Source organism: Pedobacter sp. UYP1 (assembly GCF_040547305.1).
Lineage (GTDB): Bacteria > Bacteroidota > Bacteroidia > Sphingobacteriales > Sphingobacteriaceae > Pedobacter.
The window spans coordinates 518,539-576,209 of the sequence record NZ_JBEPPL010000001.1 but is presented as its reverse complement, the minus strand read 5'-3'; the positions used below and the strand labels follow the sequence as shown (position 1 = coordinate 576,209).

57 protein-coding genes and 1 tRNA gene (2 of these 58 only partly in view) are annotated in these 57,671 nt (G+C 38.5%); 38 read left to right on the top strand and 20 right to left on the bottom strand.

The genetic code is table 11. From position 1 onward, the window contains the following. The 8 genes from ABIB30_RS02490 to ABIB30_RS02455 all read left to right on the top strand — a co-directional run. A protein-coding gene (locus ABIB30_RS02490) for a hypothetical protein (RefSeq protein ID WP_354299171.1) crosses the window boundary here: on the top strand, positions 1 to 422 show its 3' portion. 43 nt of this gene lie to the left of the window's left edge; the window shows 422 of its 465 coding nt (coding positions 44–465); its start codon lies off the left edge, out of view; it ends in the stop codon at positions 420 to 422. A 641-nt stretch (positions 423 to 1,063) separates the two neighbouring features. Then, positions 1,064 to 1,843 (top strand): hypothetical protein, encoded by a 780-nt coding sequence (locus ABIB30_RS02485; RefSeq protein WP_354299170.1) that lies wholly within the window; start codon positions 1,064 to 1,066, stop codon positions 1,841 to 1,843. A 127-nt stretch (positions 1,844 to 1,970) separates the two neighbouring features. Beyond that, the gene (locus tag ABIB30_RS02480; RefSeq protein ID WP_354299169.1) at positions 1,971 to 2,765 is read left to right on the top strand and encodes a Mu transposase domain-containing protein; all 795 of its coding nucleotides are present in this window, start codon (positions 1,971 to 1,973) and stop codon (positions 2,763 to 2,765) included. A 69-nt stretch (positions 2,766 to 2,834) separates the two neighbouring features. Further along, entirely contained in the window at positions 2,835 to 3,143 is a 309-nt protein-coding gene (locus tag ABIB30_RS02475; RefSeq protein ID WP_354299168.1) for an ATP-binding protein, read from the top strand. Between the two features lie 43 nt (positions 3,144 to 3,186). After that, complete coding sequence (locus tag ABIB30_RS02470; protein WP_354299167.1) at positions 3,187 to 3,483, top strand: ATP-binding protein; 297 nt, start codon at positions 3,187 to 3,189, stop codon at positions 3,481 to 3,483. Between the two features lie 292 nt (positions 3,484 to 3,775). Further along, positions 3,776 to 4,258, top strand: coding sequence for a hypothetical protein (locus ABIB30_RS02465; protein WP_354299166.1), 483 nt, complete (start codon positions 3,776 to 3,778; stop codon positions 4,256 to 4,258). A gap of 144 nt (positions 4,259 to 4,402) precedes the next feature. Continuing rightward, on the top strand, positions 4,403 to 4,810 hold the full coding sequence (locus ABIB30_RS02460; RefSeq protein WP_354299165.1) for a hypothetical protein: 408 nt from the start codon (positions 4,403 to 4,405) through the stop codon (positions 4,808 to 4,810). Between the two features lie 119 nt (positions 4,811 to 4,929). Next, entirely contained in the window at positions 4,930 to 5,115 is a 186-nt protein-coding gene (locus ABIB30_RS02455; protein WP_354299164.1) for a hypothetical protein, read from the top strand. A 549-nt stretch (positions 5,116 to 5,664) separates the two neighbouring features. On the opposite strand, the gene ABIB30_RS02450 is transcribed toward ABIB30_RS02455, so the two are convergent. Further along, positions 5,665 to 6,843: a glycoside hydrolase family 76 protein gene (locus tag ABIB30_RS02450; protein WP_354299163.1), complete on the bottom strand. Its 1,179-nt coding sequence runs from the start codon at positions 6,841 to 6,843 to the stop codon at positions 5,665 to 5,667. 421 nt (positions 6,844 to 7,264) lie between these two features. On the opposite strand from ABIB30_RS02450, the gene ABIB30_RS02445 reads away from it, so the two are divergent. After that, positions 7,265 to 7,579 (top strand): hypothetical protein, encoded by a 315-nt coding sequence (locus tag ABIB30_RS02445; protein ID WP_354299162.1) that lies wholly within the window; start codon positions 7,265 to 7,267, stop codon positions 7,577 to 7,579. Positions 7,580 to 8,339: 760 nt separating this feature from the next. Here ABIB30_RS02445 and ABIB30_RS02440 read toward each other — a convergent pair. The 3 genes from ABIB30_RS02440 to istA form a co-directional block, all read right to left on the bottom strand. After that, on the bottom strand, positions 8,340 to 8,864 hold the full coding sequence (locus ABIB30_RS02440; protein ID WP_354299161.1) for a hypothetical protein: 525 nt from the start codon (positions 8,862 to 8,864) through the stop codon (positions 8,340 to 8,342). A 392-nt stretch (positions 8,865 to 9,256) separates the two neighbouring features. Continuing rightward, positions 9,257 to 10,003: an IS21-like element helper ATPase IstB gene (gene istB, locus ABIB30_RS02435; RefSeq protein ID WP_183870316.1), complete on the bottom strand. Its 747-nt coding sequence runs from the start codon at positions 10,001 to 10,003 to the stop codon at positions 9,257 to 9,259. A 23-nt stretch (positions 10,004 to 10,026) separates the two neighbouring features. Next, a complete protein-coding gene (gene istA, locus ABIB30_RS02430) occupies positions 10,027 to 11,556 on the bottom strand; it encodes an IS21 family transposase (protein WP_354299160.1) in 1,530 nt (509 codons plus the stop codon). Positions 11,557 to 11,789: 233 nt separating this feature from the next. Between istA and ABIB30_RS02425 the strand changes: the two genes are divergently transcribed. The 4 genes from ABIB30_RS02425 to ABIB30_RS02410 all read left to right on the top strand — a co-directional run bounded on the left by ABIB30_RS02425 (position 11,790) and on the right by ABIB30_RS02410 (position 15,267). After that, positions 11,790 to 12,029, top strand: a complete 240-nt coding sequence (locus ABIB30_RS02425; RefSeq protein WP_354299159.1) for a hypothetical protein — start codon at positions 11,790 to 11,792, stop codon at positions 12,027 to 12,029. 310 nt (positions 12,030 to 12,339) lie between these two features. After that, positions 12,340 to 12,609 (top strand): hypothetical protein, encoded by a 270-nt coding sequence (locus tag ABIB30_RS02420; RefSeq protein WP_354299158.1) that lies wholly within the window; start codon positions 12,340 to 12,342, stop codon positions 12,607 to 12,609. A gap of 1,502 nt (positions 12,610 to 14,111) precedes the next feature. After that, positions 14,112 to 14,402 (top strand): helix-turn-helix domain-containing protein, encoded by a 291-nt coding sequence (locus ABIB30_RS02415; protein WP_354299157.1) that lies wholly within the window; start codon positions 14,112 to 14,114, stop codon positions 14,400 to 14,402. Continuing rightward, complete coding sequence (locus ABIB30_RS02410) at positions 14,383 to 15,267, top strand: reverse transcriptase family protein (RefSeq protein ID WP_354299156.1); 885 nt, start codon at positions 14,383 to 14,385, stop codon at positions 15,265 to 15,267. The genes ABIB30_RS02415 and ABIB30_RS02410 overlap by 20 nt, the downstream gene beginning before the upstream one ends. A gap of 4 nt (positions 15,268 to 15,271) precedes the next feature. Here ABIB30_RS02410 and ABIB30_RS02405 read toward each other — a convergent pair whose 3' ends face one another. From ABIB30_RS02405 to ABIB30_RS02390, 4 genes are all read right to left on the bottom strand, one after another. Continuing rightward, positions 15,272 to 15,991, bottom strand: coding sequence for a hypothetical protein (locus tag ABIB30_RS02405; RefSeq protein WP_354299155.1), 720 nt, complete (start codon positions 15,989 to 15,991; stop codon positions 15,272 to 15,274). A 455-nt stretch (positions 15,992 to 16,446) separates the two neighbouring features. Further along, the gene (locus ABIB30_RS02400; RefSeq protein ID WP_354299154.1) at positions 16,447 to 17,283 is read right to left on the bottom strand and encodes an ImmA/IrrE family metallo-endopeptidase; all 837 of its coding nucleotides are present in this window, start codon (positions 17,281 to 17,283) and stop codon (positions 16,447 to 16,449) included. After that, positions 17,255 to 17,602, bottom strand: a complete 348-nt coding sequence (locus ABIB30_RS02395; protein ID WP_354299153.1) for a hypothetical protein — start codon at positions 17,600 to 17,602, stop codon at positions 17,255 to 17,257. Before ABIB30_RS02395 ends, ABIB30_RS02400 begins: the two co-directional genes overlap by 29 nt. After that, positions 17,599 to 18,285 carry an RNA polymerase sigma factor gene (locus tag ABIB30_RS02390; RefSeq protein WP_354299152.1) on the bottom strand — a complete coding sequence of 229 codons (687 nt, stop codon included), beginning with the start codon at positions 18,283 to 18,285 and terminating at the stop codon, positions 17,599 to 17,601. The genes ABIB30_RS02395 and ABIB30_RS02390 overlap by 4 nt, the downstream gene beginning before the upstream one ends. An 86-nt stretch (positions 18,286 to 18,371) precedes the next feature. Here ABIB30_RS02390 and ABIB30_RS02385 point away from each other — a divergent pair, with 86 nt between their 5' ends. The 5 genes from ABIB30_RS02385 to ABIB30_RS02365 all read left to right on the top strand — a co-directional run bounded on the left by ABIB30_RS02385 (position 18,372) and on the right by ABIB30_RS02365 (position 23,451). After that, positions 18,372 to 19,208, top strand: a complete 837-nt coding sequence (locus ABIB30_RS02385) for an SMODS-associated NUDIX domain-containing protein (protein ID WP_354299150.1) — start codon at positions 18,372 to 18,374, stop codon at positions 19,206 to 19,208. A gap of 1 nt (position 19,209) precedes the next feature. After that, entirely contained in the window at positions 19,210 to 20,358 is a 1,149-nt protein-coding gene (locus ABIB30_RS02380) for a nucleotidyltransferase domain-containing protein (RefSeq protein ID WP_354299149.1), read from the top strand. Between the two features lie 4 nt (positions 20,359 to 20,362). After that, positions 20,363 to 20,755: a type II CBASS E2 protein gene (locus tag ABIB30_RS02375; protein ID WP_354299147.1), complete on the top strand. Its 393-nt coding sequence runs from the start codon at positions 20,363 to 20,365 to the stop codon at positions 20,753 to 20,755. A gap of 10 nt (positions 20,756 to 20,765) precedes the next feature. Then, positions 20,766 to 21,098 carry a hypothetical protein gene (locus tag ABIB30_RS02370; RefSeq protein WP_354299146.1) on the top strand — a complete coding sequence of 111 codons (333 nt, stop codon included), beginning with the start codon at positions 20,766 to 20,768 and terminating at the stop codon, positions 21,096 to 21,098. A 1,414-nt stretch (positions 21,099 to 22,512) separates the two neighbouring features. Next, on the top strand, positions 22,513 to 23,451 hold the full coding sequence (locus tag ABIB30_RS02365; RefSeq protein ID WP_354299145.1) for an alpha/beta fold hydrolase: 939 nt from the start codon (positions 22,513 to 22,515) through the stop codon (positions 23,449 to 23,451). A gap of 689 nt (positions 23,452 to 24,140) precedes the next feature. Here the strand turns inward: ABIB30_RS02365 and ABIB30_RS02360 are convergent. The 5 genes from ABIB30_RS02360 to ABIB30_RS02340 form a co-directional block, all read right to left on the bottom strand. Next, positions 24,141 to 24,230, bottom strand: a tRNA-Ser gene (locus ABIB30_RS02360). A gap of 109 nt (positions 24,231 to 24,339) precedes the next feature. Continuing rightward, positions 24,340 to 25,305 carry a YihY/virulence factor BrkB family protein gene (locus tag ABIB30_RS02355; RefSeq protein WP_354299144.1) on the bottom strand — a complete coding sequence of 322 codons (966 nt, stop codon included), beginning with the start codon at positions 25,303 to 25,305 and terminating at the stop codon, positions 24,340 to 24,342. After that, a complete protein-coding gene (locus tag ABIB30_RS02350; protein WP_354299143.1) occupies positions 25,306 to 25,713 on the bottom strand; it encodes an acyl-CoA thioesterase in 408 nt (135 codons plus the stop codon). A 5-nt stretch (positions 25,714 to 25,718) separates the two neighbouring features. Beyond that, the gene (gene mltG, locus ABIB30_RS02345) at positions 25,719 to 26,774 is read right to left on the bottom strand and encodes an endolytic transglycosylase MltG (protein WP_354299142.1); all 1,056 of its coding nucleotides are present in this window, start codon (positions 26,772 to 26,774) and stop codon (positions 25,719 to 25,721) included. Between the two features lie 26 nt (positions 26,775 to 26,800). After that, entirely contained in the window at positions 26,801 to 27,568 is a 768-nt protein-coding gene (locus ABIB30_RS02340) for a PASTA domain-containing protein (RefSeq protein ID WP_354299141.1), read from the bottom strand. 197 nt (positions 27,569 to 27,765) lie between these two features. Between ABIB30_RS02340 and ABIB30_RS02335 the strand changes: the two genes are divergently transcribed. From ABIB30_RS02335 to ABIB30_RS02315, 5 genes are all read left to right on the top strand, one after another. Then, positions 27,766 to 28,752 (top strand): D-alanine--D-alanine ligase, encoded by a 987-nt coding sequence (locus ABIB30_RS02335; RefSeq protein WP_354299140.1) that lies wholly within the window; start codon positions 27,766 to 27,768, stop codon positions 28,750 to 28,752. A gap of 10 nt (positions 28,753 to 28,762) precedes the next feature. Further along, the gene (locus ABIB30_RS02330) at positions 28,763 to 29,377 is read left to right on the top strand and encodes a Crp/Fnr family transcriptional regulator (RefSeq protein ID WP_354299139.1); all 615 of its coding nucleotides are present in this window, start codon (positions 28,763 to 28,765) and stop codon (positions 29,375 to 29,377) included. 125 nt (positions 29,378 to 29,502) lie between these two features. Then, on the top strand, positions 29,503 to 29,847 hold the full coding sequence (locus ABIB30_RS02325; RefSeq protein ID WP_317047983.1) for a DUF983 domain-containing protein: 345 nt from the start codon (positions 29,503 to 29,505) through the stop codon (positions 29,845 to 29,847). Positions 29,848 to 30,136: 289 nt separating this feature from the next. Next, entirely contained in the window at positions 30,137 to 32,323 is a 2,187-nt protein-coding gene (locus ABIB30_RS02320; protein ID WP_354299138.1) for a peptidase domain-containing ABC transporter, read from the top strand. A 24-nt stretch (positions 32,324 to 32,347) separates the two neighbouring features. Continuing rightward, the gene (locus ABIB30_RS02315; RefSeq protein WP_354299137.1) at positions 32,348 to 33,637 is read left to right on the top strand and encodes an HlyD family secretion protein; all 1,290 of its coding nucleotides are present in this window, start codon (positions 32,348 to 32,350) and stop codon (positions 33,635 to 33,637) included. Between the two features lie 52 nt (positions 33,638 to 33,689). Here ABIB30_RS02315 and ABIB30_RS02310 read toward each other — a convergent pair whose 3' ends face one another. After that, positions 33,690 to 35,117, bottom strand: a complete 1,428-nt coding sequence (locus ABIB30_RS02310) for an MATE family efflux transporter (RefSeq protein ID WP_354299136.1) — start codon at positions 35,115 to 35,117, stop codon at positions 33,690 to 33,692. A 322-nt stretch (positions 35,118 to 35,439) separates the two neighbouring features. Next, the gene (locus tag ABIB30_RS02305) at positions 35,440 to 35,859 is read right to left on the bottom strand and encodes an acyl-CoA thioesterase (RefSeq protein WP_354299135.1); all 420 of its coding nucleotides are present in this window, start codon (positions 35,857 to 35,859) and stop codon (positions 35,440 to 35,442) included. A 127-nt stretch (positions 35,860 to 35,986) separates the two neighbouring features. On the opposite strand from ABIB30_RS02305, the gene rpsO reads away from it, so the two are divergent. Both rpsO and pnp read left to right on the top strand, forming a co-directional pair. After that, positions 35,987 to 36,292 carry a 30S ribosomal protein S15 gene (gene rpsO / locus ABIB30_RS02300; RefSeq protein WP_068399255.1) on the top strand — a complete coding sequence of 102 codons (306 nt, stop codon included), beginning with the start codon at positions 35,987 to 35,989 and terminating at the stop codon, positions 36,290 to 36,292. A gap of 116 nt (positions 36,293 to 36,408) precedes the next feature. Further along, the gene (gene pnp / locus ABIB30_RS02295) at positions 36,409 to 38,553 is read left to right on the top strand and encodes a polyribonucleotide nucleotidyltransferase (protein WP_354299134.1); all 2,145 of its coding nucleotides are present in this window, start codon (positions 36,409 to 36,411) and stop codon (positions 38,551 to 38,553) included. Positions 38,554 to 38,721: 168 nt separating this feature from the next. On the opposite strand, the gene ABIB30_RS02290 is transcribed toward pnp, so the two are convergent. Further along, entirely contained in the window at positions 38,722 to 41,088 is a 2,367-nt protein-coding gene (locus tag ABIB30_RS02290) for an ABC transporter permease (RefSeq protein WP_354299133.1), read from the bottom strand. A gap of 267 nt (positions 41,089 to 41,355) precedes the next feature. On the opposite strand from ABIB30_RS02290, the gene rpe reads away from it, so the two are divergent. The 4 genes from rpe to ABIB30_RS02270 all read left to right on the top strand — a co-directional run bounded on the left by rpe (position 41,356) and on the right by ABIB30_RS02270 (position 45,408). Next, positions 41,356 to 42,030, top strand: a complete 675-nt coding sequence (gene rpe / locus ABIB30_RS02285; RefSeq protein WP_354299132.1) for a ribulose-phosphate 3-epimerase — start codon at positions 41,356 to 41,358, stop codon at positions 42,028 to 42,030. 87 nt (positions 42,031 to 42,117) lie between these two features. Further along, positions 42,118 to 43,185 carry a 3-phosphoserine/phosphohydroxythreonine transaminase gene (gene serC / locus ABIB30_RS02280; RefSeq protein WP_354299131.1) on the top strand — a complete coding sequence of 356 codons (1,068 nt, stop codon included), beginning with the start codon at positions 42,118 to 42,120 and terminating at the stop codon, positions 43,183 to 43,185. Positions 43,186 to 43,191: 6 nt separating this feature from the next. Next, positions 43,192 to 44,142, top strand: coding sequence for a D-2-hydroxyacid dehydrogenase (locus ABIB30_RS02275; RefSeq protein ID WP_354299130.1), 951 nt, complete (start codon positions 43,192 to 43,194; stop codon positions 44,140 to 44,142). A gap of 75 nt (positions 44,143 to 44,217) precedes the next feature. Continuing rightward, positions 44,218 to 45,408, top strand: coding sequence for a DUF1015 domain-containing protein (locus ABIB30_RS02270; RefSeq protein ID WP_354299129.1), 1,191 nt, complete (start codon positions 44,218 to 44,220; stop codon positions 45,406 to 45,408). A gap of 64 nt (positions 45,409 to 45,472) precedes the next feature. On the opposite strand, the gene ABIB30_RS02265 is transcribed toward ABIB30_RS02270, so the two are convergent. Together ABIB30_RS02265 and ABIB30_RS02260 are read right to left on the bottom strand one after the other, a co-directional pair. Then, positions 45,473 to 45,994 carry a hypothetical protein gene (locus tag ABIB30_RS02265; protein WP_354299128.1) on the bottom strand — a complete coding sequence of 174 codons (522 nt, stop codon included), beginning with the start codon at positions 45,992 to 45,994 and terminating at the stop codon, positions 45,473 to 45,475. A 91-nt stretch (positions 45,995 to 46,085) separates the two neighbouring features. After that, positions 46,086 to 46,865, bottom strand: coding sequence for an SAM hydrolase/SAM-dependent halogenase family protein (locus ABIB30_RS02260; RefSeq protein ID WP_354299127.1), 780 nt, complete (start codon positions 46,863 to 46,865; stop codon positions 46,086 to 46,088). 101 nt (positions 46,866 to 46,966) lie between these two features. Between ABIB30_RS02260 and ABIB30_RS02255 the strand changes: the two genes are divergently transcribed. The 8 genes from ABIB30_RS02255 to ABIB30_RS02220 all read left to right on the top strand — a co-directional run bounded on the left by ABIB30_RS02255 (position 46,967) and on the right by ABIB30_RS02220 (position 53,145). Beyond that, positions 46,967 to 47,938 carry a PhoH family protein gene (locus tag ABIB30_RS02255; RefSeq protein ID WP_354299126.1) on the top strand — a complete coding sequence of 324 codons (972 nt, stop codon included), beginning with the start codon at positions 46,967 to 46,969 and terminating at the stop codon, positions 47,936 to 47,938. Between the two features lie 35 nt (positions 47,939 to 47,973). Continuing rightward, positions 47,974 to 48,918, top strand: a complete 945-nt coding sequence (locus ABIB30_RS02250; protein WP_354299125.1) for a phosphoribosylaminoimidazolesuccinocarboxamide synthase — start codon at positions 47,974 to 47,976, stop codon at positions 48,916 to 48,918. A 35-nt stretch (positions 48,919 to 48,953) separates the two neighbouring features. Beyond that, positions 48,954 to 49,343 (top strand): STAS domain-containing protein, encoded by a 390-nt coding sequence (locus tag ABIB30_RS02245; protein WP_111633156.1) that lies wholly within the window; start codon positions 48,954 to 48,956, stop codon positions 49,341 to 49,343. Continuing rightward, the gene (locus tag ABIB30_RS02240; RefSeq protein WP_354299123.1) at positions 49,343 to 50,254 is read left to right on the top strand and encodes a ribonuclease Z; all 912 of its coding nucleotides are present in this window, start codon (positions 49,343 to 49,345) and stop codon (positions 50,252 to 50,254) included. The genes ABIB30_RS02245 and ABIB30_RS02240 overlap by 1 nt, the downstream gene beginning before the upstream one ends. Positions 50,255 to 50,917: 663 nt before the next feature. Next, entirely contained in the window at positions 50,918 to 51,406 is a 489-nt protein-coding gene (locus ABIB30_RS02235; protein WP_354299122.1) for a DUF4112 domain-containing protein, read from the top strand. 53 nt (positions 51,407 to 51,459) lie between these two features. Beyond that, positions 51,460 to 51,876: a hypothetical protein gene (locus tag ABIB30_RS02230; RefSeq protein WP_354299121.1), complete on the top strand. Its 417-nt coding sequence runs from the start codon at positions 51,460 to 51,462 to the stop codon at positions 51,874 to 51,876. After that, positions 51,873 to 52,349, top strand: coding sequence for a helix-turn-helix domain-containing protein (locus ABIB30_RS02225; RefSeq protein WP_354299120.1), 477 nt, complete (start codon positions 51,873 to 51,875; stop codon positions 52,347 to 52,349). Before ABIB30_RS02230 ends, ABIB30_RS02225 begins: the two co-directional genes overlap by 4 nt. A 58-nt stretch (positions 52,350 to 52,407) precedes the next feature. Further along, entirely contained in the window at positions 52,408 to 53,145 is a 738-nt protein-coding gene (locus ABIB30_RS02220; RefSeq protein WP_354299119.1) for an SDR family oxidoreductase, read from the top strand. Between the two features lie 138 nt (positions 53,146 to 53,283). Here ABIB30_RS02220 and ABIB30_RS02215 read toward each other — a convergent pair whose 3' ends face one another. Both ABIB30_RS02215 and ABIB30_RS02210 read right to left on the bottom strand, forming a co-directional pair. Next, the gene (locus ABIB30_RS02215) at positions 53,284 to 54,240 is read right to left on the bottom strand and encodes an MlaD family protein (protein ID WP_354299118.1); all 957 of its coding nucleotides are present in this window, start codon (positions 54,238 to 54,240) and stop codon (positions 53,284 to 53,286) included. Positions 54,241 to 54,255: 15 nt separating this feature from the next. Further along, entirely contained in the window at positions 54,256 to 55,098 is an 843-nt protein-coding gene (locus ABIB30_RS02210) for an N-acetylmuramoyl-L-alanine amidase family protein (RefSeq protein ID WP_354299117.1), read from the bottom strand. Between the two features lie 527 nt (positions 55,099 to 55,625). On the opposite strand from ABIB30_RS02210, the gene ABIB30_RS02205 reads away from it, so the two are divergent. Then, positions 55,626 to 57,671, top strand: the 5' portion of a protein-coding gene (locus tag ABIB30_RS02205; RefSeq protein ID WP_354299116.1) for a putative LPS assembly protein LptD. 714 nt of this gene lie beyond the right edge of the window; the window shows 2,046 of its 2,760 coding nt (coding positions 1–2,046); its start codon is at positions 55,626 to 55,628; its stop codon lies off the right edge, out of view.

Sequence of the window (57,671 nt, the reverse complement as noted above, 5' to 3'; positions counted from 1 at the left end):
TTGAAATGTTTCTTTTTGACATGGATGATAATTTAGAAGCGTTTATAGATGATGCAGAATCGCAGGGTTATAACTTGGATTATTCCCTCAAGAGTTTAACTGATTTAGAGCGTTATTTAACAAAAAATAAAGTTGACCAGGACACTGATGATGTTAACAATGCAGCTGCTTATTTCGGAGAAATAGTGAGAAAAAAGTATGGGGGTAAGTGGATATGCAGCTTAGATATGAAAAACAATTCTCTTTATTACGGGAAACCAGTAATATCTGGACATACTACTCCAGATGATTTGCAATTATCACCATTCGATACTGTTTTACTTTACATTATTAACCCAAGAAAAGACCATTTCTTGATTACCATTGACAATGACCTTGATGACGAATCAATAGATTTAAGTGATATAAAATTAGATGAATGATTTTCTGTTCAACTTCTTTTTTAAGGAAGTAATAAGTAAGTCGATATTGCATATACAAACATCAACTTGCATATTTTTATACAATTTAACCCTCCCTTTTTTTCGAACTGATTTAGGAGATGAGAATTCAAATGCCGGCCTGCTCCTAAAAAAACCTTAAAATTTAAAAGGCGAAAAACGCGAGCAATCGAAGAACATTAATTTTAAAATTATTGAACTCGACAACTTCAGGAAAACCAGTTTTCAAACCCTCTCACTTGATATAAGCCATCCTGATCAAACTAATGGTTTTGACCTGCAACATCCGGGTACTGCCTGAGTACTGCCTGAGTACTCGTTAGGGTAAGAGCAGTGCTGAAGTAACGCGAGAGCATGGCAAGTCTAAGTCAAAACAACTAGTTGAAATGACTTAGAGTATCCATTCTTAAAGGCTGTTTATAGCTTGGTCTTACACCGACCACCACTCAGGCACAAACAAAGCATGACTAGTTGAAGACTGATGAACTTTTTAATTTTTCCTTTGACCAGAACATGGACAATTATGGACAATTGCAGACAGCCGCGGACAATTATGGACATTGCCTGCTCAGGATGATACTCTTTAGCATAAATGCTTTACATTGATAAAAAAGCAAATATATATGGCAATTTTCGACGGTAAATTTTTAAAGGGAATCCTGGGTGATTTCATTTTTAGAGTGGTAGATGGGAGACAGGTTGTTTCAAAAAGACCTGTACCAGGCACAATGAAACAAACAGTGGAAACCAAAAAGGCATCAGAGAATTTTTGTAAAAGTAGCATGCTTGGAAAACATATTAGAGGCATATTTCATCATACGCTCGGTGGAATGAATGAAACAAGTTATGTTTTTCGATTCACCAGTGCGCTGACTACAGCCCTTACAGCATGTGAGAACCCCACAAAAACGGGATACCTTTTTAAGCGAAATAGTTTTGGTAATTTAGCCGGTTTTGAATTTAATATTAAATCTCCTGTAAAAAAGATTTTGAATTTAAAACCGAAAATCGAACTCAATCAGGGAATTATGAAGATCGTTTATTATGAGTCAGATAACGCGCCAAAATTGCGTTTTCCAAAGTATGCAACTCAATGCAAACTAACATTCGTAGTCGGATTAATCCGGCTGAAAGACGGTAAAAGAATTCTTAATCCGGAAAAACATAGCATTACCCTTAAAAAGAACGAAGAATTAATAAACCGGATTGATTTTTCTTTTAAAATTCCAGACGGTTGTCTAAGTATCGCTGTACTTTTTTTGAGTTTCTATAATGGTGTTACCTTGTTAAATAGTAAATCATTTAATCCCGCAGTCATTTGTGATGCAATCTTAAGTCCCGGCACTTTTACCAATCAGGATAATCGTTCATGGATAGAAATGCCAGGTTTAAACTTCGATTAATTTTGCAGCAGCTATGATCAAAGGCTCTCCTTAACCGGGGGCCTTTCTTGTTTTCACTAGAATACTTTGCCAATCATTATAATATTACAGTTTTCCCACAAGACCGCGAAAACCTCGGGATAAGGCTTTGGTTGAGAACCAGGTCAAACTGATCTACAACCGGGTCTATGCACGATTACGCAACCGGCAATTCTTTTCTCTGGGTGCACTGAACGAGGCTATTAAGGGGAAAATAAAAACACATAACCAGACCCGAATGCAGCAAAAGCCATGGTGTAGAGAAGAACGGTTCCTGGCTGCTGAAAAGCATTTGCTTTGTCCGTTGCCCGACACCACTTTTGAATTGAAGTATTATTGTGAACCAAAAGTAGCTAACAATAACCATATTTATATTGGCAGGGATAAGCATTATTACAGTGTACCTTTTACCTGCGTTGGTGGGCGTGTAAAAGTGGTTTACACGCGTTCTATGGTCTATATCTATGCTTCTGGCAAACAGGTTGCAGTTCATATCAGGAGCTACCAGCCCGCCGGATATACGACTATTAAAGAACACCTGAACTTCCATCACCGGCATTACATGGATAGAAGTCCTTCTTATTATTTAGAAAAAGCAAAGGAGAAATTCGCTGAATTACACCTGCTTGTACAGCTTCTTTTCGAGCAGCCAAGGCACCCTGAACAATTATACCGAACATGTGATGGCTTGCTGCGTCTACAGAAAAAGGCACCTGCCGCGGCCTTTGCCAAAGCATGTGAACTGGCTATTGAATACCGCAACTTCTCTTATCGTTTTGTAGGGCGAATCCTGCAAAATAACATGGAAGATCATCAGGATCATCCCGCAAAAGAACAATCCCTACCCATACATGGAAACATCCGGGGTAAAGAATATTATACACAGACCACTATCAAATTCTAAAAAATGAACATAGAAACACAACTTAGACAATTGCGTCTGCATGGCATGGGCCGTAGCTGGCAGGCATTAATGGAAACCAGAACGCACCATGAACTTTCCTTCACTGAAGGCATGGAAATGCTCCTGCAGGCCGAAAAAGATGACCGGAGCGACAAGCGCTTTGAGCGACTCCAGAAAAGCGCCCACTTCCGTTATCAGGCGTCCATTCAGGAACTGCACATGGAAACTTCCCGGGGACTGGATAAATCCCTGGTGGCAAATCTAGCTACAGGAGATTATATTGCTAAAGGGGAAGCGGTACTTGTTTCGGGATCTACCGGTACTGGAAAATCTTTTTTCGCTTCTGCTTTAGGTCACCATGCTTGTTCCCAGAGATAATGTTGTTTATTACAACCTGCAAAAATTGCTGTTAAAAACTAAAATGAGCAGGATTGATGGTACGATCTACAAGTTTTTTGAGAAGCTTTCCAGAACGGATCTGCTGATACTCGATGACTTTGGGTTAACGCATTTGGAACAACAACAACTAATGGACTTTATGGAGATCATTGAAGACCGGCATGCTTGCAAAGCAACTATTATTGCCAGTCAACTGCCATTGGCTAGTTGGTATGATGTGATTGGTGAGAATACAATTGCAGATGCGCTGCTCGACCGGATGGTACATACATCCTACAGAATTGAACTAAAAGGTGAAAGTCTAAGAAAAAAGAAGTAAAATTGTCAGGTCATCAAACTCGATGAACTAAAATCCCACTGGGGGGCAGTATCCAGAATGGGGGTCAGTATCGCCAGCATATCCATACTGTCTACTAAAATGTAGCAGTTCCATGCCTATCTCTTCTTTTTTGACTTTAGAGTATAAAACTATTTAAACATCCAGATTACTTAGTTAGAATCGCCTTATACTTTAAAAACTAAATACTAACCTTAGCTCAGATATAATTATATTTACTATATGATTAATACATGGGAAATATTAAAATACGGAGAGAGGGTTAATTTCTTCCATGGAAAATCCGCCATCTGCAAATGATTTAGCATACAATAGCAGAGCCACACCTGCATTTGACATGCTTTTTGTTCAAAATTCAAGCGGCAATTATGTTCTAATTATTTATATGAGAATTAGAATAATATTTAGCGACAATGCTGAACCTTGGAAGTTTATTGATAAAGATTTGTTCGAGAAAGATTTTAAAGAGAAAATAAATAGAAAATGGGATTTATATGGAAATGAGACCCTTTACAGATTAAATAGTAAAAAGATAATTTCCTTAGACTTCAGATTCACGTTCAGTAGGCAGGAGATATATTTTCAATACAATCATTGGACTTTAACTGTTAAAAAATTTAATAAAGGGATATGGAATCAAAGTTCTATAACTCCTAGTTTAAGAACTGGTAACCTTGATTCTAATGATTTTGATTTTGTTAGAAAACAGCATAATAAACAACAGCGGGGGCTGTTCACGAATTTGGACATATGCTAGGATTAGATGATGAATATAAACCAGGAGCATTTGTTAATGACTTTGATTCTATAATGAATGTAGGAGAGGTCATTAGGTCAAGACATCGTTCTGTGTTTGTACAATGGATGCAAAAAGTATTAAGAGAAAAAAATATCAATTAAGATGAAGACAGTAATCACTTATATCATTGTTTTGTTTTTCACAGCTTCTTGTATTCAGAAAGCGGAGAAATCTATTTCAAATAAAAAAGATATGAATATAATTTTTAATGATCAATGGAATCAGATCAAAAAGGCCAAGAGTAAAGAAGAAGAGAAAGAGCTGGTTTATAAATTTATGGAGTTCCTTAAAATGAAGGATTATGCAATAATTAGCAATCCTACTTATATTTCAAATAATGGGGATGTTAAACCCTTTTCTGAAATGTTTGATGATAAACAAGCAAACCAGCTAAAAGGCATTAATATTGAAATAATAAATGATAACGAAGTAGGAGAGAATAAACATATTAAACTTATTAATTGGAAACCGATTGATAATGAATCTGCTTTCATGTTTTTACGGGAGTAAAGGTATAGGTTATATTGGATAAGTTTACATAGAGTTACTGGTCTCGCAGTTTATAGGGGCACCAATTTCATCAACAATGACTAGTGATATTAGCAACGATGTTAAATTTGGTACCAAGAATGGAAAGTTCAGAAGATATTGATAAAGCCGTTACACCACCATTTGCTTTAAGATATAAATTAATGATAACTGAGGCAGTTTGTGTAGTTTTCAAGGATCATAATAAAAAAGATAATATAACACAATTTATGTTCGAATCGATAAAGCGTCAAGAAGACACATTCTCAAAATACAAACTGACGTAACTTATACACATTTTAAAATGTCATCTTCTCCAGAAATAATGATGTATCAACAAGAAATAGAAAAGATGTGGATGCCATTTAAAAATGAATTGTCTGAAAATATCCTTTATAGACTCAGATTATCAGTAAACGAAGGATTGCGCTGGTATAGGTGATAAGTTGTTCCAGCTGATCACTTGCTCATAACCTGGTCAGATCCGGGACACTTGGTGAGAAAGGAAGGTGAAGAAAAATCTTATAAAACGAAGGGTTGAAATAAACTAGCCGTGATTACTACGAAAGATAGATTCGAAACAAAGCCCCAGGACCTCCGATCCTGGAACTTTATCTAAGTTAACGCTTTCATGTATCAAAGCGTTTGAAAGCTTAATTATTATGTTGTCCCTTATTATTTTTTCAGGTGTACCCTGTAGATATATTACTCTTCGCTCTGAGAAAATGAAGAAACGCCTATTTTCCTAACAATCATTTTCTGTCGAAAGAAAATCTTGGAAAACATCCGGAAGCTCCAATTTAAGACCAGAAGTAAATTTTAAAGGCTGATTTTTATTAGTGATAGTTGTAAATACCGTTCATCATTGCCACGCCGCAAGTGGTTTCAAAAGCATTGCGTACGCTCTCCGGCGTTCGGGTTCCCCATATGTTCCACATCAAACCCTGGGAATTTCGAATAGACCACGCTTGAGCTGCATTAGCGTCAAGCCAGGGCCCATAGTTACTTGCCGTACCGGTGTTTTTTACAAAGATTGTGGCCCAGCGTGCGAAAATACTTTTCATTCCCTGCGTGTCGGCAATACCATTTTCATCTTTCAAAATTCCTCCGGATTCGTTGCACATGCTGCTACGGGCATAATCCATTGCCTTTAAACCCATCGCCAGGTAGTTACTTGCCGGATAATAGAAACGTAAAAGATCACATGCACCTATAAAAGTACCCTGAGTGTAAGAAAGTGCTCCTTCTGTAATAGTTCCTGACGTGTTGATGGCTCCTTTGACCTCGCCAGTAGATGAATCGTAAAGCTTGATGACCATCCAATCCATAATTTGCTTTGCTTTAGTCATATACGTAACATCACCGGTTGCCTGATATAAAAGCATCGCGCAAATTACGGCTGGAGCATTAACGCAGGTGTTTTTAGTCTGATTGTTAGTTGTCCACCAGAGTCCGCCACCCAAAGTCTGGGTATCCCAGGCACGGTTCCACATCATGTTAAAGTTGTTTTTTGCCATGTCTAGCATTCCGCCATCGTTGGTAATCTTGAATGCCCTCACGCACATTAATGCTCCCCAAACAATATCATCATTATAAATATTGTTAGTCCAAAGCAATCCGTACCCGTCTCTTACCCCATTATATAAATAAGAAATTTTATTTTTGAGATCTACACTTGGATTGATGTTGTAAGCGTCAATTAAGGTTTCTATAGCTTCCTGCTGCGTCCAGAAATCCATTCTGCCTGTATGGTTATCGTCTTTCCAATAATACGCCTTAAACGAGGGACCATAGGTACCGTACTGATTGTAAAAATGATTGTTATATACCTGCATGGCCAGCAAAGCTTCGGCTTTTGTAGGGAGCGTGGCAGCAGCTTGGCTGGATAAATTAGATTTGTTATTAAGCGCGTTGAGTGCAGCCGGCTCCATGACGACATTATTTTTTTTACAGCTTGTAAATACGGCGCCTGCTCCTATGGCGAACATAGCCATAAGTTTAATGTTCCTGTTCATTGTTTAGTTTTTAAAAGGTTTATAGATGGTTATTTTATTTGTTCAGATGTACCAGTCTGCGTCTCTAATGTGTACTAGCAAGATTTTTTTGTCGTTCTTAAACTTTATAAGTGAAGATAACTAATATTTTAATTAAGGAAGATTTATTATCAAGCTTCAATGTTATGTTTCAGGCGTTATTATTTAGACTTTAAAATTGTTATAGGATGTAGAAAGTCTGAATTCTGAAGATTCTTAACGCATTGATACGACAAAGAAAAAATTAGTGTCTCAGAAAACGAATATTTTGCTAGTTTGGGATCTTAATGGTATTTCGACCCTGTTTCATTTTATTTAACTAATGAAGTGCCTTAATTACTACAAACAGACAGCCACCTGTCTCAAAAAACGAACGTAAATACAGAAATCAAATTTTATAATAATGAAGTGCATCATCAATATAGCAGAAGAAACAATCGGTGAAGCTGACTTTGAAGTAACCGATGTTTCTATGGGAACAATCGGAGGACTATTTATTCCAGATGAGAATTATTCTAAATATCAGGCTCTAGTTCAAAGCCACTGCAACAACAAAGGGATTTCAAATATTCATGATTTCGACTATCGTATTACCTTATATGGTGATATAGATTTAAATATGGAAGGTGGTATAGGGGTCACTGATATTCAGGGTTTTAACGAAATTTATATTGAAGGTGCTGGCCTCAATCAATACCAGCTATCAAATTTTAGATAAGTGGTTTTAAATAACATACACACACTGATACTATGGTTAAACTAAAGATATTCAACTTAAAATGGGGTGTTCTAACCTAATCCCACATCTAATCGAAAAATACTTTGAACACTTAAGGGTTATTGAATTTGATTTTTATCCAATGATTTTGAACTAAATAAGGCTGCTTTTTAGGAACAGCCTTATTTAGTTTTAATGGAATCCCATTCAGCGGGGGAGAGGGGATTCTAATAGAACACCTAGAGGGGATTTTTAGTGTTTCGAGGCAGATTTTGAGGAAATAGTATCTAACGGGGCTGACCGTATTTGATAGTATTAGACCAATAATTACAAAACAAATAAAAAGAAATTTGCGATTAGAAATTCACTATCTGTCCATCTATGGTCTAAGATGGCATGTATTAAACAAACGTCATAAAACGCTGGCTGATTACAATGAAGATGATAATATTAAATTTGCTGTAGATTTAGAGGTAAACAAATACTGAACAAAGAATTACAGGCTGGCTGAAATTGATAATTCCATTGAAACCCTCTTAGCTGAAAGACTGCGTGAATATGATAAAGTGAGTCTATAAATGTAAATGTGTGGTGAAGTAATTATTCCCTGTACGTGCCAATGAGCAAACTGTCTCAAAAAATGAAGGGCTGTCTAGGTAATAATGATCATCTGGCGTAACTGATCACAGCCCCCAGATCTGACTAGATCCGGAGAGAAAACTTAAAATCCGAAGGAAATTAAAATGTGTCAAAAAACGAACTATATAATAGTGACCATTCTTACTAATTCTCCAGCAACATAAATTTCTGTTTTAAGAATATCTCTTTTATTATCTTTTACCCACTTAATTAATAAATTACCTTCTTCACTGGGAAAAGGAATGATTTCAATTTCATGCGGTTGTTTATCAGAGTTTAACCAAAGTCTCAATGCGGCCGCAGGTTTATCATTGATGTGGATGCTAACACTTGAGGGCGGTGTTTCAACAACTGTTGAATTATCTATAACTCTAAATTTGTCAGCAAATTCCAATAATAATCTATGATAGTTAGGTGCAAGCAATTCAGTAAGAAACTGCTTTATTTCATTTATTTCAGGCAGATTCTCATTTATAGTGGCTATAATTTCCGAGCCAACAGAGGCAATAACCGCATCTTTACTATCGAATAATGAGGTTGCTGAATTAGAATATTGGAAGGGAACGCCTCTAAATGCGATTTTCAATCTTTGTTCAATCGAGCTTAAAGCAAGTTCTTTAGGGTTGTTAAAGGTAAATTTCTTCATTGTTTATTATTTAATAAGTTGAAAATCTAATTTAAGATTTTATATGCACATATTTCTTTATAATTTAGTTGTAGATTTTAATTGTAAACGCAATCTATTATAAGATGTGGTAAGAAATTAAAACGCTATTTACAATAACCATCTCAAAAAAAGTAATTTAGTAGTAATGCTATGACGGCATTTAAAACGTCGGATATAAAACAAACAGACAATAAACAAGAATTAAAAACAAAATAAATTTAAACAAACCATTATTGGATATACCAATTAAAATGACCCCTGAAGACCTGTGCAAATTGCCCCCTCAGAGTTAACCTTAAAAAAAGGTAAAAGTTGTTGTACGGATTGGCTCTTTGAATAGACTACTTTATCCTGATTAACAACTATTGTTTTTACAAAAATACATTTTCAGTTTTAGACTTTCTTCTCCTGAGTGATTCTCCATATAATTCAATCCTCAAGGAGTGGTGTACGATACGATCGAGTACAGCGTCGGCAATAGTTTTTTCACCGATGATATCATACCATTCTTTGACGGGGATTTGTGAAGTAACTATCGTAGAACGCTTCTGATGTCTGTCTTCAATCACATCAAGTAAGGCAAGTCTTGCCTGTGGATCGAAAGGCTGTAGTCCAAAGTCATCGAGAATGAGCAGGTCTACCCGCTCAATTCTTTTTAGTTCTGCCAGTATATTGCCCTTAGCCTTAGCCAGTTTAAGTTGCCCCATAAGTTTAGCAGTATTGACATACATCACTCTATAGCCGATCTGACAGGCTTGGTAACCAAGAGCTGTTGCCAAATAGCTTTTACCAGTTCCTGTAGAACCTGTAATAAACAGGTCTTTACGTTCTTTGATGAAGTCAAGTGCAGCCAGTCTGTGAACCTGGTTTTTATCCAGCCCGCGATCCACGGAATAATCGAGCTGTTCCAGGGCAGCTTTATAGCGAAAGCCCGCTACTCTTATTGCCCGCTCTATTGCCCGGTTACGTCTGTCGTCCCACTCACTGGCGACCAGCAGCGCAATAAACTGGTCAGCAGTAAGGGATTCTTTGACTGAAGTCTCCAGGTTAGTTTTAAAAGCATCATACATGCCAAATAAGCGAAGCTGTCGGAGTTTCTCTAAGGTTTCATTATTCATTTTCTTTTGTTTTATATGGTTGATTATTGATAATAGTCTTTACCTCTGATGTTATCATGGGATGGGATTGTGGGTGTCGGTTCTTCCTGTTCAATAGGGAGCTGATCCAGACGCTTATGGAGGATTTCTTCGATCACAGGGTAATTGTACTGCCCCAACTTGTCCGCCCAACGACAGGCATCAGTAAGCCGCTGGGGGCCAACACGCCTGGCGAAACTCAAAATACCCGAGCAAGATTTATAGGCCTGTTCAGGATAAGCTTTGTGTTCCAGCACTTTAGAAATATAAAGGGCAACATCTTGATGAATATCTGTTGCTTGAGCAATGAATTTTTCCGGTGTCCATTCCCCTAGAAAACGATGCTGTAAGGCCAGATGGTTTTCATCAGTAGTGTACTGGTATTTAGTTCTGTTACGTGCATGACAAGCGATTAAGGTGTACTGGTAATAGACCTTTACCAACGTACTGGTGTACAACAGCTTTACTTTCTTTCCTATGTAGGTGTATGGTACGCTGTAGTGATGAATATCTTCCCCCAAACGCACATAACCAGTTTTGTTGACTGTGACCATTGTTTGCTTATGTACCTGGTAAGTCAAAGGATTAAGTGCGCCAAGCATTTCCCGTTCAATTTCTTCAAACTGCTCGCGACGGGAGTAACTCCGTCCAGAAAATGGCTTATTGTTATGGATTTCAAGGCCAACAAGTATGGCCGTATTTAATGCACTTAAATCATTGAATTTATGCCCTTCTAATCTGCTGTAAATGCTACGATAGATTAGCTTAACGGCTCCTTCTACCAAAGACTTGTCCCTGGGTTTATAGACCCGGGCAGGAACAACTGTAAACCCATAATGCTCCGCAAAACAAGCAAATTCATCATTAAGTACCGCTTCGTATTTGCTTCCTTTAGTGACCGCAGAACGAAGGTTGTCCGGTACGATGGCCTGAGGGATACCTCCGAAATAATGCAAGGCATTTTCACAGGCCTTGATCAAGTCTTCTTTGCGCTGGCTTTCTACCGCTTCTACATAAGTCAATTGACTACAACCTAGAATGGCAACAAAAACCTCCACATCTCTTGCTATACCTTCCTGGGGGTCAATAGAAAGCTTGCTTCCGGCAAAGTCAATATAAATTTTGTCACCGGCCTTATGCTCGATGTGCATGACCGGACGGGAAAGCCGTAAATAAATATGGATAGTATTATTAAACCGGGAACGACTATACCCTGCGGGATGTTGCGCTAAATACTCTTTATACAGCATATCACGTGTTACCCCCTTCTTTTTGAGCTTCTTGCAGATCTCAGGCAGCAGTGATTCCAGTTGCTTCATGCGCGGACTGCCTGAACTTTTACCAACTGGCGTACAAAATAAAACGGAAAGCTCACCGTCACTCTTGGCGTTGAATTCTTCCTGACTCAGCCCCAAACTGTGCCATAACCGCACGTATTTCTTAATGGTATTCCGGGAGGTATCTATCATCCCGTGAATCGTCTTAATCCCTACACCCTGGCAGTATAGACGGATAATCTGTCGTAGTTTATTCATTTTGATTGGTGTATTGGACATCGTAATTATGGGTGTTTGTTGAACTAAAAAGCTAAACAAAAACCGCGTCTCAAAGAATCCGATCAGATAAACACTTTTACAGTTTTCAGGGGGTCAACTTAATTGGCCAAAGGGGTCAGTTTGCATTGGCGAACTGGGGTCAATTTGGTCAGGCGAGGGGGGGCATTTTGAATTGGTCAGCAGGGGTCAGTTTCGTGTGGTTTATCCACATTATGATTGAAATTAATTTTTTAGATGCTAAAGGGATAAAAATCCTTTCCCTTACAACAATTGAAGAAGTGCGAGGGTTTTTCAGCCCAACTGTTGATTGTTCATCTCCCCAGACATTATTATTGGATTTAATTTCTAATCACTATAGATATATACTAAATGGAACTGAATACTATTTCCACCAAAATAATATTGACAATGTAAGCGGAAAGTTTACAGTCAATTATGACTTAGTGTTGTAATTGATCTTTTTGGTTGATCTTAAAATATCCACTTTCAGAAAAATACATACCACAGGCTAAACGTGTTAAACGCCTTCAAGCAGAATTAGATGAGCGAGAACCAAAAGTTAATAGAAGCAGGAATAAGAGTTCAGATAATTTATAAAAATTCATATTATACCTTGTAACGGTAGACAACATGTATTATGAGTTACCCCATCAAATTAATACCTACGAATCTGGTCATATCTGTAGAGAAAGCATAAAACCTGGAGGAAACCACAATGTCTTATAAAACGTACGTAAATACAGAAATCAAATTTTTATAATAATGAAGTGCATCATCAATATAGGAGAAGAAACAATCGGAGGACTATTTATTCCAAATGAAAATTATTCTAAATATCAGGCTCTAGTTCAAACCCACTGCAACAACAAAGGGATTTCTAATATTCATGATTTCGACTATCGTATTACCTTATCTGATAATATAGATTTAAATATGGAAGGTGGTATCGGGATCACGGATGTTCAAGGTTTTAACGAAATTTATATTGAAGGTGCTGGACTCAATCAATACCAGCTATCAAATTTTAGATAAGTATTTCTAAATAAAAAACACACATATTGATACTATGGTTAATCTAAAGATATTCAACTTAAAATAGGGTGTTCTAACCTAATCCCGCATCTAATAGAAAAATACTTTGAACACTTAGGGGCTATTGAATTTGATTTTTATTCGATGATTTTAAACGAAATAAGGTTGCTTTTCAGGAGCAGCCTTATTTCGTTTAATGGAATTCCATTCAGCAGGGGGAGAGGGAATTCTAATAGAACACCTAGAGGGGATTTTTAGTGTTCTGAGGCAGATTTTGGGGAAATAGTAGAGTTTTTGCCGATATAGTCAAATTGATAAAATATTTAAAAGATGGAGATGCAATCAAAGTAACATCCGATACTTCAATTTTTTAACACGAAAAAATACGCTCCATTAAAGTAACCGCCATCCATTCGAAAATCCTATTAGCACTTCTTTACTTATAGGTAGTACCAAAGTGGGTTTCAATATCGGAGATTCGGATTATCCACTACAACATCTACAGGAACTTTTCAGAATAATCAGGGAAATCTATAAGAATAAGAAGCGAATGAAGGATGATGAAAACTGATAGATTTAACGGTGGTTTGGAGAAAGCCCTAATTTGAACTTTAACCGATGTTTTCGGCCATTTTGTTGTATGGAAATACATAATAGAGAGATTCAAATTTATTCTACAATGTATTTTGTCCAACGATACCCTAGCACTACAACTCTTGTTGTGGCTTTTACTTGAATTGTGTGATAATGTAATGTATCAGTCGATTATCTATGCATTATAATGATGGTGTTTAAGTTGCCTACCTAAATAAAACAGTAAAATGTTTGCTGATAATTATTATGCTGATATTCAGTATGTTAATTTATTTTAATGTATTTTGTTGTGGGTTTATATTAACTGTCAGTAATATTCTGTACATTTGAATCATAGTTCTTTGAAAAGTGTTTTGATATCCACCTCTAAATGGAGTCTAATTGAAAGTCTGAAAAGGCAACCCTAACGGGTAATTTTGCAGATGCTGAATCTGATCGTGATGCGCCCCGTCGTTGACCGTCTCGTTCCGTTATCCGTAGATGTTAGCTTATTTTTATTTAAGCAGAATTTTAAGTGAGTGTAGTGAGAACACAAACTACGCATTCAGAGAGAAGATGCCAACCACTCATATTAGGCATTATTGCAAAGCAGACAATAATGTCAAATTAAAATGTAATAATATGAGTAGGTTAAAACAAAATCAAAACATTGATAGCGTCATTCAATTTGTTGAAGCTATCGCCCAGAACCAGTGTTTTCCTTCGGATGGTGACAGAGATGTCCTAAAAGAGGTGTTGGAGAGACTCAGGATTCTTAAACGGAAAAAAGGTAAGACAAATAAACAGATTCGGGCAGCGCTTGAAAAAATAACCGCCTTACTGCTAATATATTTCGTTTGAAAACAGCCTTTGAAACCCCGATGTCGAAATTAGATCCGAGCACTCCTTAATTTTTTTACCTACTCAAAATGGATTTAGGAAGTATAATTAAAAAAATCAGAAAACAGAAAGGCCAAACCCAAGATGAGTTTTCGGCTGTTTGTGGTATTACTCAAACTTACCTTTCGCAGATTGAAAATAACTCAAAAGAGCCCAATTTATCAACGCTAAAAAATATCAGCGAAGGACTTGATGTTCCATTGCCTATTTTGTTTTTCCTATCGCTGAATGAAGATGACGTTCAGGCGGAAAAACGTAAAGACTTTGAACTACTAGCGCCATCGATAAAAAATCTTATCAATGAATGCTTCGAAATATAAAGCTAACGAACTGAAAAAACTTGGTGCTTTAATTGGTTTTACTCCTCAGCGTATATTAAAAACGCTGGATGAACTTGATAGTTACTATAGGGAATGGACCGAGATAAAAGAAAACAAAGAAACTGGCACTCCAAAAACTTATATGGATGGTACCATAAAGTCTAGAACAATTCGTGCCTCGCTTCGTGAATTGAAAGTAATACAAAAAAGAATAAAAGATAAAATCATTACGCCCATAAAGCTACCAGAACAGGTTCATGGTGGAGTGAAAACAAAAAGTAACATTACTAATGCGAAAGCTCATGAAGGTAATGATTTTATGTTTACTACTGATTTGCAGACTTTTTATCCCAATATTACTTCAGAACAAGTATATCGTACTTTCATCGGATTTGGTTTTTCAACGCATATTTCACACTATCTGACTAAGCTTACTACACTAAAGTATGAACTGCCCCAAGGTACGCCTACAAGTGGACATATTGCCAACCTTGTATTTATGAATGCGGATTTGAAGCTGATTGCATTTTGTAATAGGCATAAGATTACCTATACCAGGTTTGTTGATGATTTGACTTTTTCTTCTACAAGAAGCTTCAAGCATTTACACCAAAAAATTCTGGATATGGTAAAGGGTGAGAATGGGGATTTTAAAATCAGCTATAGAAAAACCAATTATAAAGGAGAGCAAAACATAACCGGAATATATGTTTTTAAAGACAGAATAGACGCGCCAAAGAGGATTATTGAAAAGGCCGAGGCCGAGGTCGCAACGAATGCAGATCATAAGCCATATTCAATTTATCTTAATAATATAAGGAAGACAAATACTAAAAAGATCAAACCAAATAACACCAACAATTAAAGAATCACCGGATACGGGTCAGATAGAATTGAAAATCTCTAGTCTTTACACTACCTTCAAAATCAACATCATAAATATAAAGTAGTGCTGGCTGTACTGGCTTGAGGAGACGAAAGTTATAAAACTGAAGTTTCTCAAACTGTTGCGGTATAGGCAATTTGGCAAACACATCACGCAAATCGCTAAGTTTTTCAGCGGCATCGGTTCCATCTTCAAAGAGTAAGTCCGAGTCTGGAACTTCCCTGATTTCTATCATAATTGGTTTAGCAGCCACGCTCAAATATTGACGTATTTGCAAAATATCCAGCTCTTTGGGGATCTCAGGCTCATTTCCGGTAGAAATTAGTATACTTAAAAGAACCATGCATTTTTGAAGCAGTTCGCTTCCAACATGATTTTCACATGCATACGTCGCCGCGCGAATGCTGCTGGCAGAAATATACACGCCATCATGTTGGAAGTTTAATTTGATATCGCCATAATCAAGTGTGCTTTGTGATATCGCGGCCGCAATAGAAACACGATGAATTTCGAATACTTCGTTGTTGATTTTTAACGTGATAATTTCATTATAAAGAAATGCCAGTAGTTCTAATAACTTCCAGTCCCTACTTGGATTGATTGCTCCAAGACCTGTTTTGCGAATTGATTCTAAGAATATTGTTGAAGTGCCGTGCCAGTAACTTTGACCGTTCCAGCTGGCATGTACGTATTTTTGACTCATTTATTTATATAATATGCTAATCTATCAATTTGAATAGAATACAGCAATTAATTAATTTTTACGGGTTTTAATAGCTGCCCACCTTTAGACTTCAATCGGCTTAGATAAGAATTTGCTGTTTGCTATTGCAATGACTTGGAACTGCCTGCTCTCTTTGGCCAATTAACGGAAATAAAAAAGGGGCGCAGAAAGTGAGCGCCCCCAGCTCCATAAAGAAGCCTAACTCATCTAAATTTTTTACATTATCTATAGCGCTTCAGTAGTTTCCTACTTACTGTGATAACGATCAGTAAATGCCCACCAGAAGGTGACAATTACACAGACCGATGCGATTATACCAAGTATAATCCCAATCAAAATCAAGAATTGCATAAGTTGCAAAAATATAAAATTAAATGAAATACAGAATTATAGATTATTTCCTAAATACTCTACTAGGTCTTAACCGACGTTCACTACCACAGCATAGTTAACACCATGCCTTGCCTTTTTGCATAAATACAGAATTCTTTAAGCCGGAAAGTATTGGGATCGCGGTCGGTGTAGTTGAACCAGTCTTCAACATATAGATCATTCTGAGGAGTTACGTACTCGGTACCATTTTTATAGAACTCTGCTGTTACTGATACCCCCGGTATAGATCCTTTCACTGATTTTAAATACTTAAATTCAAAATCATCACTTTCCCATCGCCAACTTATCTTACCATTTTTACTACAAATTACCATTAGCGGTACTTGCTCACTATGCACATAACGCAATAAAAAAGCGGTTGCACTTACATTATATTTTTGAGTTAGTGAATTGATAAGTTCGGGTCCAAATGGTTTACTGTTACAATCGGACTTAAACCTATCCTCTGGCATCAGCAAGCAACTTGCAAAGTAGTCAGCTTCTTTTTCAATAATGTTTTCCGATTGAAAATTTGTATAGGAAGGATGAGAAGGCGTTAACCCAGCTTCTAATGCAATGCGATGTTCATCGATGAAATAATGCCCCAATTCATGAGCAAAAGTGAATCTTGACCTCGGGCTATTTTGAGGCGATTTATCCATATTCATATAAATGTGAAAATCGCCAGCCAGGTGCTCAAGCATTCCGTCGAAATAGTCCTCATAATTTCCATAATTAAATGTTAGGCCACTTGCTTTTGCTATTTGCTCTGGTAATATTGGTAGATCTGGACAGTATAGATCAGCAACACCTCGTGCCAAGGCAGAAAGAACACGTTTCCTGGGAGTTTTTAATTGTGTTAAGGAAGGATTATTTGTTTTTCGACTTGTTCCTGTCATCTAACATTTTTTGTTTAATTGCATCTGTTGGGGTCTTTCCTTCACGAGCTGCCTGCGCCATGTTTTTGGAAATATCTTCATCAACAGATGGAATTATTGTCCAGTTCTTCTCAATCCTACCTCTTTTTAGAATGTCATCGGCTGAAGGAACCTTGGAAATGGCTCTTCTAATCTCCTTATCATGGCAATCCTCAAAATGTTGAATTTCTTCATCAGACAATGGAAACAAATGTCCGTTACCTCTGAGAGATTTGATTAATCTTCGTTCAAACTCAGAAAGGTTATCTAAATTCCCTGGAACTAATTTAAGATCAGTCATTTCTTAACTTTGATTTTTGATTGTAGATAATTTACTTGTTGTAACAATTTCTCCAGAGCCCGCTTCTTGATCTGTCGTCGGTTTGGCTCTTTGATATTAAAAATAGTGTTTATTCTCCCAATTACATTAGAAGGTATATTTTTTCCGTCTTCGCTATACTGGTAACACATTAATAAAATGCCTCTTTCCTTATCACTTAACGTCGCAAGGGCTTCATTTAATATCTCCTTCTCATAGCACTCTGAAATAAGTGGTTCTTCGTGATCGATTTCTGATTCCAAAACCATGATGTCTTCCACAATGTCAAGGTTCGAGCTGACCCTTATCTTCCGCAGTTCCATAAATAGTTCGTTGTTTGCTATGCCGTAGAGCCATCTTTTTACATCATTATCCACTTTTTGGGGATCTCTATTGTCTGATTTAAACTGAGCAGCCTTGAAATATGCTTTGCAAAGTGCATTATTAAAAATAACCTCTGCCAAGCCATCATATAAATCTTTGTAGTGGTAACATGCCTTTTCACAGACTACCATAAATGCGGGAGAAAATTTCTCATAAAATATATTAAATGCAAGTTCTGCAATAACTGGTTCATCTTCGTTCATCCCCATATATTCCAAAAGCGTAATCGATGATTCCTTACGCAGATCGTCCAGAGAAACAAATGAAGAAGCGTCATCCATACAGTGTTTTCAGTTTAGTATATGATATTCCGTGACAAGATACAGCTTTGTCACGTTTTTTCATATACCTATACAAAAGAGAGATTATGCCTTTATACTACATTATTACATTTCTGTTTCTCGGAGTATTCATGTTCTTTGGCGATAGCTGGATACCCAATAAGCAAGTGGACGATACATTACATGAATTAGCCATAGGAGCGTTTGGCGCTTTGTTAGGGATGGCCATTAACACAATCATCAATTTAAGAAGCAAGCTATGGGTTTGTTTTCTCGCAGCTACAATTTACAGGAACAGGCACATTAGGATTTCTGCCGCTTATATTTTTAAAATTAATATTGACGGTCAGTATCTGCTCGTAAAAGGGCGTAACATAGACCAGTTACAGCCTGTAGGCGGGGTTTACAAAAGGTTGCCAGATTCATCGAAATTGTTTCAGGATTTAGAAATTTTAGATGACAAATGTATTCCTATATGCGATACCACACGTCAGGATTTAAGAATACGTGTTAAGGGGAAGTCTCTGCATAAATTTTTGCAATGGTTTGACTCAAATCAAGATAGGGAAATATCACATTGGCGGGAGTTCTGTGAGGAATTGATAAGAACACATATTCTAGACAGTAATGTGTTTCCCCATATCAATTATAAGTTCCTACATAGGAATCCGCTTTACATACACTACTCTGCATTTTATGAATCTCCAGAAATTTTAATCCATGAAGTATATGAACTACTGCCTAGTGAGGAGCAAGTAACTGCATTAAGGAATTTGCTACAAATCCAGCATCCTGGTTCCAAATTTAGGTGGGTAACGGAAGATACGATAAAAAGACTTGGTTATTTACCTGACAACACTAAAATATTTGCAATCGCAGAGCATACCATTTCGCTTTTTGATAAAGAATTTAAAATAAAATAATATGAACCACATGTATATACCACAGACATTTAATCAACAGCTTGATGACTTACTAAACCGTATCGCGGAAAAATTGCAACTTGATGATTCCAGACGAGCATCAGCAGAACGAAGTTATAATGCAGTATCAGAATGGATTGAAGGTGATCTTGGCTTTTTCAATAACGTTCCATTTGATATTTATGCACAAGGCTCTTATCGTATTGGGACCAATGTAAAACCTCTGCAAGGCGATGAATTTGATTTGGACATCGTTATTCACATGACAATACCATATGAGGGATTAGATCCAGTGGAGGTATTAAATCAATTAGAAAGAAGATTAAGGGAACACGGACAGTACAAAACAATGCTTAAAAGAAAAAACAGGTGTATCAGAATAGTTTATGCTAACTTGTTCCATATAGATATTCTTCCCGGATTTCAAGAGTCGGCACTTGATGCAAATAGAATTGTTGTACCTGATCGCTCATTAAAAGATTGGACACCAAGCAATCCAAAGGGATATGCAGAATGGTTCAAATCGAAATACATTAAGGAAGAATTAATGCTATTGGAAAAGTCGTTACGTGCTGAAGACCTGCCAAATCAGATTCCGTATCACTTAATGCAACCTCTGCAACGGGCCGTTCAACTTATAAAACGCTACAGAGACATTTACTTTAAGGACAGTCCGGGTTCTGCGACCTCAAGTATCATCCTTACCACCATAGCAGGAATGTTCTACAATGGTGCGCAATCTGAATATGAAGCCATCAAAGGAATCGTAAACAGAGCCTATGAGGATTTAAGAATGCTGAATGGTAAAGTACTACATGTCGTTAACCCGGCAAATACCAAAGAGGTTTTTTCAGACAAATGGATAAACGAGCCCCACTTATATAGAAACTTTATTCAGTTCATTGTCGATTTTAAAAAACATTGGGATAAAATTGAAGATGCCAAAGGAATACATAATATCATTGGTATATTTAAGGAAATGTTTGGTGAAAATACAAGTACAAACTCGCTGATTGAGCAATCCGATTACATTCATAAAGCAAGAAATAATGGTCAACTTGGCGTATCAAGACAAAGTGGTTTGTTAACAGGCATTTTACCTTCTTCAACTACCGTTATACCAAACAATTTCTACGGTAGTAATTCTTAGTGATATGAAGAAAATAACGCCAATGCAGCAGTATTTGGATTTTAAACGGAATCTTCCTGATTGGTATGCCCAGCATCAACCAAATGTATTTACCGCTAAAGCAGTAATTCAGCCAACACCGTTGAGTGACTGTTATACCATTAGAATTAAGTACACACAGGACTGCTCTCCTGTTATTACCGTGCTTAATAATCAGTTAAAGCCTAGAGTAATAAATGGTATAATTAAACATACCTACGGGGATGGTTCATTATGCTTATATTATCCTAAAGCAAGAGAATGGACTCCACAGGATTTTATCTCTGAAACGATTGTCCCTTGGATTTCGGTATGGTTATATTACTACGAGATATGGTTTGCTACCGGGCAATGGCTTGGAGGTGGAATTGAACATTAAAAAATAAATTATGGCAATAATAATTGAAACAAACGCACCGGCTGATCTATTGGCTGCCATCAAAAAAGAAATTGATGAAGAGAAAATTGAAACATGGTCTTATGACGCAGACGGCGATTTCACACATACACCTGAACAATGGAGATATGACGCCTGGCTACGTCCTAAGATATATGTTGGTGAATTAAGGTTTGGGATTTTAAAAAATGAAAACATCGATATGAGCACTATAATTTATGGAGTTTATCATGGCCGATTTATAGAGATGTTGTTAAGTCATTTCGATAATAAATTTACCGATGCTCTGGCTACTGCGCATAAAACTGAACCAGATAATTTCTAATACATTTGTTTTGACTGATAGGATAGATAGCTAATATACCGAATGTGACTGTCAAAATGGTAATTGGAAAAGTATATCAGTATTTGAGAGGTGCAAAAACGGCGATACAGTAGAAAAGGTTTGCCCTTAACCAATTTGGAGCTAACCTAATTTAGGTATAATTTATACAGAGGGTGAGATTCTGCACTCCTGCGTCAACCTTTAGTCGGATTCTCACTTTTGTCCGCTAAAGATGTAAACTAAGGTGTTCGAATCCCTTAAGGCTATTTATGTTTTGTACCGTTTTTTAGAAAAAATAGCACTGTTTTTGGTTTAAATCTGTGATTTTATATAAAGGACATCTTTTCTGTGATTTGTAATCATTTGTTTTTTAGTTACATATGAAAATAAAAGTGCGTGTTCTAACAATGTGCGTTTTCGTACTTCTGGCGGAGGAAGAGGGATTCGAACACTTTATACATTTCATGAATCAATGAGTTCCGAGTTTAGTGAAATTCTTGTTTTAGCGGTGATGGAAATAATATTACTATGATGCTTGGTGTTTTTCTCGCTCCGTTCGTAGGTTGCAGAGTGGAATACTTTTTCCAAAGGCTTATCCTCCAATGTGGATTAGCTCGTTACTCTCGCTGATCCCTTGTGGGGGAGACTTCAACCAAAAATGCTTATCGCTGCGCTCAATGACCTTTTTTGTTTTAAACCAAGCCTTGCGCGAAGGCACGCAGAACTTGCTTTAAAACAAAAAATGCCACCCTATCGGGCAGCATTTTTGTTTGGCGGAGAGTTGGGGAATTGTTCCCTAACTTAAAATCCCGCTTTAAAGTATTGTATCGAAGGGTAGAGATTGGTGACTCACCGAATCACTCACCGATCTTAATATCTTTTATAGCTGCAAATGCTGTATAATAAATTTAGGTATAAATGTTTTAAAACAAAAATCTTCTCCAACATGATAGGTCGCAGAAATTTTATGCTCAGAAAGTTTGTCTTTTGGACATAATTCATTTAAAACTAATAGAGTGCTTTCCTAAAAAAAATAACTTTAATCATTATGGGAAGACCAAAAAAACAATCCCCGAAAATTTTATCAAGGATGTACGTCGCTGTACCCGAAGAATCTTCACTGCAGAATAGAAATTTTGATCGTGATGGAAGCGCTACGTGCAGAGAATTCTATCGCCGGGATCTGTCGTAAGCACAGTATTAACTGAATACAAATTTACAGAAATTTTTATTCAGTGGTAGCAATGAAAGCGCAAGAACTAAGAGCAGGAATAATCGCAGTATTTTTTATAAATTTGTATGGTCTTATAATTGGCATAGGTTGACCGAAAACACTGGCATCAACATTCCGAAATGCCCAAGTGATTAAATATTCAAGCTGTAATCTTGCAAAATAATACCGAAATTAAAAAAAATGGATAAAAACCGTCCTTCGCTCATAATGAGAATATCAAAAATTTTTTTAAAAACAATCGTAGGAATTGTAGCCATAATCGCTATCCTACTCATCACTACATTCCTGATTCATCAAGTCAATTCAAGCATCGAAGCTGATAAAATTGAAGATTATGGTCAAAAAATAAAAATTTTTGACGGTACAATGAATATTACAATAGATGGCCATGATCCAGACACGATTGTGTTACTCACCGGATTTGGAACGGCAAGCCCAAGATTAGATTTTGAACCATTAATCAGAGAATTAGACAAAAAGTATACAGTGATCACGATTGAACCTTTTGGTTATGGATTGAGTAGTGAAACAAATCGTGAACGCAGTTTGAATAATATGTCGGAAGAAATCCATGAAGTTGTGAAACAATTAAATCTTAATCGGTTTATATTAATGGGGCATTCCATTGCTGGGCTTTACAGCTTAGCATACATTAACAATTATCCAGGTAAAGCAATCGCATTTGTAGGTATTGATACCAGTGTGCCAACACAACCTTGGCCGGGTTATAATTCGGCACCTATGGATTTTTTAGCCAAAGTAGGTGTAATGCGTGCATTTTTAAAGTTTTTTGGAAATGAAAAACCTAAAGAAGAATCAGAAGTACACCGTTTTGAACAAGAACACATGATTACGATGAAAGTAACCGGAAACAATACTTTGCACAGAGAAGCAACTTCATTAAGTAAGAGTTTTAAAGATGCTCAAAAATTATCTTTCCCGAAGGATTTACCGGTTTTATTATTTGCAGACGAAAACTCAGCTGTCAAAGGCTGGACAGAAATGCATCAAGCGCAAGCCAACAGCGTGAATAAGGGAAAACTAATCTTATTGCCTGGTTCTCATTATCTACATCATACACAATCTAAACGAATTGTAGCAGAACTTGAGTCTTTTTAGGAAAATAAAATAATTGATCCCGTCGTAGCGCTTCCTTGTTTGAAGTGTATAATAACAGCAATTAAATGTGTATAACATTCACTACTTGGATGATCTCGGTAAATCACACGAAGAAAAAAGTTCACAGTGATCAAGGTGACCTGGCTATTCAGGTCCCCAGGGATTTTCTTCCCCCCAAGAATTCCGCTTGATCCCGGCAGAGCCTTTTACGTAGTTTTTTGGCTTCTTCATGTAGAAGATCAAGCTGAAATTAGTTTTCATAATGTTGCACATTAGGGGTTTACAAATTTAGCTTTGCAGTTATTAGTAATCAAGATGTTTAGTCTTTGAACGTGCTGTATATCAAATAGATATATGAAATTCGATGAGTCATTTCAATTTCCAAATCTATTCACCGAATCGCTCACCTGCAGGATGGGAAACGGTGCATATTTTGGATAACTCTAAAATGCAAAAAGCCTGCTATCGTATGATTTGCAGGCTTGGATTATCTATGAGTCATCCTTAAGGCTTATTCTCCAATGTGGATTAGCTCGCTACTCTCGCTGATCCCTTTTGGGGGAGGCTTCAACCAAAAATGCTTTTCGCTGCGCTCAATGACCTTTTTTGTTTTTAATCTGGCCTCTGAGCTGAAGGGCTCAGGCCGGTTTAAAACAAAAAATGCCACCCTATCGGGTAGCATTTTTGTTTGGCGGAGAGTGGGGGATTCGAACCCGCGGACCCTTTGACAAGTCAACAGTTTTCAAGACTGCCGCAATCGACCACTCTGCCAACTCTCCGCGACAAAAGTACAAATACGGCTTGATTTTGCAAACAATGATGTTGATTTTTTAACAATAAATTGATAACTGGTTAATGCTGAGGTAGAAAAATTTATTTAACCTCCTTTTAACCGCCTTTTTTGAACAGATTAAAGGGTTGTTTGATGATTCTGACGCTGCGTTTTGTCAGGTCCATACTGGCATTTAGCTCAAATCCGATTAAAAGTATCAGAGAATTTAGGTATAACCAGATCATAATAACAATCAATGTACCAATAGATCCGTATACTTTATTATAAGATCCGAAGTGGTTAATATAAAATGAGAATCCCCAAATAGTTAAAAATGCAAGGATGGTGGCAAGCCAGGAACCTGGGCTGAAGAATCTCCATTTCTTAGTATTGGCGGGGCCATATCTGTATAGAATAGATATGGTCACGAAATACAGAATCCCAAGCAGTGCCCATCTGGATATGTCAATGATATAAACGATAAAGTGTCCTTTGATGTGTAAACCTTTATTAATATAGTTCAGTGCAATTTCTCCTACAGTCATTGCTCCGATAGTAATAATCAGTGACACGGCAAGAACAAAGGTCAATATTAAAGCTATAAGCCGCTGTTTAAGCCATGTTCTGGTTTCTACCACTAATGACGACTTGTTGAAGGCGTTCATTAGGCTGTGCATCCCATTGGTGGCAAAAAACACGGACAATATAATACCGAAGGAAAGTAATTTCCCGTTTTGTATTTTAATGATCTCTGATAGGGTAGCTTCAAAGGCTTTATAGGCTTGTGCTGGAAGGATCAGTTGTAGTAAAACCATTAACTGATCTTGAAAACCTATTCGCTTAGGGATAAAGGGGATCAGGGTAAACAGAAAAATGATTCCGGGGAAAATCGCTAGCATAAAGGTATAGGCTAGCGATGATGCTTTGTTCACTAAAGAATCTTTGCCGAGTTCCCTAAAAAAAAATGAAGCCACTGTGTAGAGTGGTATAGGGCTAAATCCTGGCAGTACATAAACTTTTGTCCAGTCTATAAACAATGAATATAGCCTAATCTTTAAAAGTTGTTTGTGTACCCAATTCATTTATTCATAGTATTGTGCAATCCTTTCCAGAAAATAACCTGGTGGGGGGCACGGTTTCTTTTTGACCATATCGAAGAATACTAAGGTAGTAGCTCCGATATTGATCAATTCTTCTTTTTCGTTAAATAGTTCGTAATCAAATAACATCCGGACACCCGGAAGTTCCTTCATATAGGTTTTGATCGTAATCTCCTGGTCGTAATATGCTGGTTTTATAAATTTACATTTAAGTTCCAGCAGTGGGAGCATGATCCCTGTTTCTTCCATTTTGCCATAGGTCATGCCCAGGCTGCGCAGCATTTCTACTCTTCCGACTTCATAGTACTGGGCATAGTTTCCGTTGTAAACGTATCCCATTTGATCGGTCTCGCTATATCTTACTCTGATCTTTGTGCTGTGCGTATACATTGGGCCTATTTGAAAATATTACGTTTGTCTAAGGCTGCTCTGTATGCTTTTGCGTTAATTTCATGTTGTGCTTTGGTTTCTGCAAAGGCGTGGTAGCCTGAGAAGTCAGCTTTAGCGCACATATAAATATAGTTATTGTGTTCGTGGTTTAATACCGCATCAATAGCATTGATACTTGGCATCATAATCGGGCCTGGAGGCAAACCTGCGTATTTATAAGTGTTATATTTTGATTCTACGCGCAACAACGGGCCTGTTACTCTTTTTACGGTAAAGTCTCCATTAGCAAAAATTACGGTAGGGTCTGCTTGTAATAAAATCCCTTTGTTTAAGCGGTTAAGGTATAAGCCAGCAATAGAAGGCATTTCTTTGTCGTACAAAGCTTCTCCATCAACTATAGATGCCAGAATGGTCACTTGTTGAGGGGTCAGGTTTAAGGCTGCAGCTTTTTGTTTGCGTTCTGCGGTCCAGAATTTATCGTATTCTTTTTGCATCCTGTCGAAGAATTCTAAAGGAGTGGTATTCCAGTACATCTCATAAGTATTCGGGATGAACATGGTATAGCTGTTGTCTACAGTAAATCCGTATTTTTCTACCAGTGCTGCTGAATCTAATACTTTGATAAAGGTTGCTGAATCTGCTTCCAGACTTTTAGAAAGGTATGCTGCAAATTCTTCTTTTTTCCTGATGTTATGGAATTTCAGTTTTACTGGTTCCTGATTACCGGCTTTAATTAAGTTGATCAGGCTGCGGTTATTCATGCCTTTAGCTAATTTATAGCGTCCTGGTTTTAAACGTTCTGCCAGATCCATTTTAACTGCGGCCTGACCGAAACTTCCAGCGTCCATTAACAGGTCTTTATCCTTGATTTCTTTATATAAGTCATCTATTTTAGAGCCAGTTTTAATATACAGGTATTGTTCTTTACCCGAGATGTTAGGGGCAAAGTAAACTTTATACATTTTCAGGCCATAAAAGGCACCTACAGCAAGTAGGACTAATACAGCGGCCCATATAAATTTAGTACTCTTTTTGATTTCTTTGGTCGTTTCAGTAGTCATAGAATTTGGAATTCTGATTTATGCGCTTATTTCTTGTTTGATAGAGTAATGTTTACCGGGGTTCCGATTTTCACTTTTCCAAGTGTATCTGAAAGCGCCGGGTCTTGTGCGGTAATAACGGCATTTGCGGTGTCCGTGATATTTCCTTCGTAAGTTATTGTTCCAAGTTTAAGGTTTGAGCCTCTGAGTGAGAAGGCTGCTTCGTCTTTGGTGAAACCTAAAAGCGCAGGGATTTCTACGTCTTCGTTGCCTCGGCCATCCCCTAATAATAAGTCTATTTTAGAGCCTTTAGGGATAACGTCTCCTGGTTTGATACTTGAGCCGCCGAAAGAAACTTCCAATACGACATCTCTGCTCACATCTGCTTTATAAACAGTGTCACCAACTTTTAATCCAAAACTGGCAATAATTGCTTGTGCTTCGATGAAAGATTTGAATTGAACGTCTGGAAATTTAACGTTTGGAGCTTGCGCAGTATTAATAGTCAGATAAATTGTTCTGTTGTCTTTTACAAATGTATTCGCTTCTGGATCCTGGTCAATTACAGTTCCTGGAGGCATGTCCATAATATATACAGAGTCTACTTCGTAACGCAGACCTAAAGCTTCTAATTTTGATACAGCCTGGTTAAAAGCCATGCCTTTTACAGCTGGTACGTTTAATCCCTGGCCATGTTTGGTATAATAACGCAGACTAAAGAAAGCGATGAACAAGAGTATTGCCACAGTGGCGATGGCAGCGATAAGGTTGTTTCTGAATGATTTAGTTTGTAAGTAGGAGATGAATTTTGCCATTTATTTATTTTGTGTGCCTGTTATTTGGCTCAAATTTAGACTAAAAATATATTTTATCGGAATTTAAATGAGATCTGAATAAAGTATTTTAATATTTTTGACCCATATCTTATCGTTTAATTTGATTAATCAGGAATATCCGGAATGAAATCTGAAAGCATAAAGGCTTCATAACGGCTATTAAAGAAATATATTTTATGAAGAAAGTAATAGCATTAATAACTGGAGGTACAACAGGAGAAAGGGTAATTTCTGTAAAAAGCGCCGCAACTATATCCCATAATCTCGATCCGGATAAGTTTGATGTTTACAAAATTATGCTGACGCAGCAGGGCTGGTTTTATGAACCGGTAGATTCGGTCAGAATAGAGGTAGACCGCAATGATTTTTCAGTGCTTTACAATGGAAGAAAAATCACTTTTGACGGCGTGTTTATTGCGATTCATGGTGCTCCGGGTGAGGATGGTAAGTTGCAGGGATATTTTGATATGCTGAATTTACCTTATACCACGTGTGATGCGCTGACTTCGGCAGTGACCATGAATAAAGGGTATACTAAATCTATTGTACAGGATATTCCGAATTTATTCGTGGCCAAGTCTGTACAGATCTTTAAAAACACGCCTTATAATTTAGCGGATGTTAAAAGTTCACTGACCCTGCCTTACTTTGTGAAACCAAACAATGGTGGCAGCAGTATCGGAATGAGTAAAGTGAAAAATCAATATGACTTGCAGACAGCTACTGACAAGGCTTTTAAAGAGGATGCACAAATACTGATTGAAGAATTTATTGAAGGACGTGAATTTACGGTAGGTGTGGTAAAGTTAGATGGTAAAATTACGGTCTTGCCTGCTACTGAAGTGGAAACGGCTAAAGAGTTTTTTGATTTTGAAGCGAAGTACACGCCAGGAGTAGCTGTAGAAACTACACCGGCACCAATACGCCTGGAGACTAAAAAAAGAGTAGAGGAAATTGCCACAGCGATCTATGCGAAATTGAATTGCAGAGGGGTAGTGAGGATTGACTTTATTTTAGTGGGTGATGAGGGTGATTTCTATTTTATTGAGATCAATACAATTCCCGGACAAACCGTAACGAGCTTTATTCCTCAGCAGGTAGCTGCATTTGGCATGAAGCTGAATGATTTCTATACAAAACTGATTAAAGAGACTATTGGTTAACAGGTTATAGATGTATATTCAGTATTTAACAGCACATAATTTCAAGACTACTTTTTATAAAAAAGGAGAAGTGATTTATGAACCGGGACAGCATCCGAAATATGCTTACTTTATTAAAAGTGGGGAGGTTCGGATGGCGACGGTTAACCAGGATGGGAGAGAGTTTATTCAGGGTGTTTTTAAGTCAAAACAGCTTTTTGGGGAGCCTGCATTGTTGTTGGACCGTCCGTATCTGGCTTATACAATTGCATCTCGGGATACGGAAGTGATTCAGCTGGATAAACCGGCTTTCCTGAAAATGATCGAAGAAAACAGCGATTTTACTATGGATTTGATTATGACCATGAGTAAAAGGTTATTTTACAAATCTATGATGCTGGAGGAACTGGCCAATGAACAGGCAGAACATCGCTTATTTACTTTGATCAATTACTTGTCTCAGGATTTGGAGGATGGCGCTGCATTGAACATTACAAGGCAAACATTGGCCGATATGAGTGGTTTAAGAGTAGAAACGGTGATCAGAACGATAAAGAAATTGGCTGCTGGCGGAGAGCTCAAACTTATCCGCGGGAAGATTGTTAAAACAGGATATGATGTAGATCATAAAATGGATGTTTTATAATGATTAGATTTGTCTGATTAATTATTACGAATAAAATTAACGTTATGGTCCCTATTACAAAGTTAGAAGCCGTCGTCCAATGTAAATGCCCTCGTTGTAGACAGGGTGACATATTTACTGGTAAAATGTATTCTTTTTCGTTCAAAGGACAGATCACTAATGAGTTTTGCCCGCATTGTAATCTTCGTTTCGAAAGAGAGCCTGGATATTTCTATGTGTCAATGTTTATTAGTTATGCAATGAATGTAGCAGAAATGATTAGTGCAAGTGTAGCTACTTATGTTTTGGGCTTAGCACTTGTTTATGATAACCTATGGTATTATGTAGGTATTTTGCTATTGACAGTATTTGTCTGTTCTCCGTTTAATTACCGCTATTCAAGGGTAATGCTTTTACATTGGTTAACCCCTGGGTTGGGGTATGTTCCTGGCAGTGGTGATGAACCAAAAAATGTCATTAAACCTGCTTAGTTTTCCGGCAGCTTATTTTTCAAGTATATAAAAAGTCCCTGTTGCCTAAGCAGGGACTTTTGTGATTTCAGGGGGTACTTGATTTTTATCGCTTAATGTACCTCTTCTTCAAACTGTTGTTTCCTTCTCTGAAACTATCTTCTGAAGATGTTTGCATCCTTTGGTAAGAATTTCGCATATTTAAAAAAATATGATCTTGTTTAGATAGTAAAATGGCTTTATTTTAACTGTTGTTTTATTTAAATTAATCTATTATGGTTGTGTTTGGCTATTGTTAGGTAATAAAATATTGAAAAAATTCACTTTCTATAAGCAGTTTGACCAGATGGATTGCGGGCCTACCTGCCTCCGGATGATCGCCAAATATTTTGGTAAAAATATAAGTTTGCAGCGTCTGCGTGCAATTTCGGGGATTAACCGGGAAGGTGTTTCTTTGTTGGGTATTAGTGAGGCTGCAGAAAAGATAGGTTTCCGGACTACTGGTGCGCGGTTATCTTTAGGGGTACTGAAGCAGGTAGATCTTCCTGCTATTTTGCATTGGGACCAGGATCATTTTGTAGTGCTTTATCAGATCAAAAATGGGCAGTTCATGGTGGCAGACCCGGCAAAAGGGTTGATCCGCTATAATGAGAAAGAAATTTCATCGCATTGGCTGAGTTCATTTAATGAGGGGGCTGTGGAGGGAGTGGTCTTAATTGTAGCTCCGACTCCGGATTTTTATACGGTGGAGGAAGATAAAAAAGATGGGATGGATATCCGCTACCTGCTGAAATATTTTTACCGGTATAAGCAGTTGATTCTACAGCTTTTTGCTGGCCTGTTGGTGGGTAGTGTGTTACAGATTATTCTTCCTTTTTTAACACAGTCGGTTGTGGATGTGGGGATCAATACCCGGAATCTTAATTTTATCTATATTATTCTGATTGCCCAGGTGATGCTTTTTATCGGGCGGATGAGTGTTGATTTTATACGTGCATGGATTTTGCTCCATATCAGTACCAGGATTAACATTTCTATTTTAACTGATTTCCTGATCAAGCTGATGAAATTGCCGATGTCTTTCTTTGATACCAAGATGACTGGTGATATTTTACAGCGGATGGATGATCAGAAGCGTATTGAGACTTTTCTGACCGGCCCGACCTTGAGCATCATCTTTTCTATGTTTAACCTGGTTATATTTTCTGTGGTGCTGGCTTATTATAACATCAGTATTTTTGTTGTTTTTGCGATCAGTACTGCTTTGTATACGGGTTGGGTTACGATTTTTTTAAAGAAAAGAAGGGAGCTTGATTTTAAGCGTTTTGATATTTCATCTAAAAACCAGAGTACGGTTGTACAGCTGATTAATGGGATGCAGGAAATTAAGCTTAACAATTGTGAGCAGGATAAGCGTTGGGAGTGGGAGCGGATACAGTCAAGATTGTTTCGTTTCAATGTGAAAAGCCTTGCGCTTGGGCAGTATCAGCAGGTTGGGGCATTCTTTATTAATGAAGGAAAAAATATTCTGATTACTTTTCTGGTTGCCAAACTGGTGATAGAAGGGCAGTTGACGCTTGGTGCGATGATGGCTATTCAATATATCATTGGCCAGCTGAACAGCCCTATTGAACAGATGATTGGTTTCTTGCAGCAGTTGCAGGATGCTAAGATTTCTCTGGAAAGGTTGAATGAGATCCGGGAACTGGAGGATGAGGAACCTGCGGACCAGACTTTTGTAAGGGATTTGCCGGAGGATCATAGTATTCGCTTGAATAATGTAGATTTTACTTACCCCGGTGCTGGTAATGAGCCAGTATTGTCTGCGATTAACCTGACTATTCCAATGGGAAAAACTACGGCTATTGTTGGGATGAGTGGTAGTGGAAAAACGACTATTCTTAAGTTATTGCTTCGTTTTTATGAGGTACAGCGTGGGGATATTTATATTGGCAATACACATCTCAACCAGATGGGGTTTAGTTTTTGGCGTGGCCAGTGTGGTGCGGTTACTCAGGATGGTTTTATTTTCTCGGATTCTATAGCGAGGAATATTGCTGTTGGTGATCATTATCCTGACCATGCGAAGCTTCAGCATGCGTTGAAGGTGGCTAATATCAATGATTTTATACAAAGCTTGCCTTTAGGATTAAATACCAAAATAGGTTCTGAAGGAAATGGAATAAGCCAGGGACAGAAACAACGGATTTTAATTGCGAGAGCCGTTTACAAGGATCCAAAGTTCCTGTTTTTTGATGAGGCGACAAATGCGCTTGATGCAAGAAATGAATCTGTGATTATGGATAATCTGGAAAGCTTTTTTAAAGGACGGACGGTGGTTGTGGTTGCCCATCGTTTGAGTACGGTGAAAAATGCAGACAATATAGTGGTGCTTGATAAGGGGCGTATGCTGGAAGAGGGAACGCATGCTGAACTGATCGCATTGAAAGGTGAATATTATCAGCTGGTGAGGAATCAGCTTGAACTTGGGAGTTAACGGATTAAATTACACGGAATATAAATGCCACAAGAACCTATATATCAGGAGAATCATAGTGAAGAGGTGAATGAAATTATCACCGCTGTACCGGCATGGATACTTCGCCGGGGTATTATGGTTGTCTTCTTTGTCATTTTAAGTATAATTCTGCTTGCTGCTTTTATCCGGTATCCGGATGTGATTAGTACGAGTTTGAAAATCAATTCACTCAATGCGCCTAAGCCTGTTTATGCAAAGCGGGCGGGTAAGTTAATGGAGTTGTTGCTGCCAGAAAATAAAAAGGTAGAAATAGGTGCACCATTGGCTTTTTTGGAAAGTACGGGTTCGCACCGGGATGTGCTTAAGCTTTCAACGCAATTAAAGTCATTGCGCGAGCTGGTGTTAACCGCTAAACCGTTAAGCCTGTCTTTGTTATCGCCAAATAGCAACCTGGGTGAATTGCAGGCTGCTTATCAGAATTTCTACCAGGAATATGTGAAATACCTTTCTACTCAGAAGGGTGGTTATTACCAGGAAAAGCGTATTTATCTGGAAAGAGATTTGCAGTCTATTAAAGGTCTTAAAAGCCAGATTGTGACTCAGCAGAAAGTACAGCTAAAGGAGTATGCAAATATAGAGCAGCAGTATCTTTCTTATCAAAAGTTAATGGCTAAAAACGTCATTTCTAAAAGTGAATTTCAGGAACAGGAAAACAAATATTTATCGGGAAAATATCCTTTGCAGCAAACTGAAACGGCTTTATTGAATAATTCGGTGGCTTATGCTACGAAAGAAAAGGAAATCCTGGATCTTGAGAATACGATTGCAGAGCAGCGGGCTAAGTTTTTACAGGCAATTAATAGCGTGATCAGTGATACAGAGGTCTGGATTAATCAGTATGTGGTATTGGCGCCGGTTTCCGGAACACTTGGTTATGCTGGTGTTATTCAGCAGAATCAGAGTGTCGCGGTGAATCAGGAATTGTTTGTGATTAATCCTGGAAATACTGACTTTTTTGGGGAGATACAGATTCCTCAGAATAATATGGGAAAGATCCGTATTGGCCAGCGTACTTTAATTAAGATGCATAGTTATCCTTATGAGCAGTTTGGTATGATCAGAGGGAATATAAATTACATTTCGGATGTGGCATTCAGAGATAGTGTTTTTATTGCCAAGGTTGGTTTTAAGACGTTTGAAAGTAAAGATAACCTGCATAAAATAGTGCTGAAAAACGGTATGTTGGGTAATGCAGAGATCATTACGGAAGAGAGTTCGTTGTTGCAGCGGTTTTACCGGAACATTATGAAGGAGTTGAATGGGCGGGAATAAGTAAGGGGGATGCTTTAAATAGGAAATTAAACGTTCTTGAATAAGCAGGTCATTAAACCTGCTTAGTTTTCCAGCTTCCTTTTTTAAATAACAGGTATCCTGCAATGGCAATTCCTGTTTCTGCAACTGGTATCGCTATAAATACACCATCTGGCCCCATATTGAAATGTTTAGCCAATATAAACGCCAGTGGGATCTGGAATAACCAGAAGCCAAAGAAGTTAATCAGCGTAGGAGTTGTGGTATCTCCTGCACCGTTAAAGGTACTGGTCATAACCATGCCTACGCCGTAAAATAGAAATCCTGCGCTCATCATGTTCAGTCCTCTGGCAGCTACTTGCTGAATAAGCACGTCGTCTGTAAAGAAAGAGATGAAATAGTGTCCGGCCAAAAGGCAGAGTACCATAGCTATCCCCATATAAATTAAGATATACTTAGTGGTTTGCCATACGGAATCTTCTGCTCTTTTCAGGTTTTTCGCACCCAGATTTTGCCCAACCAGTGTCGCGGCTGCTCCACTTAAGCCCCAGGCTGGCAACATAAAGAACATCATGAGTCTTAGTGCGGTCTGATAACCTGCTGAGCCATGATCTCCACCTGTGGTAGCAACCAGCTGAGCGAGGAAAATCCAGCTGCAGGAAGCAATGACGAATTGAAATATAGCGGGAACTGCAATTTTTAGCAGTGCGACGATCTGTTTGAAATGCGGGATAAAATAGGTTAGTTTTATTTTTAGCTGGCCGTTGCCTTTAACCAGTTGATAGACTTGGTAACATACCCCCAGTCCTCTGCCTATAGTTGTGGCTATGGCAGCGCCGGTTAATCCAAAAGCTGGGATAGGGCCAAAGCCATTAATAAGTATCGGGCATAAAATGATATTGGCCACATTAGCAACCCATAAACTTTTCATGGCAATAGCTGCATTTCCGGCCCCTCTGAAAATTCCGTTGATCAGAAATAACAGGACTATAATTGTGCTTCCGCACATCATGATCTGGATGAAAGGTGTGCCTGCTGCAGCTGTGCTTGCCGAAGCACCCATCAGCATCAGAATTTCAGGCGCATAAATGAATCCAGCTATACTAAGTGCCAGATTGAAGGCGACAGCGACCAATATAGCCTGCATCCCTGCTTTTGCAGCGGCAACGGGATCTTTTTCTCCGATCCTTCTGGCTACCACGGCTGTAGCGGCCATACTCATCCCAACTGCAAGGGAGTAAATAATTGCCAATACTGATTCTGTTAAACCAACAGTTTGTATGGCTTCACTGCTATTGTGAAGGTGGCCTACAAAATAAAGGTCTACCAGTGCAAAGACAGATTCCATGATCATCTCGAGCATCATCGGGATGGCGAGCAGCAAAACAGCTCTGCGCATACTGCCCTGAGTAAAGTCTAATTCTTTTCCCTGGACTGCTTGTTTGAGTAAGTCAAAGATTTTACTGGTCTGGCTGGTGGAGCTGTTTTGTTGTGTTGTCATGTAATTATTATCCTATGTAATAATAGGCTGTTCAATATAAATAAATTATGTAATATAAGTTATCGTTTTACACTGAAGAGTCTTTTTTATATACTGAACAAGCTTTTTATTCAGACCAGGTTGTTTACATGGAACAAGCTTTTTATTCAGACCAGTTTGTTTATATGGAACAAGCTTTTTACTCAGAACAGTTTGTTTATATGGAACAAGCTTTTTACTCAAAACAGGTTGTTTACATGGAACAAGCTTTTTACTCAGAACAGATTTATTTACATGAAGCAGGTTTTTTACTCAAGAACAAGCTTTTTACACGAGGCAAATTTTACACCGAATATGCCTGGATCATATCTTCACTTACTTTACATCCCTTGCCTGTAGTGGTATCAATTAATACGTAATCAAACCAGCCATCTGAGGCTATTTTGCCTGTACGCACGTTTTCTATTTCAAATTGCACGCGGCAGCCTTTGTCATTGATAGTCAAAATGCCTGTTCTTATTTTAAGCAGATCGCCTAAAATCAATGGTCTTTTATAATCTACGTGGGCAGTTCTGACTACCCAGCCGAAACCGCTTTTCAGGAAGTCTTCCATGGGCATTTTGTAGAATTTTGCCATTTGATCGTAGCGGGCAGCCAATACGTAATCAAAGTATTTGCTGTTGTGCACATGGTTAAACATGTCTATATCATCGGGTCTTACGCTGAGTTCTGTCTCAAATACACTATATTCAGTCTTTTCCATCTTGCAAAAGTAAAGTTTGAGGACTTGTTATTGAAATATTTTATCAGGATACGTGTTTATCCTGAAAACTTACACTATCTTTGCGCGTAATTAATTAATCAATATACACTTTAGTATAATTCAAGCAATGTATTTAAGTAAAGAAGTAAAAGCCGACATTTTCAAAACTCACGGCGAAGTAGAAACTAACACAGGATCTGCTGAAGGACAAGTAGCGTTATTCACTTACCGTATCGCGCACTTAACAGGACACTTAAAGAAAAACCGTAAAGATTTTTCTACTCAATTGTCTCTTCAAAAATTAGTAGGTAAACGCCGTGGTATTTTGGCTTACCTGTTTAAAAAAGATATCAATCGTTACCGTGCTATTATCAAAGCTTTAGGGCTGAGAGACATTATCAAACCATTAGGTTCGACAAGAGATAGCAAATAAGCGTTAAAATATCAAGAAAAGCCATTCTTAGGGATGGCTTTTTTAATTGAAATATAAAAATATAATATATAAATCTGGTGTGTCGAAAGAGGAAAACACACCGCAACAATTTGTAAATGAATGTAATAAAAAAATCGTTCGATCTTGGAGATGGAAGAACCATCGAAATTGAAACAGGAAAATTAGCTAAACAAGCTGATGGATCCGTTGTGGTAAGAATGGGTGACACAATGTTATTGGCGACTGTAGTTTCTTCAGTAGGTGCTAAAGCTGGTGTTGACTTTTTACCTTTATCTGTAGATTACCAGGAAAAATATGCGGCTGCTGGTCGTATTCCAGGTGGTTTCTTACGTCGTGAGGCTAGATTATCTGACTATGAGGTTTTAATCTCCCGTTTGGTTGACCGTGCTTTACGCCCAATGTTCCCTGAAGATTATCACTCTGATACTCAGGTAATGATCACATTGATTTCTTCTGATAAAAATATAATGCCAGATTCATTGGCTGGTTTAGCTGCTTCAGCTGCCATCGCTGTTTCTGATATTCCTTTTAACGGACCAATCTCTGAGGTTCGTGTTGCTAAAATTGATGGTCAATTTGTGATCAATCCTTATGTTAGCGATTTAGAACGTGCTACTTTAGAATTCTTAGTAGCTGGTACTGAGAATGACATCGTTATGGTTGAAGGTGAAGCTGATGAGATTTCTGAAGAAGAAATGGTTGAAGCTATCGAATTCGCACATAAAGCGATCGTTGTTCAGGTTAAAGTTCAAAAAGAACTTGCTGAGGCAGTAGGTAAAACTAAAAAACGTGAGTATTCACACGAAGACAGCAACCCGGAATTAAAAGAGCAGGTTTATGCTGCTACTTATGACCAGGTTTATGCTGTAGCTAAAAGCCAGACCTCTAAAGGTGAGCGTACAGAGAAATTTGCTGAGATTTCAGCAGCTTTCGTAGCAACGCTTGGTGAAGAGGTTGATGCAGTTACTGCTTTCTTAGCTAAAAAATATTTCCATGATGTACAATACGATGCTATCCGTAACCTTGTTTTAGACGAAGGTATGCGTTTAGATGGTCGTGATGTACGTACTGTACGTCCTATCTGGAGTGAGGTGAGTTACTTGCCATCTGCTCACGGTTCTGCAGTATTTACTCGTGGTGAAACTCAATCATTAACTACGGTTACTTTAGGTTCTAAAGATGATGAGCAAATGATTGATGGTGCTTTCATCAATGGTTATAACAAATTCTTATTGCACTACAATTTCCCAGGTTTCTCTACAGGTGAAGTTCGCCCGAACAGAGGTGCTGGCCGTCGTGAAATTGGTCATGGTCATTTGGCTATGCGTTCATTAAGAAAAGTATTACCAGGATTAGAAGAAAACCCATATACAATCCGTATCGTTTCTGATATTCTTGAATCTAACGGTTCTTCTTCAATGGCAACTGTTTGTGCTGGTACATTAGCATTAATGGATGCAGGTATTAAAATCAAAGCTCCGGTTTCGGGTATTGCAATGGGATTAATTACTGATGAGAAAACTGGTAAATATGCAATCCTTACTGACATCCTTGGTGATGAAGATCACTTAGGTGATATGGACTTCAAGGTTACTGGTACTGAAAAAGGTATCGTTGCTTGTCAAATGGACTTAAAAATCAATGGTTTGAAATGGGAAGTTTTAACTGCTGCCCTGAAACAAGCTAATGAGGCTCGTTTACATATCTTAAATGAGATGGCTAAAACTATCTCTGCTCCACGTGAAGATTACAAGGATCACGCTCCTCGTATCGTTTCTTTAAGTATTGACAAGGAATTCATAGGTGCTGTAATTGGCCCGGGCGGTAAAATTATTCAGGAAATGCAACGTGAAACTGGCGCATCTATCTCTATTGAAGAGGTTGGTAACAAAGGTATCGTTGAAATCTTCGCGGATAATAAAGCTGCTATTGATGCTGCTGTTAAACGTATTAACGCAATCGCTGCTAAACCAGACATAGGTGCTACTTATGATGGTAAAGTAAAATCTATCATGCCGTTTGGTGCTTTCGTTGAGATTATGCCAGGTAAAGATGGTTTACTTCACATTTCTGAGATTGCATGGGAACGTTTAGAAACTATGGATGGTGTCCTTAAAGAAGGTGACAAAATCCAGGTTAAATTGCTAGATATTGATAAACAAGGTAAAATGAAACTTTCCAGAAAAGCTTTATTGCCTCGTCCACCGAAACCAGAAGGTGTAGAGACTAAGCCTGCTTAGTTTTATCATTAACATATAAATAGAAACGCCTCACGAGATATTCGTGAGGCGTTTTTTTATGCTTAAGATTTTTGGTATTGGTTTTTAAATATTCGCCAGTCGTTTTAGGTATTGGTTTTTAAATATTCACCATTCGTTTTAGGTATTCGATATTGGTTTAAGTATTTGTTATTCGTGTTTTAAGGAATCTATAGGGGTAGCTTTGGCAACTTTTACTGACTGTACACTAACAGTGAGTACAGCGATGATCAGGGACAAGCCTGTAGCTACAGCAAAGGGCAAAATTGTTATGCCTACATTGAATTCAAAGGCTGATAGCCATTTGCTGATGATAATATAGGATAGGGGAAAGGCAATGAGGTTAGCGATAGCGACCAGTTTAATGAAGTCTTTATTGAGCAGTGTCAGGATATTCAGTGTGGTTGCGCCCAGAACTTTACGGATACTGATTTCTTTTTTTCTTTGTTCTGCCATGAACAGGGCAAGTCCTAATAAGCCCAGGCAGGAAATGAAAATAGCGAAACCACCAAACCAGTTAGATAGAATGCCTAACAAGCGCTCATCCTGAAATTTTTGCTGGAAGCTATCATCTACAAACTTTCTGTCTACAGGGAAATTAGGATTCAATGCTTTAACGACCTCGTCAACTTTTGTAGTCGCGTTCAGGATGCTTTGTGCAGGGTTTAGTTTGGCGATAATATAAGTAACGCCCTCAATGCGATTGCTGATAAACATTGGAGCAGCGGCTTTGTAAGGAGATTCCATGACAAAGTCTTTCATGACGCCGATGATCGTAAACGGTTTACCCATAATATTGATGATTATACCTACTGGCTTTTTTAAGCCCATCACTTTCACAGCTGCTTGATTAATTACTATATTGGTAGAATCTGCGGTAAATTGGGCAGAAAAATCCCTGCCATCAACCATTTCGGAACCAACAGTTTTTGCGAAATCTTCTCCTGCATCACGGTTATTGAATAAGACGTCTTCTTTAGGGTTTTTACCTGGCCAGGAGACGCTGAAGGTGTTGTTTCCGCCTTCACTTATGCTTCTGCTAAAGGCGGTTACCCCGGTAACTGCTCCTGTTTTGAGTAGTCTTTCTTTTAAGAGTGCTAGTTTTTCTTTGCCTTCAAGATTACCTTGTACAGGTATTTCTATTAAACTGGCCCTGTTGTAGCCTATTGGTTTGTTTTTAATAAAGTTAAGTTGCTGATAAATAACGATTGTACAGATGATCAAAGAAGCTGCAAATACAAATTGAAAGACCACTAAAGCTTTTCTTACGGAAAGGGATGAGCTGCCTGCAGTGCTGAAGCCTTTTAATACTTTGACGGGCTCAAATGAAGAGAGGTAGAATGCTGGATAACTTCCTGCTATAAAGCCTGTGAATGCGGTTAGACTGATGAGTACTACCCAGAATATCCAATTGTAATAATTAATGATCAGTTTAATGTTTAACAGGGCATTAAAGTAGGGCAGACTGATCTCCATTAAGATAAAAGCGACCAGCATCGCCATAAAAGAAAGTAATACAGATTCTATCATAAACTGACCGATCAGGGCTCCTCTTGAAGAGCCAATAGCTTTTCTGACCCCAACTTCTTTGGCTCTTTTTTCCGATTTGGCTGTGGAAAGGTTCATAAAGTTTACGCACGCAATTAAAAGGATACAGAAGGCCAGGATGAGAAATATCCTGAGCTGATCTATTTTTCCTCCTACAGATTTCCCGTTTTCAAAGGTGTCGTATAAGTGCCATTTAGCTAAAGGATGCAGCAGTCCTGTATTTGTACTGTTCTGCATGTTGTTTTTGAAAACATCTCTGATCTGACTATTGGCTTTATCAAAAAAGGTATTGCTTTGAAGTTGTAAGATCGTCAGGCACATATTGTTCCCCCAATTGATGTCTTTTGCCCAGGGGTTTTGTTTGATAAATAGTGCATAGGGCATCAGATAGTCGAATTGAATGCTGCTGTTGATGGGAACATCTTCAATTACGGCTTCTACTTTTAAGACTTCGGTATTGAGTAGTTTTACTGTTTTGTTAATGGGGTCTTCATCGCCAAAAAGATTTCTAGCCATGGTTTTGGTTAGAATAACCGAATTGATATTGGTTAACACTGTATTTGGGTTTCCTTTAATGAATTTATAGTCAAATATTTTAAGGAAGGATGGGTCTGTGTAAATGGCTTTTTTCTTGAAGTTCTTTTCTCCATTACTGATCAGTTGTTCTTGTGGGTAGGTGGAATGGGAGGAGTAGGCTACTCCTGCTATTTTACTCCGCACTTCATCGGCCATTGCGCCGGGTGTCCATGCCCAGCTGAATGTTTGTGTGCTGGTTTTGGAATTGTTATAGATGACGTAAGTTTTATCATAGTTTGTGAACTGTTTGTCGTAACTCCATTCGTAGGCGACATAGAGTAACAGTATCATGCAGCTAGCCAGTCCAATGGCCAGGCCTCCTATATTAATTAAGGTATATCCTTTATTTTTCCAAAGGCTTCGTAAAGCTATTTTAAGGTCAAGTCTAAACATGTAATTGAGGTTATATTCTTTTCGTGCCAAAAGCTAAACGTATGCCATTTGCTTGCTCAATGGTTTTTGGCGGCATAAACAACGATTTTCAATTCTTATGAATTTGAAACTGCCCGGAAATGAACAGCTGGTGTACGATTTCGTGATTAAACGCCTGTTTTCTGAATTACAATTTTGCTTGAATGTACCTTTTATCTCTATGAATTTGCGCTATAAACGGGTTATTTTTTTATATTTACTTTCTCAATAGCATTACAATTTAACCACATGAAACACCTGATTGCCCCCTCTGTACTCTCTGCTGATTTTGCCAATTTACAACGCGATATAGAAATGATTAATTCCAGCGCTGCAGATTGGTTTCATGTAGATATTATGGATGGCGTATTTGTACCGAACATCTCTTTCGGTTTTCCAGTGATGGAAGCGCTGAAAAAACATGCTAAGAAGCCGCTGGATGTGCATTTGATGATTGTAAACCCTGATTTATATATCGAACAGTTTGCAGCGGCAGGGGCCAATAGTATTACGGTACATTATGAGGCTTGTGTGCATCTGAACAGAACGATTCAGGCGATCCATAAAACCGGAGCTAAGGCTTGTGTGGCGCTCAACCCGCATACGCCTGTAGAGTTACTGATTGATATCCTTCCTGTACTGGATATGGTATTGATCATGTCGGTAAACCCTGGTTTTGGCGGACAGCAGTTTATCCCAAATACACTGCTGAAAATAAGAAGATTGAAAGCAATGGCTGCTATTGTAAATCCGGGTTTACTGATTGAGGTAGACGGCGGTGTGAGTGTGCAGAACCTGGGCGATTTAATTGCTGCTGGTGCTGATGCTTTTGTAGCTGGAAATGCTATTTTCAGTGCGGAGTCCCCTTTGGAAATGATAGAGACCATGAAGGGCATATCCGCATCCGCTCTGAACAGTATATAAAATCCATTCGTTTAGTAGTTATTTCAAAAAACCAAAATATTATTTGGATAAAACAATTACATTTACAATAATTAATTAGCATATAAAATGAGACATAATTTTGGAGCAGGCCCCTGTATTTTACCTCAGGAAGTGTTTAGACAGGCGTCACAAGCCGTTTTAGATTTTAAGGATGGGTTATCGATTTTAGAGATTTCCCACCGTACACCAGAGTTCGAGGCCGTATTAGCTGAAGCTGTTAAGTTGGTTAAAGAGTTGTTAAATGTACCGGAAGGATACTCCGTTTTATTCTTGCAAGGTGGTGCGAGTTTACAATTTGCGATGGTTCCTATGAACTTATTAAGCGAAGGACAAACGGCAGCTTATCTGGAGACTGGTGTATGGGCTAACAAAGCGATTAAAGAAGTGAAAAACTTTGGTAGTGCGAATGTAGTGGCTTCTTCTAAGGACGCTAACTTTAACTATGTGCCTAAGGGATATTCTATTCCTGAAGATAGTGCGTATTTCCATTGTACTTCGAATAACACGATTTATGGAACTGAAATGTTCAGCTTGCCTGAAACTAAAGTGCCGGTTGTTTGTGATATGTCATCAGACATTATGAGCAGAGTGATCGATGTTTCACAATACGATCTGATTTATGCTGGTTCACAAAAAAATATTGGCCCTGCTGGTTCAGTTTTAGTAATCGTTAAGGATGAGATTTTAGGTAAAACTACCAACAAAATCCCTTCTATGTTAGATTATAAGGTTCATATTGAAGGTGGTTCTATGTACAATACGCCTCCTGTTTTTGCAATTTATGTAGCGATGTTAAACCTGAGATGGTTAAAATCTAAAGGTGGTGTTGCAGAGATTGAAAAAGAAAACATTGCGAAAGCGAATGCTTTATATATGGAGATTGACAGAAATCCTTTATTTAAAGGTACTGCTGTTGTAGAAGATCGTTCAAGAATGAATATCTGTTTCGTGATGGAAAATCCTGAGCTGGAGAAACCATTCCTGAAATTCGTAGAGGAGAATGATATTGAAGGTCTTAAAGGACATAGAAGTGTAGGTGGATTCAGAGCTTCTATTTACAATGCGTTACCAATTACAAGTGTACACAGACTAGTGGAATTGATGCAGGTTTTTGCAGAGAAACACCAAAAATAAAATTTAATGATTAAGATACTTGCAAACGATGGGATCGATCCTATCGGAAAACGATTATTAGAAGAAGCCGGTTTTATTGTAGATACAGAAACTGTTGCTCAGGATAAACTGATTGAAGCCCTGCAAAATTATGATGCAATTACGGTTAGAAGCGCAACGAAAGTTCGTAAAGACGTAATTGATGCTTGTCCAAATTTGAAGCTGATTGGCAGAGGTGGAGTAGGGATGGACAATATTGATGTTGATTATGCGCGTGAACAAGGTCGTGCAGTGGTAAATACGCCAGCTGCTTCTTCTTTGTCTGTTGCAGAATTGGTTTTTGCACATTTATTTACTGGTATTCGTTTTTTACAGGATGCTAACCGTAAAATGCCTGTTGAGGGTGCTACAAGTTTCAATAAATTGAAAAAGGATTATGCAAAAGGTACTGAGCTTAGAGGTAAAACTTTAGGGATCATTGGTTTTGGCAGAATTGGAAGAGAGACGGCTACTTTGGCTTTAGGGCTGGGTATGAATGTGCTTGCTTATGATCTTTATCCTTTTGATGGTAAATTGACGTTGAAGTTTCAAGGTGATTTAAGTCTTGATATTCCTGTGAAAACAGTAAGTCTGGAAGAGGTTATCAAAAATAGTGACTTCATCACTTTACATACGCCTTTTGCTGACCGTCCTATATTAGGCGCTGCTGAGTTCGATTTAATGAAGCCAGGAGTTGGTGTGGTGAATTGTTCAAGAGGTGGTACTATTGACGAAGAGGCATTGATTAATGCATTAGATAGTGCTAAAGTTGCTTTTGCTGGTTTAGATGTGTTTGACAATGAGCCTACTCCTTTAGAGGCGATTTTAAAACACCCTAAGATTTCGTTAACACCGCATATTGGTGCTGCAACGAATGAAGCACAGGAGCGTATTGGTGAGGAGTTAGCTTCATTGATTATCGCACATTTTAAAAAATAATTATTAAAGAGGAAAATAAGTTAAATGGTTTGGGATTTGATTATATTCGGTCCCAAACCAAATAACACCTGTTTCATGCCTTTAGTAAAGCCTTTTTCAGCGCTTATTCCTGCTGCACATTTGCAGTCTTCTGTGGTAACCCGGCCCCTTGAATATTATAGTATGGGTGAGGCAAAGTTAATCGCCTCCGAAAACAATTATAGCTTTCTTCATTTAATTAGTCCGGCTTTGGATCATGCTTATTTGCGTGATATGAACCAGGAATTGATTTTCCGTAAGATTGCTGAAAACTTCGATTCTTTTCTGAGTGGTAATGTGCTTGTCCCGGTTAACCGGTCTTGTTATTATATTTACCAGGTTACTTGTAATGGTTTTATGCAGAAAGGTTTATGGGCTTTAAGTGATGTGCAGAGTTATCTGGATGGCAGCATTAAAAAGCATGAGCTGACGGTAGAACGCAGGGAAAAACAGCTGGCTGATTATTTGCATCATACTGGGCTGGATGCGAATCCGGTACTGATTACGTATCATCCGGTGCAGGCTATAGATGAGCTGATCGAAAGGTATGTACAGGAACTGCCGGTCATCGATTTTATATTTACGGATCTGACTGAACATAAAGTTTGGTTAATTGATGATGAGGATGATATTGATTTAATTACCACTGAAATAGGGCAGATAGAGGCTGTATATATTGCAGATGGTCATCATCGTGCGGCAGCCATGTCAAAAATGGATTATTTCTCTACTGTATTTATGAATACGGATGAAATCAGGGTTTTACAGTTCAACAGGCTGGTGCGGGATTTGAATGGATTAACGACAACAGATTTTCTATCCAGGCTGGAACATGCTTTTACAATTGAAAAATCTGATCAGCTTGTGGACCCGGATCAGTTGCATATTATTGGAATGTATTTGGATAAGCAGTGGTACGTTTTATCTCCAAAGGAGGAGGCTTATGATGCGAATGATCCTGTAGATTTGCTGGATGTGAGTATTCTACAGAATCAGCTTTTGGGTCCTGTATTAGGCATTGATGATCCGCGTACCAATGCGAGGGTGACCTTTGAAGGTGGGATTACACCTTTGGCAGACATCCAGAAAATGGTGGATAATAGTCTTTATGCAGTAGCATTTACATTGTATGCGGTTTCTGTGGAACAGATTATCAATGTTGCGGATGCGAATAAAACGATGCCTCCAAAGTCAACCTGGATAGAGCCCAAGTTTTTGGTAGGCATGCTGACTAATTATTGCATTTAGGCTATTATATTTAAGTTTTTTTTACTGGTCGTTGTGTGTAAGCTTTTTCGCTGGTTTATTGTGTTTAGGCTTTTTTATTCATTTTGCTGGTTTTGCTGTAAAAGAAGATACCTCCGATAATAATAATCAGGATTAAAAAGATAATGGAATAGGTTTCGGTATTTTTTTCTGCTGCAATAACTTCTGTCTTTTTCTTCAGTTCTTCATTCTGGTCTTGCAATTTTTTGATGGCCTGCATATAGCTTTCAATGCGTTTTGCGTTATTGCCGGCATTGGTTTGCACTTGCTGTACTTCTTGATCTTTGTAGTTCATTAATACTTTAAGTTCCCTGAATATATTATTGTCATTCAGGATGATACCGCGCAAAATTTCATTGGAATTCTTGAGGTCGTTTTTAGTTTGCAGGCCAAATATACCGGTTCTTGCACTGAGGCTTAAATCATATTGTCCGAATTTGGCACTTCGCTCTGCGAGTAAGGCGTTTATCTTTAAGCGCTGCACTTGATACGCAGAGGTATCACTTTGTGCGGCTGAAGCGCTAATACTGATGCTTAAACATATAAATAGCAGGAGAGATCTGATCATAGTATAATATTTTGGTGTATAAAGCAAAATCTATGCCTTATGCTGATTTATAAAAGGGATTTCTGCTGATTCAGCTGAATTTTAACGTGGCTTAGGGGTGAAACTGGATACGGACGATGTCTCCCAGGTGTAAGCCCAGTAATCCGCTTGCTTTGCCTTTGTTAATGGCGATTTCCAAATGGTTACTGATTCCAAAAAGGCATAATTTCTCTCCTTCGGAAACTTCGTTGTAGTGCCAGCTGAGCTGGGTAATGGTTTCGCTTTTCCGGAAATAGAGGGTGAAGTCTCTGTTACGCTGTATTTTAGTAAATAGTTCTTTGGTGATATTGGTAATGACGTTGCAGAAAGTGTCAATATAAATTACACTTCCTCTGATCATATCTTGTTCGATGACTGGGTTCAGCAGCATCTTTTCTTCAATGTTTGCTGTTGGTAAGCCAATGTCTTTCAGCTTTCCACCTTTTGCGAGATGAATGGCTGCTTTAACAAAAATATCTACGAGCGGGAAGTGCAGGTATTTCAAATCCTGCATAATATTGAGCTCTACAATTTCATCGGGTTTGCCGTCAAATAGTAAAGAAAAAATTCCGTTGTCGGCGCCGACAAAATAATGATCGTGATATTTTAACCCTATATATTTTGTATTTTCACTGAACACAGAATCTATACCTATCAGATGCACAGTGCCTTTAGGAAAATAGTGGTAAACATTCTTTAAAACAAAGGCTGCGTAAGAGATATTGAAGGATGGAACTTCATGGGTAATATCAACAATAGTAGCTGTAGGCAAGATCGTCAGGATACTGCCTTTGAGGGCAGCCTGATAAAAATCTTTGGATCCTAAATCTGTTGTTAAAGTGATAATGGCCATTAAAAATTGAATATTTATTCTTATTCTTGCGTATGCGGTAAAGCGCTACAAATATTCAACTTTTATATCAAAATATACACTCCTATCTAAAAAACAATATTTTGAACGAACTAAAACTAACATTAGAAACAGTAGATCCGGTACAATTCTGGGGTGCGAACAACGAGCATTATGAGTTGATCAAACACGCATTTCCTAAACTGAAAGTTGTTGCCAGAGGCAACGAGGTTAAGGTGTTAGGGGATGAAGGTGAGCAGAAACTCTTTGAGAAAAAGTTTGGTAAATTGGTCGGACATCTGGAGCAGTATGGCTCTTTAAGTCCGGGTGATATTGAATCAATTTTAGCGTTTAAATATAACGCTGATTCTTATGGTGCTGATGCTGCACCGGAAAAAGTGAATGGTGGTGGCGGCGGAGAAGTCATCGTATTCGGAAATAGTGGTATGATGATCAAGGCCCGAACGGCTAATCAGCGCCGGATGGTTGACAGCATTGTGAAGAATGATGTGCTTTTTGCAATCGGCCCTGCGGGGACGGGTAAAACGTACACGGCGGTAGCACTTGCTGTGCGGGCACTGAAAAACAAAGAGATTAAAAGAATTATCCTGACCAGGCCGGCTGTAGAGGCTGGGGAGAGCTTAGGTTTTTTACCTGGTGATTTAAAAGAGAAAGTAGATCCTTATCTTCGCCCGCTGTATGATGCGCTTGATGATATGATCCCGGCAGAAAAGCTGAAGTTGTATTTAGAGAACAGAACGATTGAGATTGCACCGCTTGCGTTTATGCGTGGCCGTACTTTGGATAATTGTTTCGTAATTTTGGACGAGGCACAGAATTCAACGGATTTACAGTTGAAGATGTTTTTAACGCGTATGGGGCCTTCTGCGAAGTTCATCGTTACTGGTGATGTGACGCAGATCGATTTACCAAAGAAACAGATGTCGGGTTTGCATAATGCTTTGCGTATTCTGGATGATATTCCGGGTATCGAAATCATTTACCTGACGGGGGAGGATGTGGTAAGGCATAAGCTGGTGAAAAGGATATTGAAGGCATACGGAGATATACAGTAATTTATAAACAATAATTGATGTGATCCATCAACAACATGAAAGCAATTAAAGAAACAAATTTTAATTTTCCTAAACAGAGTAGTTTTTACAAGGGTAAGGTGCGTGATGTATATACTATTGATCATCGTTTGATGGCCATGGTAGTGACTGACAGGATTTCTGCATTTGATGTGGTTTTACCTGAGGCTATTCCTTTCAAGGGTCAGGTGCTAAATCAGATCGGTGCTAAATTTTTAAAGGCAACGGCGGATATCGTTCAGAATTGGGTAATTGCTGTACCGGATGAAATGGTGACGATTGGTCGCATTTGTGAGCCTTTTAAGGTAGAAATGGTGATCAGGGGCTATCTTGCTGGTCATGCGTGGAGAGAGTATAGTGCGGGTAAAAGAAGTGTGTGCGGTGTAGCGCTTCCGGATGGTTTAAAGGAGAATGATAAATTGCCTCAGCCTATTATCACGCCAACAACTAAAGCGTCGGTTGGGCATGATGAGGATATTTCCAGAGCGGATATTTTAGCGAAGGGAATTGTTTCCATTGTTGATTATGATCAGTTGGAGAATTATACTTATGCTTTGTATAAAAGAGGGACTGAGATGGCGGCTGAGCGTGGTTTGATCTTAGTGGATACGAAGTATGAGTTTGGTAAGGTTGGGGAGGAGATTTACCTGATTGATGAGATTCATACGCCGGATTCTTCGCGTTATTTTTATGCGGAGGGTTATGAGGAACGCCAGGCGGACAATACGCCACAGAAACAGCTTTCTAAGGAGTTTGTACGCAAGTGGCTAATTGAAAATGGTTTCCAGGGTAAGGATGGACAGGAAATTCCGATAATGACCCCTGAGATTATTGCATCTATTTCTGAGCGTTATATTGAGTTGTATGAGCAGATTACTGGTGATCAGTTTGTAAAGAATGAGCAGGATGATATTCTGAACAGGATTGAGCAGAATGTTTTACAAAGTCTGTTATCAAATTAAATGCTTAATTTGTTATCTTAAAAAAGGGGGATATTATGAAATTTTCAGTAGATAAACACGAAAAGTATGTGGCAATCAGGTTGGATGAAAGTAGTCTGACTGCTGAGAATACGCCGGGATTGAAATCCGAATTCATTTTGTTGAATGCTGAGGGCTATTGTAATATCGTCCTGGACTTATCGATGGTGAGTGATTGTGATGATTCACAGGATCTGAGCTGTCTTTTGGTCGGAAACAGGCTTTGCAAAAAGGCAAATGGGTTATTCCTGGTAACGGGGGTAACGGAGTGTATTGCCAGGTTATTGGAAATGTCGTCTATTGACCAGTCATTAAACATCGTGGGCAACCTGGATGAGGCGGAAGATTTGATCTTCATGGAAGAAATAGAGAAGGAATTACTAGGGAGCTTTGATCAGGAAAATTAATGAAGTTTGAGGTTACCATTTTAGGAAGTAGTTCTGCTACTCCTGTTTTTAATAGAAATCCGTCAGCACAGCTTTTAAATTGTAAGGATAAGTTTTATTTGATTGATTGTGGTGAGGGTACTCAGCAGCAGTTAATCAGGTTTGGTTTTAAGGCGAGCAAGATTGATGTTGCTTTTATTAGTCATCTTCATGGTGATCATTATTTTGGTTTGATTGGTTTGCTTTCTACGATGAATTTAAATGGTCGTATTAAGCCTTTCCAGATTTTCGCACCGGCTGCTTTGATGGAGATACTGGAGATTCAGTTCAGGTATTCTGAGACGAATTTAAGGTTCGGGATTGAGTTTTGTCCGATTGTTGCGGATGAGCCAAGAGTGATTTTCCAGAATCAGGATTTGACGGTAGAAACGATTGTGCTGAATCACAGGATCCCGTGTACGGGGTTCAAGTTTACGGAGAAAAAGAGGTTACGCAAGGTTTTAGTGGATAAGCTGGAGGCTGCGAATATTCCTGCGGATTATTATCAGTTGTTGAAGAAGGGTTTGGATTTGACTTTGCCGGGTGGTGAGGTGATTTTGAATGCTGATTATACGATTGATTCGGATACGCCGAAAAGTTATTGTTATTGTTCGGATACGATGGCGGATGGGAGTTATCTGGAGAGTATCCGCGGGTGCACAATGTTGTATCATGAGGCAACGTTTATGGACGATTTGCTGGAGAGGGCCAATGTGACGCATCATACGACGGCTTTACAGGCCGGGTTGGTGGCGAAGGAGGTTGGTGCTGGTAAGTTGATTATTGGCCATTTTTCTTCGAGGTATAAGGCGTTATTGCCGTTGTTGGAGGAGGCGCAGAGTGTTTTTGAAAATACTGCGTTGGCTTTAGAAGGGGTTACATTCACCGTTTAATTCAATTAGAAAAAAAAGGAAGGGTAGCAATGTCCTGACGGAATTCATGAAGAATGAATCATTGTCAGGACATTACTACGCCTTCCTTTTTTTTTACCACTAATACTAGTAAAGGTTCATTCAATTTGGGCATGATGCAGGTTAGGGTAAAAAAAAGAGAAATTTGTTTGTTGGGTAAAATAGGAGAAATTTGTTTGGGGTAAAAAAAAGGAGAAACTTGTTTGGTGGAGAAATTGGGGAAATTTGTTTGGGGTAAAAAAAGGAGAAACTTGTTTGGTGGAGAAATTGGGGAAATTTGTTTGGGGTAAAAAAAAGGAGAAACTTGTTTGGTGGAGAAATTGGGGAAACTTGTTTGGGGTAAAAAAAGGAGAAACTTGTTTGGTGGGTAAAATAGGGAAACTTGTTTGGTGGAGAAATTGGGGAAACTTGTTTGGTGGAGAAAATAGGGGAAACTTGTTTGGTGGGGGAAATAGGGAAACTTGTTTGGTAGGGGAAATAGGGAAACTTGTTTGGTGGGGGAAATAGGGAAACTTGTTTGGTGGAGAAATTAGGGAAACTTGTTGGTGGAGAAAATAGGAGAAACTTGTTTGTTGGGGAAAATTGGAGAAACTGGAAGAAGATAAATGTGAGAAAACAATATGACTGATATTTGGTTACGGTATTATGGGATATGATTCTGCTTATAAAAGTTCTTCGGTTCCGAATGTCCGTGTTTTGCGATGGGTTTCAAGGCTTTCTTTTTTGATGGATGAACAGTTCAGGATTCCGGGTACTAAGTATAGGTTTGGTTTGGACCCTTTGCTGAATTTGATTCCTTTTGCTGGTGATATTGTTGGTTTTGCTGTTTCGGGTGGTTTGGTACTGGCTATGGCCAGTAAAGGACTGACGAGTAAGATTGTTGTGTTGATGTGTATCAATATTTTATTGGATACGACGATTGGGGCAATTCCTGGGGTTGGACAGGTTTGGGATTTTTTCTTTAAGTCAAATACGCGGAATATGCGTTTGATGGAGGAGTATTATGAGCAGGGTAAGCATCAGGGGGACGGAAAGGGTACAATCGTATTGGCATTGGTTATTTTGTTTTTGATCTTTGTTGTTTTGATTAGCATTTTATGGGTGCTGACGGCATGGGTAATTAGTAAGTTTTAGGGCTGGATTCGCGGTCTGCGTGTTCAGGATATCAGTAGTTTTAGTCAATGTATATGCTTAACTATAATCAACAGTTGCCGGTTTATGCTTTGGAGCCGGATGAAATAGGAAATAACAGGCATTTCAGGATGTATAATTTTAATGGGACTTTACCTGCGCATGAGGATTTTTTGATCCCGCATCGTAAGGATCATTATTTGCTGGTGTTTATGAGAAGGGGTGGGAGTAATTTATGGATAGATATGGTTCCTTATGTGCTTAGGGATAATACTGTTTATTTTACGAGACCGAATCAAATTATTGTAAAGGATGGTTTACAGGAGTTATGGAGTACTGGGATCGCTTTTACGGCTGAGTTCCTGTCTGTTCAGGGGAATGCTGCTTTAGGCAAGTTACCGCTGGTTCAGAATCTCCAAAATGGGCATGAGCTTTTGCTTTCGGAGCGTAATGTTGTTTTGTGGAGGATATGATTGTTAGGCTTAATACGGAGTACGGGATGCCTGGGGATTGGCAACAGGGTATGTTGGCTGCTTATTTGACGGTGTTGCTTACTTATTTGAGTCGCTTGTATGTGGAGCAGTTTAAGGATAGTGGTGTTTCTGCTGATCAGTTATTGTTAAAGAGTTTTCAGTCGGAGATTAATGAGCGTTTCCGGGAGTTGCGGGAGGTGAGTGAGTATGCTTCTTTATTGAATATTTCTGCGGGGCATTTGAGTGAGGTGATCAAGAGTCAGAGTGGTAAGCCGGCCATAAAACATATACATGAGCGGCTGGCGCTGGAGGCGCGGCGTTTGCTTTTTCATACGGGCAGTTCTCTGAAAGAGATTGCTTTTGATCTTGGTTTTTCAGATGCGTCTTATTTCAATCGTTTTTTTAAAAGGGAGTGTGGGGTTACACCGGTTGAGTATCGTACGAGTACCCGCAAAATGTACCATGAATACTGATGGATGTGCTACATTGGAGGGAGTGGGTGTTGTAGATTTGTTGATATAAAAATAGATTATGAAAACAGTATTGATAACGGGTGCAAATAAAAGCATTGGCTTTGAAACGGCAAGACAATTGTTAGGGCTGGGGTATTATGTATATCTGGGTAGCCGGGATATTGAAAAGGGTGAGCAGGCGGTTAGCCAGCTGCGTGCTGAGGGCTTAAGTGAGGTGGAGGCTATAGAGATTGATGTGAATGATATTACATCGGTACGGGCTGCGCGTGAGGCGTTAGGACAGAGGGTTAAGGTGCTCGATGTATTGATTAATAATGCGGGTATTGGTGGAGCTATGCCGCAGACTCCATTGGAAACTGATATTTCCGTGTTTAGAGAGGTATTTGAAACTAATTTTTTTGGGGTGATAGAGGTTACGCAGGCGTTTGTTGATTTAATGAAGGAATCTGAGGAGCCAAGAATTGTTAATGTAACTTCGGGATTGGGGTCATTGGCTTTGCATAATGATCCTGAATGGAAACATTATCCTGTTAAACCAACGAGTTATGTGGCATCTAAGGCTGCGCTTAATGCTTATACGATTGTGTTGGCTTATGATCAGCGTTTTACGTCATTTAAGATTAATGCGGTTGACCCTGGGTATACTGCGACAGATTTTAATAATCATAGTGGGCCTGGAACGGTAGAGGATGCTGCTGCAAGAGTAGTAAAGGCTGCAACGCTTGGGCAGGATGGGCCTACGGGTCAGTTCTTTAGTGATGATAATGCACCGGAAACGGGTATTAGTCCGTGGTAAAGTTAGGACTAGTCAACCAACCCAGGAAATACGTGGAGAATTAAACTGAAAAAGGGAAAGCGCTTTTGCTGGCATTGTTCATTTTTTGTGAACGCAGACAGCAAAAGCGCTTTCCCTTTTTATTTAGTTTTTTAGTTCTTACTTGTCCTTTTTCGAACCACCGCCGCCGAATACAGAGAAGTGTACGTAACGTTTAGGATTAGCTTTCAGATCAATAATCAGTTCATCTAAGTTTTTAGAGGCATTGTTCAGGTTGTCATACATCTTAGTGTCGTTAACCAGCAAGCCTAGGGTTCCTTTGCCGTCGTTTACTTTACTTACGATCCCCTGAAGGTCAGCAACAGCTTTGTTTGCGTTGTCAATAGTCTGCTTGAAGTTTGCTGCTGCAACCTGATCAGTGATTTTATTGATGTTGTTTAGGATAGCGTTGATTTTCTCGTTATTGTTTTTAAGGTTTCCTGAAATTGATTCGGCGTTTGCTAAGATAGCAGCGATTCTTTTACTTTCAGTTCCTACTAGTCCGTCTACTTTTTTAGAGGTTCCTTCTAAGGAAGCAAGGGTACCAGCAATACTGTTGAAACTCTTGTTGACGTTTTTCTGGAAGTCAGGGTTCAGGATGGAGTTGACACTGGTCAGGATGGAATCCATTTTACCGATGATCAGTTCTGCTTTCTTTTGTACGGGCTGAACGGTTTCCATCAGGTTTTTTTCTACGTTAGAGTTTAGGGTGTCACCGTCCTGGGCGAAGTCTCTACCGGTTCCTAATGCCATTACAATTGCTTTACTTCCCAACAGGTCTGTGCTTTCCAATCTCGCAATGGTTGATTTTGGAATATCGTATTTGCCCTTTATTTTTAGGGTAGCAAGGATTGTTCCGTCGGGTTGTAAGACAAGTTTATCTACACGACCAATCTGAAAACCATTAATTAATACTGGTTTTGATATAGCAAGACCGTCAACACGAGAGTATCTGGCATATAATAAGGTCTCACTCGAAAATAATGAGTTACCTTTAAGGAAGTTATACCCGATAATTAATGCGGCGATAGAAAAGGCTGCTAATATGCCTACTTTGGTTTCGTTAGTTATTTTCACTTATAGTCTTTTTACTTAATTTACTTCTGTTTCTTGTTTGTAGGTCTTTACGGCTTTGAAGATTGCATTCACAATTTCAGCTTGTCCGTTTGCAGAGTTTATATAATCTTCTTCGGCTGGGTTGGATATAAATCCAATCTCGGTCAGTACTGCAGGCATACCGCATCTTTGTAAGATTAAAATTCCTTGCTCTTTAACACCTCTGTTAAATCTCTTGTTGTCGTGGGTGTAATTGTTCTGCATTAGTCGCGCTAACTTCAGACTTTTGTCCCTGTATATGTTTTTAAACAAAGATAGTATAATAAATGTTTCAGGATCCTTTGGATCGTAACCATTATAATTTTTTTTATAATCCTTTTCCAGACTGATATCGGCATTTTCACGGAGTGCACCGTCTTGCTCGTTCAGGCGGTGACTACCGGCTACAAATGTTTCGGCACCACTTGTAGTTTTGTTTTTTACGTAGCCGTATTTTGGTGTTCTTTTCCCTTTCCTGGTGGTATATCCGGTCACAACTCTGCGGTCGGGCATGGAATTACAGTGAATAGAGATAAATAAATCGGCTTTTGCGGCAGTCGCAATTTCTGGTCTGCGGTATAGGGATATATCAACATCGGTTTTTCGGGTGTAAACGATTTTTACGCCTGGCATATCTTCTTCAAACTTCCGGCCTAGTTTCAGGGCAACTTGCAGGGTTACGTTTTTTTCTAAGGAATAACTTCCGGCAGCGCCTGGTTTATCTCCGCCGTGACCAGCGTCGATCACAATAGTCTTTACTTTATAGCCCTGAGATATGGCAGCTTTTGAACCAATTAATAAAAAAATAGCGCATAAGAATAGATTCCTTTTCAATATCATTTAATCTTTTTGTTTAATAGCCTCAGATCTGTTTTAATTTTATAAACTTAAACAGGCATTATTATCCCTTAATTGTAGCTTATTTGCGCACAAAGATAGTATAATATAATTTTTAGTACAGAATTGGTGCCCATTGTTTCAAATTGTTTTGCTGCAAGCCCGGTGATCCAGTATATCCTTGTTCATTTATTGCCGTGATTTTAATTAATTATCTTGTTCAATTTGTTGGTAATCTATTGTTTAGAGGGGTGTTAGGAAATATTTTTAAGCAAAATAGCATTTGCCCCCGGCAATGCTATATTTTTCGCTAATTTTGGACGTTTTGGGTTAAAAGGATGTTTTAAACATAGCTATTAATTTGTTTAAGCACAATTTCTGGCTGTAGTGGCGTTAAATGTTTCGGGAAGGTAATGGCTTTCTTTGCAACAGTTGAGCTGTTTCATTCAAAAACGGATATTAAACAATTTTAATCTATAAATTTAGACAGACTTTAACTACAGTTGCACTTATTACATTCACACAAGAATTTGAAATTTTTACGAACTATCCTCTTACTGAATTTTATCTTTTTACTGGTATTGGCCGGTCACTCTGCTTTTGCCCTGGAAAGTTTTTCTACACGCCAGATATCGCAACAGCAGGACACTACTAAGAAAGCTATTAATAAAGTTATACCTAATTCAAATACTGCTGCTAAAATCCCAGTGGGGCTACAGCAGGACACAGCAAAAAAAGACACTTCCAAAGTTAAAGTTGGTGGTGCTGCAGGTGCCAAGGGTGGTGTGGTGAAACAGGGGGATTCTAAAATAGAATATTCTGCGGTCGATTCAACAAAATACAGCAAGGATAATAGTATCATCTATTTATATGGAAAGGCAAGGGTTATTTATCAATCTTTTGAGCTTGATGCGGATTATATCACTTATAACTCTAAAACGAATACTGTTTTTGCCAGCGGAAGAAAGGATTCCAGAGGTAAATATTTGGGGAAGCCTATCTTTAAGATGGAGAAACAAGGATCCTCTATTGCGGATTCACTTTTCTACAATACTAAATCGGGAAAGGGTACGGTCTTCAATACTTTCACTGAACAGGAGGGTGGATTCTTTTCTGGTGGACAGAGTAAAAGACAGCCCGACAATGAAATTCACCTTAAGGGGATGACTTATAGTACCTGTAATTTACCACATCCGCATTTTGGGATCTTTATTACGAAAGGTATTGTGACGGATAAACAAATTATTACAGGGCCCGTATATCTTAAGATTGAGGATATACCGTTGCCTTTGGGTTTACCATTTGCTTTTTTTCCAAAACCTAATAAAAGAAATTCAGGGATTATCATGCCCAATGTTGGTGATGATTATACCAGGGGGTTCTTTTTCAGGGATGGTGGGTATTATCTGAACCTGAATGATTACTGGGATGCGAAGATTCTGGGTACGCTTTATACCCGGGGTTCTTATGGGATGTCGGTAACTTCAAATTATGTGAAGCGTTATAAGTATAATGGAAGTATCAAAGTAGATTATAACAGTAACCGTTATGGTTTGGAGGGTACACCGGCTTATGAGCCCAGAAAGGATTATAGTATCCAGTGGGTACATTCACAGAATGCCAATGCGCATCCGGGAACAAACTTTGGAGCGAGTGTGAATATCAAGACCAGTGGTTACAATTTAAATACTGCCGGTGGGACCAGTTATGATTTCAGACAGATTACTGAAAATGCTTTATCTTCCAGTGTAAGTTACGGCAGAACATTCGCTGATGGAAAGGTCACTTTCTCAGCTGCGGCAAGACATAACCAGAATACACAGTCTAAAACTGTGGATGTTACTTTACCCGATATCGCGTTAGGTGTGCAGACGTTTCCGCTTTTTAAGCAAAAGGGTGTAGGGGAGCAGAAATGGTATAATAAGATTACTGTAGGTTACTCGATGGTAGCTTCTAACTCTATTTCTACTTCTGATAGTTTGCTTTTTACCAGAAAATCATTGGATAGGTTAAAAAATGGATTCAGTCATACGGTGCCGGTAAGTATCAACTTTACGGCATTGAAGTATTTCAACTTTTCAGCAGGTGGAACTTATTTAGAGAAATGGCAGTTCCAGTCTGTCCGTCAAACTGCAATCCGCGGAATTATGTCCAATGGTGTACTTCAGGCAGATCAAATAGTCAGAGATACGATTCAGGGTTTTAACCGTTCTGGTGAGTATAGTATTAATATGGGTGTATCTACCAAGATCTATAATACGCTGCAATTTAAGAAAATGGGTAATTTAAAAGCTTTGCGTTTAGTGATGACACCGAATGCGAACTTTAGTTACCGCCCTGATTTTTCAGATCCTTCGAAAGGAAATTACAAGACTTTACTTTACCAGGATGGTACGCCGGTTTATGACCCTTTTTATGGCAGGAATAAACGGTATTCTATTCATGAGGGTACTTTATATGGTGGGCCAGGAGAAGGCAGGAATGCAAGTATTAGCTTTGGATTGGATAACACTTTAGAGGCAAAGGTATTTTCGAAAAAAGATACAACGGGTACGGGAATGAGAAAGGTTCCGATT

Coding starts and splice junctions, on each gene's coding strand:
- ABIB30_RS02365 (WP_354299145.1), top strand. CDS start 22,513: ATGGATAAAAACCGTCCTTCGCTCATAATGAGAATATCAAAAATTTTT.
- serC (WP_354299131.1), top strand. CDS start 42,118: ATGAGACATAATTTTGGAGCAGGCCCCTGTATTTTACCTCAGGAAGTG.
- ABIB30_RS02220 (WP_354299119.1), top strand. CDS start 52,408: ATGAAAACAGTATTGATAACGGGTGCAAATAAAAGCATTGGCTTTGAA.
- ABIB30_RS02310 (WP_354299136.1), bottom strand. CDS start 35,117: ATGACAACACAACAAAACAGCTCCACCAGCCAGACCAGTAAAATCTTT.
- ABIB30_RS02465 (WP_354299166.1), top strand. CDS start 3,776: ATGGAAAATCCGCCATCTGCAAATGATTTAGCATACAATAGCAGAGCC.
- ABIB30_RS02355 (WP_354299144.1), bottom strand. CDS start 25,305: ATGAATTGGGTACACAAACAACTTTTAAAGATTAGGCTATATTCATTG.
- ABIB30_RS02410 (WP_354299156.1), top strand. CDS start 14,383: ATGAATGCTTCGAAATATAAAGCTAACGAACTGAAAAAACTTGGTGCT.
- ABIB30_RS02440 (WP_354299161.1), bottom strand. CDS start 8,864: ATGAAGAAATTTACCTTTAACAACCCTAAAGAACTTGCTTTAAGCTCG.
- ABIB30_RS02235 (WP_354299122.1), top strand. CDS start 50,918: ATGGGATATGATTCTGCTTATAAAAGTTCTTCGGTTCCGAATGTCCGT.
- rpe (WP_354299132.1), top strand. CDS start 41,356: ATGAAACACCTGATTGCCCCCTCTGTACTCTCTGCTGATTTTGCCAAT.
- ABIB30_RS02395 (WP_354299153.1), bottom strand. CDS start 17,602: ATGACTGATCTTAAATTAGTTCCAGGGAATTTAGATAACCTTTCTGAG.
- ABIB30_RS02225 (WP_354299120.1), top strand. CDS start 51,873: ATGATTGTTAGGCTTAATACGGAGTACGGGATGCCTGGGGATTGGCAA.
- ABIB30_RS02455 (WP_354299164.1), top strand. CDS start 4,930: ATGGAAAGTTCAGAAGATATTGATAAAGCCGTTACACCACCATTTGCT.
- ABIB30_RS02450 (WP_354299163.1), bottom strand. CDS start 6,843: ATGAACAGGAACATTAAACTTATGGCTATGTTCGCCATAGGAGCAGGC.
- mltG (WP_354299142.1), bottom strand. CDS start 26,774: ATGACTACTGAAACGACCAAAGAAATCAAAAAGAGTACTAAATTTATA.
- ABIB30_RS02290 (WP_354299133.1), bottom strand. CDS start 41,088: ATGTTTAGACTTGACCTTAAAATAGCTTTACGAAGCCTTTGGAAAAAT.
- ABIB30_RS02420 (WP_354299158.1), top strand. CDS start 12,340: ATGAAGTGCATCATCAATATAGGAGAAGAAACAATCGGAGGACTATTT.
- ABIB30_RS02240 (WP_354299123.1), top strand. CDS start 49,343: ATGAAGTTTGAGGTTACCATTTTAGGAAGTAGTTCTGCTACTCCTGTT.
- ABIB30_RS02390 (WP_354299152.1), bottom strand. CDS start 18,285: ATGGATGACGCTTCTTCATTTGTTTCTCTGGACGATCTGCGTAAGGAA.
- ABIB30_RS02405 (WP_354299155.1), bottom strand. CDS start 15,991: ATGAGTCAAAAATACGTACATGCCAGCTGGAACGGTCAAAGTTACTGG.
- ABIB30_RS02340 (WP_354299141.1), bottom strand. CDS start 27,568: ATGGCAAAATTCATCTCCTACTTACAAACTAAATCATTCAGAAACAAC.
- ABIB30_RS02335 (WP_354299140.1), top strand. CDS start 27,766: ATGAAGAAAGTAATAGCATTAATAACTGGAGGTACAACAGGAGAAAGG.
- ABIB30_RS02380 (WP_354299149.1), top strand. CDS start 19,210: ATGAACCACATGTATATACCACAGACATTTAATCAACAGCTTGATGAC.
- ABIB30_RS02270 (WP_354299129.1), top strand. CDS start 44,218: ATGCCTTTAGTAAAGCCTTTTTCAGCGCTTATTCCTGCTGCACATTTG.
- ABIB30_RS02325 (WP_317047983.1), top strand. CDS start 29,503: ATGTATTCTTTTTCGTTCAAAGGACAGATCACTAATGAGTTTTGCCCG.
- ABIB30_RS02385 (WP_354299150.1), top strand. CDS start 18,372: ATGCCTTTATACTACATTATTACATTTCTGTTTCTCGGAGTATTCATG.
- ABIB30_RS02375 (WP_354299147.1), top strand. CDS start 20,363: ATGAAGAAAATAACGCCAATGCAGCAGTATTTGGATTTTAAACGGAAT.
- ABIB30_RS02330 (WP_354299139.1), top strand. CDS start 28,763: ATGTATATTCAGTATTTAACAGCACATAATTTCAAGACTACTTTTTAT.
- ABIB30_RS02425 (WP_354299159.1), top strand. CDS start 11,790: ATGATTGAAATTAATTTTTTAGATGCTAAAGGGATAAAAATCCTTTCC.
- ABIB30_RS02305 (WP_354299135.1), bottom strand. CDS start 35,859: ATGGAAAAGACTGAATATAGTGTATTTGAGACAGAACTCAGCGTAAGA.
- ABIB30_RS02260 (WP_354299127.1), bottom strand. CDS start 46,865: ATGGCCATTATCACTTTAACAACAGATTTAGGATCCAAAGATTTTTAT.
- ABIB30_RS02370 (WP_354299146.1), top strand. CDS start 20,766: ATGGCAATAATAATTGAAACAAACGCACCGGCTGATCTATTGGCTGCC.
- pnp (WP_354299134.1), top strand. CDS start 36,409: ATGAATGTAATAAAAAAATCGTTCGATCTTGGAGATGGAAGAACCATC.
- istA (WP_354299160.1), bottom strand. CDS start 11,556: ATGAATAAACTACGACAGATTATCCGTCTATACTGCCAGGGTGTAGGG.
- ABIB30_RS02245 (WP_111633156.1), top strand. CDS start 48,954: ATGAAATTTTCAGTAGATAAACACGAAAAGTATGTGGCAATCAGGTTG.
- ABIB30_RS02250 (WP_354299125.1), top strand. CDS start 47,974: ATGAAAGCAATTAAAGAAACAAATTTTAATTTTCCTAAACAGAGTAGT.
- istB (WP_183870316.1), bottom strand. CDS start 10,003: ATGAATAATGAAACCTTAGAGAAACTCCGACAGCTTCGCTTATTTGGC.
- ABIB30_RS02275 (WP_354299130.1), top strand. CDS start 43,192: ATGATTAAGATACTTGCAAACGATGGGATCGATCCTATCGGAAAACGA.
- ABIB30_RS02350 (WP_354299143.1), bottom strand. CDS start 25,713: ATGTATACGCACAGCACAAAGATCAGAGTAAGATATAGCGAGACCGAT.
- ABIB30_RS02460 (WP_354299165.1), top strand. CDS start 4,403: ATGAAGACAGTAATCACTTATATCATTGTTTTGTTTTTCACAGCTTCT.
- ABIB30_RS02210 (WP_354299117.1), bottom strand. CDS start 55,098: ATGATATTGAAAAGGAATCTATTCTTATGCGCTATTTTTTTATTAATT.
- ABIB30_RS02415 (WP_354299157.1), top strand. CDS start 14,112: ATGGATTTAGGAAGTATAATTAAAAAAATCAGAAAACAGAAAGGCCAA.
- ABIB30_RS02445 (WP_354299162.1), top strand. CDS start 7,265: ATGAAGTGCATCATCAATATAGCAGAAGAAACAATCGGTGAAGCTGAC.
- ABIB30_RS02315 (WP_354299137.1), top strand. CDS start 32,348: ATGCCACAAGAACCTATATATCAGGAGAATCATAGTGAAGAGGTGAAT.
- ABIB30_RS02475 (WP_354299168.1), top strand. CDS start 2,835: ATGGAAACCAGAACGCACCATGAACTTTCCTTCACTGAAGGCATGGAA.
- rpsO (WP_068399255.1), top strand. CDS start 35,987: ATGTATTTAAGTAAAGAAGTAAAAGCCGACATTTTCAAAACTCACGGC.
- ABIB30_RS02485 (WP_354299170.1), top strand. CDS start 1,064: ATGGCAATTTTCGACGGTAAATTTTTAAAGGGAATCCTGGGTGATTTC.
- ABIB30_RS02230 (WP_354299121.1), top strand. CDS start 51,460: ATGCTTAACTATAATCAACAGTTGCCGGTTTATGCTTTGGAGCCGGAT.
- ABIB30_RS02400 (WP_354299154.1), bottom strand. CDS start 17,283: ATGACAGGAACAAGTCGAAAAACAAATAATCCTTCCTTAACACAATTA.
- ABIB30_RS02470 (WP_354299167.1), top strand. CDS start 3,187: ATGAGCAGGATTGATGGTACGATCTACAAGTTTTTTGAGAAGCTTTCC.
- ABIB30_RS02265 (WP_354299128.1), bottom strand. CDS start 45,994: ATGATCAGATCTCTCCTGCTATTTATATGTTTAAGCATCAGTATTAGC.